This window comes from Agrobacterium sp. CNPSo 2736 (assembly GCF_004005385.1).
Classification (GTDB): Bacteria; Pseudomonadota; Alphaproteobacteria; order Rhizobiales; family Rhizobiaceae; genus Agrobacterium; species Agrobacterium leguminum.
The window spans coordinates 1-56,848 of the sequence record NZ_RZTX01000022.1; the positions used below are offsets into that span (position 1 = coordinate 1).

The following is a 56,848-nucleotide window of genomic DNA, read 5'->3' on the forward strand; positions in this document are numbered from 1 at the left end:
GGATGCCGACGACGGAAGCCGGCATCCTGACCTTCGGCCTCAGCCAGCTTTATGTCTCGCTGGGTGACCCCATGGCCGATGGCGGCATGGTGGTGCGCATCTGGTGGAAACCCTTCATCCTGTGCATCTGGGGCGGCACGCTGTTCATGATGGCGGGCGGTTTCATCTCGCTCTCGGACAGGCGTTTGCGGGTCGGAGCGCCGAATCGCAAGGCGAAGCCGGTGCGGGCTGCAATGCCGGAGGCGGCGGAATGAGTGTGGTCTTGCTCCCCTCATTCCTGTGCTTGTCACAGGAATCCAGCCGACGCGCGTCTGCGCGGCGAAGGACTCCTCTCAGCCCAAAGACTTGGGCTGGCTGGATTCCTGTGACAAGCACAGGAATGAGGGAGAGAGTGGCAAGGCTCGCTCTTCTTCTCACCCTCGTCTTCGCTGCCGCCTCTCCGGCCTTCGCCTTCAACCCGGATGAAGTCCTCAAAGACCCCGTGCTGGAGCAGCGCGCCCGCAACCTCACGTCTCAGCTCCGCTGCATGGTCTGCCAGAACCAGTCCATCGACGACAGCAATGCGGAGCTCGCGCGTGACCTGCGGGTTCTGGTGCGCGAACGGCTGGTCGAGGGTGACAGCGACAAGGCCGTCATCGATTATGTCGTGTCGCGTTACGGCGAGTTCGTGCTCCTGAAACCGCGCCTCAGCCTGCGCACCGTGCTTTTGTGGGGCGCGCCCATCGGTCTCACCCTTGCGGGAATTTTCGCCGTCTTCGTGTTTTCCCGCCGTCGCGCAAGCCAGGAACAGCCGCAGAAACTGAGCGCGGACGAAGAGATGAGAATTCGCAATCTCATTGAAAAATAACCGTTTTTCATTTTTCCCCACGGTTCTTTTTCAACATTACGGATTTTTCATTCGTCAGACACTTCGCCGTAAGGTGTCGCCTCCTATATCTTCATCATCCACCGCTTCCCCGGTCAAACGGGCTCCAGTCTGAATGAAGAAAGAAGGTACACCATGTCTCATTCGCAAAACTGCCATTTCTCGCTGAAGACGGCTTTGAAGGCCACGACCGTTGGCGGCCTTGCGGCGCTGATGCTTTCCACCGGCATCGCCGCACCGATCCTCCATTCGTTTGCCGCCCCCGTCGAGGTGACTGCGCCGCAGGTTCCGAGCTTTGCCAATGTGGTCGATGCGGTGTCGCCTGCCGTCGTCTCTGTTCGTGTGCAGTCCAACGTGCAGCCCGCTTCCGATGATAGCAGCAATTTCTCCTTCAATTTCGGTGGCCGTGGCCTCGACCAGCTGCCGGACGACCATCCGCTGAAGCGCTTCTTCAAGGAATTCGGCGGCCCCAACCAGGATCGCTCCGACCGTGGCCCGAACCGCCACCGTGACGGCAAGGGTCCGCTGCGCCCCGTCGCTCAGGGCTCCGGCTTCTTCATTTCCGAAGACGGTTACATCGTCACCAACAACCACGTCGTCGATGACGGCTCCGCCTATACGATCGTGATGAATGACGGTACCGAACTCGATGCCAAGCTCGTCGGCCGCGATCCGCGCACCGATCTGGCGCTGCTGAAGGTCGATGTGAACCGCAAGTTCACCTATGTCCAGTTTGCCGATGACAGCAAGATCCGCGTCGGTGACTGGGTCGTCGCCGTCGGCAACCCCTTCGGCCTTGGTGGTACGGTGACATCCGGCATTATCTCGGCCCGTGGCCGCGATATCGGCTCCGGCCCCTATGACGACTACCTGCAGATCGACGCCGCCGTGAACCGCGGTAACTCGGGCGGTCCCGCCTTCAACCTCAACGGTGAAGTCGTCGGCATCAACACCGCCATCTTCTCGCCTTCCGGCGGCAATGTCGGCATCGCCTTCGCCATTCCGGCATCGGTCGCCAAGGACGTGATCGCCGACCTGCAGAAGGACGGCAAGGTCGAACGCGGCTGGCTCGGCGTGCAGATCCAGCCCGTCAGCAAGGATATCGCCGAATCGCTCGGCCTTTCCGAAGCCAGCGGCGCGCTCGTCGTTTCGCCACAGGCCGGCTCGCCGGGCGACAAGGCCGGCATCAAGCAGGGCGACATCATCACCGCCGTCAATGGCGAGCCCGTCAAGGATGCCCGCGACCTGTCGCGCCGCATCGGCGGCATGGCGCCCAACACCAAGGTTGAAATCTCGCTGTGGCGCGGCGGCAAGTCGCAGCCTGTCACGGTGACGCTCGGCGATCTCGCCAGCGACGATGCTTCCAAGGCGACACCGAGCCAGAACGACGACAAGGGCGGCCAGTCCTCCAGCGAGAAGGTGCTCTCCAGCCTCGGCCTGACGGTTTCGCCCGCCGATGACGGCAACGGCCTTGCCATCACCGATGTCGATCCCGACAGCGATGCTGCCGCCCGTGGCCTGAAGACGGGTGAGAAGATCACCTCGGTCAACAACCAGCAGGTCGCTTCCGCCGCCGATATCGAAAAGATCCTCGAACAGGCCAAGAAGGACGGACGCTCCAAGGCGCTGTTCCAGATCCAGACGGATGACGGCAGCCGCTTCATCGCTCTGGATATCGACCAGGGTTGATAGGCTGAAAGGCGATGCCGGTTCTTTCGGGAGCCGGCGTCGTATCCCGCTCTTGAGATGGGGCGGTTGAGCATGGCAGGGCGCTACGGCCCGTTTTCTTGTCCCCGCCGGGAAGAAGAAACAAGCGGCAACCACTCACTCCACAGGCGGTCGCCCGGTCTTGAAGCCAGATAACGCCCAGATAACGCCAAAGGCCAGGTCTTCGGAGGAAACCTCATGGAAAACAAGGTTCAGGAAATGTCTGTCGCATCTGTTTCCGGTTGTGCGGAAAAGGGCGAGGGCGCTATTGTCCCGCACATGAAGATTCTTGTCATTGAAGACGACCTCGAGGCTGCGGCCTATATGACCAAGGCGTTCCGCGAAGCCGGGATCGTCGCCGACCATGCGAGCGACGGTGAGAGCGGCCTGTTCATGGGCTGCGAGAACGCTTACGACGTGATGGTGATCGACCGCATGTTGCCGCGCCGCGACGGACTTTCCGTCATCAGCGAGCTGCGCCGCCGCGGCATCGAGACGCCGGTTCTGATCCTTTCCGCGCTGGGGCAGGTGGATGACCGCGTCACCGGCCTGCGCGCCGGCGGTGACGATTATCTGCCGAAACCCTATGCCTTTTCCGAATTGCTCGCCCGCATCGAGGTACTGGGCCGCCGCAAGGGCAAGCCCGAGCAGGACATGATCTACCGGGTCGGCGATCTCGAACTCGACCGGCTCTCCCACGATGTCCGCCGGGGCGGCAAGGAAATCCTGCTGCAGCCGCGCGAATTCCGCCTGCTCGAATATCTGATGAAGAATGCCGGTCAGGTCGTGACCCGTACCATGCTTCTGGAAAATGTCTGGGACTATCATTTCGACCCGCAGACCAATGTCATCGACGTGCATGTCTCCCGCCTGCGCTCGAAGATCGAGAAGGATTTCGAGAAGCCGCTGCTGAAGACCATTCGCGGCGCTGGCTACATGATGAAGGACGAGGGCTGATTGGCGAAAATGGCCCGCCTCAGAATAGTGTTCCGGTCGACAGCGGTGCGCCTTTCGGCGCTCTATATCCTGCTGTTTGCGCTCTGCGCCGCCTTCCTGGTCTTCTATGTCACCGCCCTTTCCGAACGGCTGCTGAACCAGCAGACGCGCGATGCCGTCTTGCAGGAAGTTTCGGATGTGCAGCGCATCTATAATCGCGGCGGCATCAACCCGCTGCTGCGGATGATGGAACGCCGCGCCCGCCAGCCCGGGGCGAGCCTTTACGTCATCGCCGGGCCGAATGGCGAAATCCTTGCCGGCAACGTCGCTTCGGTGCAGCCGGGCGTTTTCGACAAGGAAGGCTGGACCGGTTTTCCTTTCCGTTACGAGCGTTACTCCGAAAGCGGCGACAGCGTGCAGCATCTGGCCACCGCCAATGTCTTCATGCTGGACAATGGCCTGCGCATCCTGATCGGGCGCGACCTCGGCGAACCCACCAAGTTCCGGGCGCTGGTGCGCAACGCGCTGATGGTGGCGCTCGCCATCATGGGCGGCGGCGCGCTGCTCATCTGGTTCGGCATTGGCCGCAATGCGCTGAAACGCATCGACCGCATGTCGGCGGCGACCAAGAAGATCATGGCCGGCGACCTTTCGCAGCGCCTGCCGCAGGGCCGCTCCGGCGACGAATTCGACCGCCTGTCCGGCTCGCTCAACGCCATGCTCGGCCGCATCGAAAAGCTGAATGAAGGCCTGCGGCAGGTCTCCGACAATATCGCCCATGATCTGAAGACGCCGCTGACGCGGCTGCGCAACAAGGCCGCCGCAGCGCTTGACGACAATGACGAGACGAAACGGCGCGCAGCGCTTGAAGGCATCATCGCCGAATCCGACCAGCTTATCCGCACCTTCAACGCGCTGCTGATGATTTCCCGCGTCGAGGCAGGCTCAATTGCCGCCGAAATGACCGATGTGGATGTCTCGGCGATTGCCGCCGACAGCGCCGAACTCTACGAGCCGGTGGCCGAGGATGCCGGGCTTGCGCTGGAGGCCGAAATAGAGGCTGACCTGTCGGTAAAGGGCAACCGCGAGCTGATCGGCCAGGCGCTCTCCAACCTCATCGACAACGCCATGAAATATGCCTGCGAGGGCGAAGGCGACAAAAAACTCGTTGTGCGTCTGGCAAGGGAACCGGAGGCCATCGTGCTCTCCGTCGCCGATAACGGCCCCGGTATTCCCGCCGACAAACGCGGCGAGGTGTTGAAACGCTTCGTCAGGCTGGATGAAAGCCGCTCGAAACCCGGAACCGGGCTCGGCCTGTCGTTGGTGGAGGCCGTGATGGAGCTGCATGGCGGATCGCTGATGCTGGCGGACACGGATGCCACGAATACCGCCTGCCCGGGGCTGACCGTTTCGATGGTGTTTCCCCTTCCGAAACCCTGATGCGTTTCGTACGAACCCCGGCATGGTACACAACAGTCAAACCGCGCCGGTAAAACAGGGTCAATTTTGCAGGCATTCGTGGCGTCAGAGACGCCTGCAATCTGTCCTGTGACGCAAGCGTTCGTAACCACTGGTGATCACCGATGTTTGCGCGGAAACTCCTCGAAAAATAACTGTCTTTTGCGATTGAATTGACAGATGATCGGAAGAATATTCGTCTGGATTATTGCTGAACTTCATAGGTCGGTTTGATGTGATCGACAAAAGGACTTGCGACGGATGGCAGGCACAATTCCCTTGGCCGGCGACCGGCATCACCCGATCATCCTCTTCGATGCCGAATGTGTGTTGTGTTCCGTGAATGCGCAATTCGTTCTGCGGCATGACAGGCGGGGATACTTCCGGCTCGCATCCATGCAGGGAGAAGCGGGGGCGGAAATCTATCGGCGTCATGGCATGGACCCGAAAAATCCGGTCAGCCTGCTGGTCGTGGATGGCGACAGGGTGCGGCAGGATAGCGACGCCGTTCTGAGCATCTATGAAGCGCTCGGCATGCCCTGGCGGCTGCTGGGCGTCCTGCGCATCGTTCCCGCATTTTTGCGCGATCCCGTCTATCGTTATGTCGCCCGCAATCGCTACCGCTGGTTCGGAAAACGCGAAGAATGCTGGGTGGCACCGCCGGAGTACCGGGAGAGAATCCTTTGACCTTGGCGATGGCCACACGTTCAGGCAAACCGGGCATCGGCACAGAGGCGGCGGCAGGGCAATGAAAATATTGATCCTCGGCGGTTATGGCGTGTTCGGCGGCCGGCTGGCGGAACTGCTTGCCGATATGTCCGGCCTTGAAATTCTCGTCTGCGGCCGCAGCCTCGCACGGGCGGAGGCCTTTTGCGCAGCCTGGCGCGGACAGGCGCAATTGCGCCCGCTGATGCTGGATCGCCGCGATATCGCAGACGCCCTGCGTATCCACAAGCCCGATCTTGTCGTCGATGCGTCCGGGCCGTTCCAGACCTATGGCAGCGCATGTTACGGCGTGATAACGGCATGCATCGACGCCGGGATAGACTATCTCGATTTCGCAGATGCCGCCGATTTCGTTTTCGGCGTCAGCCAATTCGACGAGTGGGCAAAAGCCGCCGGTGTTTTCGTCCTGTCAGGCGTCAGCAGTTTCCCCGTCCTGACGGCCGCCGTCCTGCGCGAAATGGAAAGGACCATGGATATTCTCACCGTCGAGGGCGGAATAGCGCCGTCTCCTTATGCCGGGATCGGCCTCAACGTCATGCGGGCGGTGGTAGGCTATGCCGGCGCGCCGATAAAACTCTGGCGGCATGGCGGGCCAGCGCATGGCGTCGGCCTTGCGGAAAGCAGGCGCTTCACCGTTGCCGTGCCCAGCAGGCTGCCGTTGCGCAATATTCACTTTTCGCTGGTCGATGTGCCGGATTTACAGGTGATTCCACCGGAACACCCGTCTATGACCGATATATGGATGGGGGCCGGTCCCGTGCCGGAGTTTCTGCACCGTATGTTGAATCTTCTGGCGAAAGCGCGTGCGCGGTTCGGCCTTCCCTCATTCGCGCCGCTATCGCCGCTGTTTCATGCCGTGCTGAACCGGATGCGCTTTGGCGAACATCGCGGCGGCATGTTCGTCCGCGCGCAGGGGCGTGCAGCGGGCAGGCCGATGGAGATGAGCTGGCATTTGCTGGCCGAAGGCGATGACGGCCCCTACATCCCCTCCATGGCGATCGAGGCTATTGTCCGCAAGATGATGGGCGGCGAGTGTCCGCTGCCCGGCGCGCGTGCCGGCACGGATGCGCTGAACCTTGCCGACTACGACCGGCTTTTCCGCAGCAAGACGATCTACACGGGGTTCCGCCGCGAGGAACCCGACGTCCCGTTGTTCCGCCAGCTTCTCGGCCCGGCCTTCGATGACTTGCCGCCGCGTCTGCGGGAACTGCACGACAGTAAGGACGCGAGGCAATGGAGCGGGGTCGCGGAGATACGCCGCGGACAGGGCATACTGGCCCGCATGATTTCCGCGCTCGTCGGCTTTCCGCAGGCGGGAAAGCAGGTTCCCGTCAGCGTCACCTTCACGCCGGAAAAGGGCAAGGAGCGCTGGACGCGGAATTTCGGCGGGCGGCGCTTCTCGTCCACACAGTCGGCAGGCATGGGCAAGGATCGATATCTGCTGGCGGAGCGCTTCGGCATCGTTACCGTCGCTCTGGCGCTGGTGCTCCATGGTGGCCGGCTGGCTCTCATCCCCCGGCGATGGCATGTTCTGGGCGTACCGCTGCCCGGCTTTCTTCTGCCGAAGGGCAAGAGTTTCGAGTCCCAGGAAAACGGCCGGTTCTGCTTCGATGTGGAAATTTCTCTGCCCTTCGTCGGTCTCGTCGTCGCTTATAAGGGCACGCTGGAACCGGCCGCCGGTTCTGCGAAACATCGCGGCCCCGATGAAACGCCTTGCGGCGTTTCATCGGGTGAGGAGGCGTGAGGGCAGGGACGCCTTTCCTCATTGGGGAGGTGCCGGAGCGCGCATCCGTCGCCGCGCGTCGCTCCTGCTCGCGGACTAGAACGTATAAGCGACGCCCACCATCGCAAACGGCTGAATATCCTTCTTCGACAGGGGGCTGTCCTTGGCATCGCCCAGCAGGAAGCCGACGCCGCCCGTGCCGGTGATAGACCAGTTCTCGGTCATAAGGTAAGTGACGGAGGCGCTGGCGTCGACGCGCTTGAAGCCCGATTTCGCGTCGAAGCGGCGCAGGCCCGAGCGGGCGGACTGGGCCGAGGTGACGCCGAAATAGGATTTCATGTGCTTGTCGTCCGCCCAGGTGGCGGAGAGGTCGGCGCCCAGGATGAACTGGTCGACCTTGTGCGAGACGCTGGCGCCGATGGTCGCGGTCAGGCCTTCGCTGCCGTCGATGGTCTTGTCCACCTTGGCGTAGATTTCGAAGGGGTCCGCGCCATAGGCGATGACGCCGCCGACCACGCCGGCCGCCTTGATATCGCCCATTCCGCGCAGGTTTTTCCTGTCGTCCTTTTCCTTGCGCCCGGCTTCCCAGCCGCCCTTCACACCCAGCCTGAAGCCGTTGTGGTTCAAGAGGTTGACGGTGACGCCGCTGAAATCGATGCTGAGCGTATCTCCATACGCGACGGAAACCAGCGGCACGGCGCCTGCTTCCAGCTTGTCCGAACCCTCATATTTCGGGGCGTAGGCAGCACCCACACCGAGCGTGATCTTCCAGTCGCTGGAGCTGCTGTAGCGAGCATTGTCGAAATTGCCCTGCGGATCGGCCACCCGGTCCGATTTGCCGATATCGGCGGCAAAAACGGGTGTGCAGACGGCCTGCGCCATGGGCAGCGCCGTCAGGCAAAGGGCCATCGCGCGCAGGTTCTTTTGCAATTTCGCTGTAAAAATCTGTTTCATGATCATATCCGTTGCAACATCGAGCCTTGGAAAACCGGGGAGTCGGGTTTCGTTGAGGCTGACGCTACGCGGGCACAATTGCGGAGACATTACGGGGTACGGCGCTTTGGAAAACATCGCCATCGGCGGTTTTATGATCGCAAAGCGGCCTGCATTTGTTACAACGCCAGATGCATGCGCCGGGAGGATTCTAAGAGGTGCGGCGGCAGGGATGTTTCGGGTGCGGCGCATCCGGTCCTGAAAGCCGCATGTCAGGGAACGGCGAGAGGATAGTCGGAAGAGGGAGAGACACAGTGACGAAACGGGAAACCGCCGAAAGGCGGCTGAGCGAGGTTCTGCCGGGCGTGATCCGCCCCTATACGCAGACGGAACTGAAATCCGTTCTTTCGACGCTGAAGGATATCGGCAAAAGCGAGCCGGCGGTGGCCGCGCTGCTTGCCGGGGAAAGCCCGCTGAAGGATTTTATCGCCGCGGCTTTCACGCTGTCCCCCTATCTGCGTGACATGGCGTCGGCGGATGAGGGGCTTTTGTCGCTCGCGATGTCGAAACCACTCGAGCCGCTGCTGGCGGGTCTCGTCCATGAGGCGCGCGATTGCTGGAAGCCGGGCGAAGAAGGCGGGGTGCCGAGCGAAAACGAGGTGATGTCGCGGCTGAGGGTAGCCAAGCGGCGGCTCTCTTTCATCGCAGCACTTGCCGATCTGGCGCGCATCTTCACCGCGCGCGATACGACACGCTGGCTGAGCGACATGGCGGATGCATCGCTTTCCGCCGCCATCGATCACCTGCTGCTCGCCGCCCATGAGAGCGGCAAGCTGAAGCTGAAGAATGGCGCAGCCCCAAGCGACGGGTCGGGCCTCATCGTGCTCGGCATGGGCAAGCTCGGCGCGCGCGAACTGAACTATTCCTCCGATATCGACGCGGTGGTGTTCTTCGAACCCTCAGCCGGCATCATGGACGATCCCTATGATGCGACGGAGAATTTCGGCCGGATGATGCGCCGTCTCGTGCGCATCATGCAGGAGCGCACGGCCGATGGTTACGTCTTCCGCACCGATCTGCGGCTGCGGCCCGATCCCGGCTCGACGCCGCTCGCCATTCCCGTGGAGGCGGCGCTGCTTTATTACGAGGGCAGGGGCCAGAACTGGGAACGCGCCGCCTATATCAAGGCGCGGCCGGTGGCGGGCGACATCAAGGCGGGTGAGAATTTCCTGCGCGAACTGACGCCCTTCATCTTCCGCAAATATCTCGATTACGCGGCGATTGCCGATATTCACTCCATCAAGCGGCAGATCCACGCCCATAAGGGCCATGGCGCGATTGCGGTGAAGGGCCACAATGTCAAGCTCGGGCGCGGCGGCATCCGCGAGATCGAATTCTTCGCGCAGACGCAGCAGCTTATCGCCGGCGGCCGCATGCCGGCGCTCAGGGTCCGCGCAACGCAGGAGGCGCTTGCGGCGCTGACCGAGGCGAAATGGATCGACGCCGAAACGCGCGACAGCCTGACGGAGGCCTATTGGTTCCTGCGCGAAGTGGAGCACCGCATCCAGATGGTGCGCGACGAGCAGACCCATGTGCTGCCCGACACCGAAGCCGAACTGAAGCGCATCGCCTTCATGCTCGGTTTCGAGGACGCCAAAGCCTTTTCGGAAAAGCTGGAACAGGTGCTGCGGCTGGTGGAGCGGCGTTATTCGGCGCTGTTCGAGCAGGAGGTGAAGCTGTCAGGCGAGGCCGGCAATCTGGTCTTCACCGGCCAGAAGGACGATCCCGATACGTTAAAGACACTCTCCGCCCTCGGCTTCGAGCGGCCGGAGGATATTTCCCGCGTCATCCGCACCTGGCACAATGGCCGTTACCGGGCAACGCAATCGGTGGAGGCGCGCGAGCGGTTGACGGAGCTGACGCCGGATCTGCTGCGCGCTTTCGGCGAAAGCAAGCGGGCGGATGAGGCGCTGCTGCGTTTCGACAATTTCCTCTCCGGCCTGCCGGCCGGCATCCAGCTCTTTTCGCTGCTCGGAAACAACCCGGCGCTGCTCGACCTGCTGGTAACGATCATGTCGTCCGCACCGCGCCTTGCCGAAATCATCGCCGCCCGTCCGCATGTCTTCGACGGCATGCTTGATCCGGCACTGATGAGCGACGTGCCGACGCGCGATTATCTCGCCCACCGCATGGGGAGCTTTCTCTCCAATGCCCGGCATTACGAAGATATTCTCGACCGGCTGCGCATTTTCGCCGCCGAACAGCGTTTCCTGATCGGCGTGCGGCTGCTGACCGGCGCAATCCGCGGCGAGGTGGCCGCCCGCGCTTTCACCCATCTTGCCGATCTTGTCATCGAGGCGGCGCTGAATGCGGTTCTGGCGGAGATGGAAGCGGCGCATGGGCTTTATCCCGGCGGGCGCGTGGCTGTCATGGGTATGGGCAAGCTCGGCTCCTTCGAGCTGACCGCGGGTTCGGATGTCGATCTTATCCTGCTCTACGACTACGACGATGCCGCCCATGAATCGACCGGCACAAAACCGCTCGATGTCGTGCGTTATTTCACCCGCGTCACGCAAAGACTGATTGCCGCGCTTTCCGCGCCGACGGCGGAGGGCGTGCTTTACGAGGTGGACATGCGGCTTCGCCCCTCCGGCAACAAGGGCCCGGTGGCAACCCGCATTTCCGCCTTCGAGAAATACCAGCGCGAGGAAGCCTGGACCTGGGAGCACATGGCGCTCTCCCGCGCCCGCCTGATCTGCGGCGATGCCTCGCTGACGGAGGACACGCGCCGCATCATCGCCTCCATTCTTTCGCAAAAGCGCGATGTGGCCAAGGTCTCGGCCGATGTGCTGGAGATGCGCAGCCTCATCGAGCAGGAAAAGCCGCCGGAAAACAACTGGGATTTCAAGCTCATCAATGGCGGGCTGATCGATCTGGAATTCATCGCCCAATATCTGGCGCTGGTGGGGCCGGTGAAGGGGCTTGCGGTGCACGAACCGGGGCGCAACACGGCCGAGGCGCTGCAGGCGCTCGCTGCCCCGGTGATGGAGCGCCAAGCCTTTGATGACTGCATGGCGGCGATGGCGCTCTACACTGAAATCTCACAAATCGTGCGGCTGTGCATCGATGGCGCCTTCAACCCGAAGGAAGCGCCGGCGGGCCTCACCGATCTCGTCTGCCGGGCGGGGGACTGCCCTGACATTCCGACACTGGAGGGAGAGGTGAAGCGGCTGGCGAAAGCGGTGCGGAAGGCGTTTTTGGGGACGGTGAAGAATGGTGGGTGATGTGGGTGGGTGAGGCTTCACCCCCCTCTGCCCTGCCGGGCATCTCCCCCTCAAGGGGGGAGATCGATTTGCGGCACTCTTCAGCCCATCTTTAACGTTGCGAATGAGCGAGCGTTAGCTCCCAGCTGATCTCCCCCCTTGAGGGGGAGATGCCCGGCAGGGCAGAGGGGGGTATCGCGCGCTCGACCTGTACATATTGCAGGACAGTCAGCGCATCCGACGCCAACTCAATGCACCGTCCCGCAACACCCCGCCGCATGCGGAATGATGATCGTTACCACCGTGCCACGACCCTCACACGAGCGGATTTTCATCGTCCCCCCATGCAGCCGAACAAGCGAGCGCGAGATTGCAAGCCCGAGGCCGGAGCCGCCCTGGCTCTTGGCATATTGGCTCTGCACCTGTTCGAAAGGCTGGCCGATCTTGTTGAGCGCCTGGGCGGGAATGCCGATGCCGGTGTCTGCGATGGTGAGGATCATCGCGGCCTGATGCACATGGGTGCGCAGCGCGATGCGGCCGCCATCGCCGGTGAATTTCACGGCGTTGGAGAGCAGGTTGAGCATGATCTGCTTCATGGCGCGGCGGTCGCCCTGCATGGTCAGCCCGGCGCAGACCTTCTGCTGCACGGTGATGTTTTTCTGTTCAGCCTGAATGGCGGTCAGCCGCAGCGTCTCTTCGATCAGCGGCGCGAGATCGATGGTCTCGCGGTTGATGCGCATATGGCCTGCCTCGATCTTCGACATGTCGAGAATATCGTTGATGACGTTGAGCAGGTGTTTGCCGCTATCGTGAATATCGCGGGCATATTCGGAATATTTCGGCGAGCCGACCGGTCCGAACATCTCGTTTTGCAGGATGTCGGAAAAGCCGAGGATGGCATTGAGCGGCGTGCGCAGCTCATGGCTCATATTGGCGAGGAATTCGGATTTCGCCCGGTTGGCGGCCTGCGCGCGCTCTTTTTCGGCGAGATAATTGGCGTTGGCGTCGGAAAGCTCGGTCTTCTGCCGCTCCAGCTTGTGCTGCGAGGCGGAGAGATCGCCGATGGTGGCCATCAGCCGGCGCTCGGAATCGCGCAGCCGTTCCTGATGGCGCTTCAGAAGGGTGATATCGGTGCCGACCGAGACGAGGCCGCCATCGCGGGTGCGGCGTTCGTTGATCTGCAGCCAGCGGTCATCGGCAAGCTGCACTTCCGTGGTGCGCGACAGGCCGGACTGGTCCGGGTCGGCAACGCGACGCTCAACGACGGGGCGAGCGGCTGCGGCATGGACGGTGCTTTTTTCCGTGCCTGCCACCAGCACGCTGTCCGGCAGGCCATAGGCCTTCTGGTAATGGGTGTTGCACATCACCAGACGGTCGTTCTTGTCCCACAGGACGAAGGCTTCCGAGGTGGATTCGATGGCGTCGGCAAGGCGCTGGTCGGCTTCGGCGTAGCGTTGCGCAAGGCGGTGCTGTTCGGTGACATCCATGGCGATGCCGATGACGCGCGGGCCGTTATTGGTGCGGATGACCTGGGCGCGGGCGCGCAGCCAGACATAATGGCCCCTGGCATGGCGCATGCGGAAGATTTGATCGATCTGGCGCAGGTTGCCGCAGCCGACAGCGCGGGCAAGCTCATAGAGATTGCCGTCTTCGGAATGCATCATGCGCGCCGCGTCGGAGAAGGAAAGCGGTGCGGCCTTCGGCGGCAGCCCGAGAATTTCGTAAAGCGAACCGGACCAGAACATGCGCCGGGTGGAAAGATCGAAATCCCACAAACCGCAGCGGCCGCGCGACAGCGCGGTCTCAACCCGCAGGTTGGATTCGGCGAAGATGTCGTCGGCGTCGCGGGCGCGTTTCACCTGCATGTAATAGGCATAGAGCACGACCAGCAGGATCGAGGAGATGCCGGCAAACAGCGTCACGTTCATGGCGATTTCGCTGCGCCAGAAAGAACGGATCGGCTGCAGCGAGCGGGCCGCGATCACCATCGCGCCATCGTCGCCGAAGGGGATCATCGTCGCATAATGCTGCTGGCCGTCAATATTGGTTTCGATGGTGCCGGGTGCGCCGGGGAAGCGCTGCACGATGGCGATTTCGGGAAGCAAAGCCGGCAGCGACGTGCCGATATAAAGCATCGCTTCCTTGCCAGCGCCGGCGAAAATGCGGCCATTGCTGCCCGAAAGAAGCACCATGGTACCGTCGGCAAGGCTGCCCGACGGCAGCGCCGCGACGAGGTTGGCTTCGGCGCGGGCGCGATCCTGCGCGGTGAAGACGGTATCGTTGTTGAGAAGGGCTGCTTTGGCCGTCAGCGCCGTCAGCGCCGTGGAATGGCGGGCGGCCTCTTCCATGCGGCTATATTCGGCGACGATGCCCAGCATGCGCGAGGCCGCGACGACGACGAGGAAGGCGAGGATGAGAATGGGAATGAGACGTTTCAGCAGGGTCTCGACCTGCGGCATCGGGCGGTCGGAGCCATTCATCAAACCCATCAGGTCGCTGGAAAGCCTTTCGCCCCAGGCCGCAAGATCAGAAAATTTGGCATACGGCCGCTCATCGCCCGCAGTCGCCCGCCGCACGTTCGTCATTGTCCCGCCTTCAAGATGTCCCCAGTGATTCGAAGCGCCGCCGCTCGAATATGACTAGTGAATCAAATGCGATTCGCCGTGTCCAGAGGCAAAAGTTAAAAGAAATTTAACCCCTTGAACCGACTCCGTATTTTTTCGGGACGGTCTGTTTCCGCTTCGGCGAAGGCGGGAATTATGAACGAAATCAGTGAGCCGGCAATCCGATCCGGTTGTTGCGGAACGCGGGAGAAACAGGCTTCATGCTCCGTCGAAGGCGTCAAGAGCGGGGCCAAGCGCGCTGATCACGCCATTGCCCGCCGCCGGAAGACCGGTCAGCACCGCGCTGACGATATCGTCGCGGCTTGCGCCCCGAACCTTGGCTTCCATCACGTGAAAGGCGAGGCCGCTTTCCAGACGCAGGGCGGCAAGAATGCCGATATAGATCAGGCTCTGTGTCTTCACATCGAGCGTGGACGCCGCCCCGAGACCCTGCACGGCCTGAAACCATGCCGCCTTGTGGGCCGGAGCATCGGTCATGAAGCGCTGAAACGAAGCGCTGGTCTTGGACATGTCCGTCATCTGAAATTCCTTTCCGGTCTCTTCAGCCGTTCCCGGCCTCTCGCGAACCATCATGTCGCGCAACGCAATACGCCGCCTTGATGGCGATCAAGACGGCGTAGCGGCATTGTCCGGAGTTTTGGCGGGACGGTCAGCCCTTCAGGATGCGCCCGACGATGTCGCTCACATCCGTCGACAGCCCCTTGGCGTCGGCGATCGTCGAAAGCGCCGCCTTGGCGTGTTCGGCACGACTTGCCTCCAGCGACCGCCAGGAGCGCATGGATGTGAGAATGCGGGCGGCGAGCTGCGGATTGCGCTTGTCGATGGCGATGATCTGTTCCGCCAGGAACCGGTAGGCGGCGCCATCGGCACGGTGGAAGCCGGTAGGGTTGGCAAAGGCAAGCGTGCCCACGAGCGAACGTACCCGGTTCGGGTTGGTGGCGATGAAATGTTTCGATTTCATCAGCGTCTTGATCCGGTCGAGTGCACCGTCGCCCGGAATGGCGGCCTGCAGCGAGAACCACTTGTCGAGCACCAGCGCATTGTCGGCGAAGCGCGTTTCGAAGGCGGCAAGCGCTTCCTTTGTTTCCGTGCTTTCCGGGAAGCGCTGGGTCAGCACGCTGAGCGCATGGGCGAGATCGGTCATGTTGGTGGCGTCGGCGAAAGCCCTCGCTGCGCGGGCCGGCGTCTCCTCGGCAAAGGCGAGGAAGGTCAGCGCACCGTTGCGCAGCGAACGGCGTCCCGCACTTGCCGCATCCGGGCTATAGGCCTCGCCGTCAGCCGTGCTGTCGGCAAGCCGCCGCAGCGTTTCGAGCCCGGCCGTCGCAATGGCCTTGATGGTGGCGTTGCGCGCCTTGTGGATGGCGTCCGGATCGTTGTCGCCGCCCATTTCACGGGCGATATCCGTTTCGCTCGGCAAGGCCAGCGCCTGCGCCCGGAAGGCGGGCTCAAGTGCGTCGTTGCCGATGATTTCGATAAGCGTTGCGGTCAGCTCCGCATCCGTTTGAACGTCCTTGCCATTCTGCACGGCCCTGGTGGCGGCAATCAGCGCCGGCAGGGCAAGATCGGTCAGCGCCTGGAAGCGCGCGAACATATCCGTCTCATGCCGGGCGATCTGCACCAGATCGGCCGCATTCTGCTCGAAATCCAGATTGATCGGCGCCGAGAAGCTGCGATTGATCGACAGCACCGGCCGCGAGGAAATGCCGGAGAAGGAAAATGTCTGGTTGCGTTCGGTCAGGTGCAGCACGCCGTCGCGATAGTCGCCGCCTTCGACGGCCTGCGGTTCGGCGATCTGGCCGTTATCGAGGATCAGCGCCAGCGACAGCGGAATATGACGCGGCTGTTTCACCGGCTGGCCGGGTGTCGGCGCGGTCGTCTGTTCCAGCGTGAGCTTGAATGTGGACTTGCCCGCATCATAAGCCGATGAGACGGAGACGAGCGGCGTGCCCGCTTCGGTGTACCACAGCGAAAACTGCGAAAGGTCACGGCCGCTGGCGTCAGCGAAGCTCCTGACGAAATCCTCGACGGTTGCGGCTTCGCCGTCATGGCGCTCGAAATAGAGGTCCATGCCCTTCTTGAAGTCGTCTGCGCCAAGGATCGTGGCGATCATGCGCGTAACTTCGGCACCCTTTTCATAAACGGTCGTCGTGTAGAAATTGTTGATTTCGCGATAGGTATCGGGGCGCGGCGGGTGCGCCAGCGGGCCGGAATCCTCGGGAAACTGCTCCGATTTCAGGTGACGCACATCGGCAATGCGCTTGACCGGGCGCGAGCGCATGTCGGCGGAAAATTCCTGATCGCGATAGACCGTCAGGCCTTCCTTCAGGCACAGCTGGAACCAGTCGCGGCAGGTGATGCGGTTGCCGGTCCAGTTGTGGAAATATTCATGCGCGATGATGCGCTCGATATTGGCGTAATCCGCGTCGGAAGCGGTTTCCGGGTCGGCCAGCACGAATTTATCGTTGAAGACGTTGAGCCCCTTGTTCTCCATCGCCCCCATGTTGAAATCGGATACGGCGACGATCATGAAGATATCGAGGTCGTATTCGCGGCCGAAGCGCTCTTCGTCCCATTTCATCGAACGCTTCAGCGCGTCCATGGCATAGGCCGCACGCGGCTCCTTGCCATGCTCGACGTAAATCTTCAGCGCCACATCGCGGCCGGACATGGTGGTGAATGTGTCTTCGACCACGCCGAGATCGCCGGCGACGAGTGCAAAAAGATAGCTGGGCTTCGGATGCGGATCGAACCATGCCGCGAAGTGACGGCCTTCATCGTAATTGCCGCCGCCGAGGAAATTGCCGTTCGAGAGCAGCAGGGGATTGCCTTCCTTCGCCGCGATGATCGTCACCGTATAGGGCGCCAGAACATCCGGCCGGTCGGGGAAATAGGTGATGCGGCGGAAGCCTTCCGCCTCGCATTGGGTGCAATAGACGCCATTGGTGCGATAAAGCCCCATAAGCTGCGTATTGACCTGCGGATTGATGTAATTGGTGACGCAGATTTCGAAGGGCGCCTCCGCCGGCAGGTCGCGGATGGTCAGGCTCTCCGGCATCGCCTCATATTGACCGGCGGGAAGTTCCACCTGGTCGAGCAGCAGGCTGGAAAGCTTCAGCTCGTCGCCATCCAGAACCAGCGGCGCCTGCCGCTCAGCGCCTTCGCGCCGGTGAAAGATCAGACGGGCTTCGACCTTGGTATTCTTGGGGTCGAGTTCGAAGGTGAGATCCACCCGCTCCAGAACGAAATCGGTGGGGCGGTAATCTGCCAGGTGAACGATCTGGCCCGTGTCTGTTCGCATGACTGTCCCTGAATAACTTTGCGTGGTCTTCCCGGCATCATGTCGTCATAAGGCCCGGATGTAAAATGGGTAGAATATTCGTCACGTTCATGTGCGCGTCGGAGGACGTTCTGTCCCGCCATGGAAGGCTTTGCCGGCCATGCAGACAATCCTCCCGCCGCCGGACCTGTGGACCATGGCAGCAAATGTTGAACGATTGCTGAAATTATATTTTATTTTCTTCAAATTTTAGCGCGCGTCGCTTTTGGTTTGCATCACTTCCGCAGCCGCGAAAACAATCCTTCCCCAAATCGACGGAATTCACGGGTAAATCACATTTTTTGTTGTAAAGCGCCGAAGGAATGCTCTAGCCTTGCATAAATCCAATTCCCCTGCGTCGTCCTCCCCGCATGAAAAATCTCCCGATGGCGTGTTTGCGCAGCCGATATGAGTAGTTGCCAATGAACGCCGAACCGATGAATCCCTTTCGCGGGATTAGCCTGAAGCTGATTTCGGTCGGCTTTTTTCTTGTCATGCAGACCTGTATCAAGGCCGCGGGCGATGTGCCTGCCGGCCAGATCACCTTCTTCCGCTCCGCTTTCGCCATTCTCCCGATTGTCGTCTATCTGGCGTGGCTGCATGCGCTGACGAGCGCCCTGCACACCAATAATCTTTTCGGCCATTTCAAGCGCGGGTTTCTGGGCATCCTGTCCATGGCCTGCGGCTTTTACGGGCTGACCATGCTGCCGCTGCCGGAATTCATCGCCATCGGTTATGCCTCGCCGCTTCTCGCGGTCGTTTTTGCCGCCGTCATCCTGCATGAAAAGGTGCGCATCTATCGCTGGAGCGCGGTCTTCGTCGGCATGACGGGGGTGCTGGTGATTCTCTGGCCGAAGATGACGCTTCTGAGGGAAGGCGGTTTCGCCGCCGGTGAGGGGCTGGGGGCCATTGCCGTGTTGTGCGGTGCGGCGCTCGGCGGTCTGGCGATGATCCAGGTGCGGCAACTGGTGGAAACGGAAAAGACGCCGACCATCGTGCTCTATTTTTCGCTCACCGCCACGCTGCTGTCGCTCGTCAGCGTGCCTTTCGGCTGGAGCGCGCTGAGCATGACGCAGGCCATGCTGCTGATCACCAGCGGCATTTGCGGCGGGGTTGCGCAAATCTTCCTGACGGAGAGTTATCGGCACGCCGAAGTCTCGGTCATCGCGCCCTTCGAATACAGCTCCATCATCTTCGGAATCGCGGTTTCCTACATTCTGTTCGGAGATATTCCCACGATGACGATGCTGATCGGCACGGCGATCGTTATCCTCGCCGGCATCTTCATCATCTTTCGTGAGCATCAACTGGGTTTGGCAAGACGGGCGGCGCGCAAGGCCTCGACGCCGCAGGGGTGAGGGAACCCAAATCTGCGCGTCTTGCCTGTTTCCAGGACAAGCGCGCGGCATTCTCAACCACCGAATTTCACGAAAAATGATTCTCCTCCGTCATCCCGGCCTTGAGCCGGGATCCAGCCGACGCGGCTCTCACGCGGCGAGAAGAGTCTTTTCAGCCCAAGGACTTGGGCTGGCTGGATTCCGGCTCAAGGCCGGAATGACGGATTGGATGACGCATGGTGGAAGACAAGATTGAGAGTGCCGTTTTTCGTCTCAACCGGCGTTAACGGAAGAAGGACGGCTGGGCGCGCACTACAACCTTGTGACTCGGTTCAAGACTTCGTCGCAGCCTTTCGAAAAAAACCACAAAAGCAAAAGGCGCCTTCCCGAAGAAAGACGCCAGCGCGCAATCATATCTGTGGACCAGCGCTAGACTGGCCTGAATGCTTCTCAGCGCTCGCGGAAATCCGCGAAGACTGCCGAGGGACGCGTCACGCGGACCTGCTGCATGGCAGCGCGTGCGGTCATCTGTTCGTTTGCGGCTGCGCCGAAACGATGGTAGCCCTGACTGGAGCGAGGGCCGAGGCCCGCCAGGCGGAGCGTTTCAAAGCCGGAATGTACCGGACGGAAGCGAGTGGTCATTGCCTTGGTTCCTTAAACCTATTCCTCCCAAGACATGGGGCCTATATCGCAGCGCAGCATGGATTCGGCAAGTTGAGCAAATGCGCCGCTGTTATGCGCATTCTGCATGGCTTTTTTCATAATTCATTTACATTGAGCAAGAATAAGGCAGTCAGCCTTCGGCAATCCTTGCCTGAAAAGCCAATAAATCCTGCCATGCCAATGACTTACTGGCCGGCGCATTCAAAAGTTCCTGCGGATGCAGGCTGGCCAAAGCCGGCAAAATCAGGTGTCCGGCTGCGACATCACGCCACTGTCCGCGCAGCGTATGGATCGTGCCGGCGCCGCCAAAGAAGAAACGTGCGGTAAAGTTGCCGAGAAGCAACAGGTGTTTCGGCTCCGCAAGGGCGATCTGACGCTCGATGAAGGGGCGGCAGATATCCATTTCGGCTTGAGTCGGCGGGCGGTTGCCGGGCGGCCGCCAGGGCACGACATTGCCGAGCATGATGGCGCCGCGTTGAAGGCCGATGGCCGCCAGCATGCGGTCGAGCAACAGCCCGGTCTTGCCGGCGAAGGGCAGGCCTTCGCGGTCGTCATCGGCATCCGGCATCGGGCCGATGACCATGATGGCGGAGGCGGGGTCGCCTTCGGTAAAAATCGTATTACGCGCGCTGTTCTTGAGGTTGCAGCCGCTGAAACCGTCGAGCGCGGTTTTCAGCTCGGCAAGCGACCGCGCGCTTTCGGCCGCAAAACGCGCTGCCGCCACGGCCTGCTCATCCGGCATCGCAACATTCTGCTGAACCGCGGGGGCGGGTGGAGCGCCGCGTGTCGGCGTCTGGCGTTTCGGCTGCTGCTGCGGCGAGTGTTGAGGTGTATCGCCGCCACGTTCCATCGGCCGCTGGCTTGGCTGGCGCGCGGCTGCGCCCGCCTCCTGTCCCTGCATCGGCCGGGCCGGGCGGGCGGCGGCAAATTCGGCGAAACGGTCGACCGGGGTCTCTTCCAGCAGCCAGTCCACGCCCGCATCCGCATGGAAATGCAGGAGGGCGGCGAGTTCGGCCGGGGAGAGGTCGTGAGCGGCGATCATGGGCGGAAATTACCCCATGTTCCCCGCCCGGGAAACCCGCAAATCACACTGTCCAGCGCTGAATGTCGCCGCTTTCGCCGATCATGGCCAGACCATGGGCAATCGAGAGCAGTTCGCCGCCGCTTTCGATCCGGTCTGCGTCGAAACGGTGGGTGAAAAGCTCCCGAACCGCCGGCACGAAGGAGGTGCCGCCGGTCAGGAACACCTTGTCGATGGCTTCGGGCGCGACTTTCGTCTTTTCCAGAACCTCGTCGAGCGCTTCTTCTATCTTGGCGAGGTCTTCGGCGATCCAGTTGTTGAAATCGCTGCGCTTCACCATCTTGCGGCCGGCCTTGCCCAATGGCGCGAAGTTGAATTCCGCTTCTTCCGCCGAGGAGAGCGCCATCTTGGTGGCGGAAATCGCCTGATAGAGCGGGTAACCCTCGTCATGTTCGACCAGATCGATGAAGAGTTCGAGCTTTTCCGGCTCCAGCGCCGAGCGCACCAGCGATTTGAGGTCGGTGAATTCCTTCGAGGTCTTGAAGATCGACAGCTGGTTCCAGCGGCCGAAATTCACGTAATAGCCGGAGGGCACGTCCAGCACCTTGTCGAAGCTCTTGAACTTGCTGCCCTTGCCGATTTCCGGCGAGACCAGATTGTCGATCATGCGGAAGTCGAAATGATCGCCCGCCACGCCGACGCCGGAATGGCCGATGGGGGTGGCGGAAAGCTTGCCGGCATGGGTTTCGAAGCGGATCAGCGAATAGTCCGTCGTGCCACCGCCGAAATCCGCCACCAGCACATTGGCGTCCTTCTTCAGGCTCTGGGCGAAATAATAGGCGGCCGCCACCGGCTCATAGACATAGTGGATTTCCGGGAAACCGGCGCGGGTGAGCGCCTCGTTGTAACGGGCGAGCGCCAGCGTTTCATCCGGATTGCTGCCGGCGAAACGCACCGGCCGGCCGGCGATGACGGTGGAGACGTCCCCCGGCCATTCCTCGCCCGCATAGGCTTTCAGCTTGCGCAGGAACACGTCCATCAGATCTTCGAAACTCTGGCGCTTGGCGAAGATCAGCGTGCCCTGAAACAGCGGCGAGGCCGCGAATGTCTTGATCGACTGCAGGAAACGGCAGTCGCCGGCATTGTCGATGAATTGCCGGATGGCGGCATGGCCGGCTTCCACATGCAGGGCGGCCGCACCAAGGCCGGCATCCTTCATGAAGGAGAGCGCCGTGCGCATGCTGTCATCCGTGCCCGCGCTGCTGGTGAAGCGCATGGAACGGCTGGCGCCGCCCGTGTCGGAAAGAGCCATGACCGTGTTGGTCGTGCCGAAATCGAGGCCGAGAGCCCGCTTTTGCGTCATCGCCATATCCTTGTAGCCGATAGAAACACCCGCCCGGCCTGAAAGGCGGTCCGGCGTGAAAATAAGGGATGCCTTTGGCACCCCGATGTCAGAGGAGGGCGGTTGATTGCACAGGCCCGATGGAATGGCAAGCTTTTCCCCCCCCGTTTTTCGCAGATTGACGGCTGCGTCTGCCGGGTAGGGAAGATGGTAAACGATCTGCCTCCGCACTCATGAAAGAGCGCGGCAGTTTTTTGACAATGTTCTTAGGGGTTTGTCGCTATGCTGGTATGAAGCCGCTGCCGTGGAAGAGCGCAATGGCGGCCGGCGCGCATGCATTGTTTTTTGTACTGGCGGAGCCCGACGATAAGGGTTTAACTCAACGCTCCCTTCGGTTTTGCCTGCCGCTTTGTCATCTGGAAAATTCAATGTCCCGCAAGACGACCGGTCTCAACTTCGACAATGTATCGCCGGACCATCCCGGCCTCGTTCGGGGCGATGCTGGCGTTTTCAACCGTCAGCTCATGAACCTTCTTGAGGCATCGCAGCAGGGCTATGCGCTGTTCGATGGCGAGGACAGGCTGTGTTTTGCGAATGCGGCCTTCCGCAAGGCGCTGGATGTCGCGCCGGATGAATTTCCAAGCTGGGTCGAGTTGATGCGCAGCGGCTACCGCAACTCCACCGGCACCGCAATCGAGACTTCCGACTTCGAAGTCTGGTTGCGTTCCGCCAGGACGAGGCGTGGCAAGCTGCCCTTCCGCACCATCGAGACCAGCCTCAATGACGGGCGCTGGATATTGACGACGGAAACGACTTTGCCGGGCGGCTGGATGCTGTGTGTCATCACCGATATTTCCGAACTCGGCATAGAGCTTCGCGACCTCAGGCAGGAGCGCGACAGCGCGCTGAAATCCGCCCTCAGCGACGAGTTGACGGGTCTCGGCAATCGCCGTTACGTGATGGACAATCTGGGCCACAGCCTCGGTCCCCACAAGGCGCAGGCGCTGGCACTGGTGCTGCTCGATATCGATCATTTCAAGGGTATCAACGATCGCTTCGGCCATGCATCGGGCGACAGGGTGCTGAAACATTTCGCCGAAAAACTATGCGCCGCCGCCGGCCGAGACGACCTCATCGGGCGTATCGGCGGCGAGGAGTTTCTGCTGGGGCTGAGCGGCGCGCGAATGCACAACGCCGAAAGCGTCGTCGAAGCCCTGTTTGTGTCGCTGCGGGAAGCCTCGCCGCTCGAACAGGTCCCGGATTTCCGCTACACCTGTTCGGCGGGCATTGCCTTCGTGCGCCCCGGCGATTGCGCCGCGGAAGCGCTGCGCCGGGCGGATACGGCGCTTTATCGGGCCAAGAATACGGGGCGCAACCGCTTCGTCATCCACGATGCACCCGTTTGATAACGCGCCGTCGCGGTCTTAATTCGACTTCGCCGCGCCGCCATCTACCCTGAGCATCGTGCCGGTGATGTAGCTTGCAGGCACCGAGCAGAGGAAAGCGCCGGCGGCGGCGAATTCCTCCACCGTGCCGAGGCGGCCGGCCGGAATGCTCTTGACGGAAGCCTCGCGAATTTCCTCGACGCTTTTGCCCAGACGCTTGGCGTTGGCGCCATCGAGCTCATCGATGCGGTCGGTGTGGATACGGCCGGGCAGCAGCAGGTTGGAGGTGATGCCGAAGGAGGCCATTTCGGAGGACAGCGTCTTGCTCCAGCCGACCAGTGCGCCACGCAGCGTATTGGACAGCGCCAGATTGGCGATCGGCTCGAACACGCCGGAGGAGGCGACGGTCAGGATGCGGCCGAAACCCTGTTCCTTCATCTGCGGCAGCAGCGCATTGGTAAGCGTGATGACGCGCAGCACCATCGACTGGAAGAAGGTATCCAGCTTGTCGGCCGTCATCTCCTGCGCAAGGCCCGGCGTCGGGCCGCCGGTATTGTTGACGAGAATATCGATGCCGCCGAGCTTTTCCCTGACGGCCTGAACCATGGCTTCAACAAAATTGTCCTCGGCCAGATCGCCCCAGACCCAGTCGGCCTTGCCCTTGCCAAGCGCATTGATCGCCCTGCAATTCGCCTCCAGCTTCTCGCCGCTTCTGCCGACAAGAAGGACATGTGCGCCTTCCTTCGCCAGCGCGGTGGCAATGCCCAGCCCAAGGCCGCGAGAGGAGGCGAGAACGAGGGCGCGCTTGCCGGAAATGCCGAGATCCATGGGTTTTGTCCTGTCTTGTGAGTGCTCAATGTGCTGTTTATAGAGCATTTCCAGGAAATGTGGACCCCGGTTTTCCGTCTGGAAATGCTACAAAACAAAGAGTTAGAGCGTTTTCTCGATTCGAGGGAAAGAGAAGGCGCTCCAGCAAGGCGGCGTCCGGTTTTGAAGGTGAAATACACGTCATGGCAGAACAATCCCTGCTCAAATTCTCCATTGCCGTCACGGTTCTGCTGGCGCTCTTTGGCATCGGCGCAGGCCTGTTCTCCGGCTCCTTCGCCGTGGTTTTCGATGGTGTCTATGCGCTGACGGATGCTTTCATGACGGTGCTGGCGCTGCTTGTCGCGCGGCTGATCGCCGCTTCCGCCGCGCCCAAACCCGGCGGCCGGCTGGTGGAGCGTTTCACCATGGGCTTCTGGCATCTGGAGCCGATGGTGCTCGGGCTTAACGGCACGCTCCTGATGGGGGCGGCGATCTACGCCCTTATCAATGCCGTCGACAGCCTGATGGATGGCGGCAGATCGATCGAGTTCGATTACGCCATCGTCGTCACCTTCGTCAGCTTCGCCGTTTCGCTCGCCATGGCATGGTTCGTCAAACGGCAGAACCGCCGGCTGAAATCCGCCTTCGTGGCGCTGGACGCCAAAAGCTGGCTGATGAGCGCGCTCCTGAGCATGGCGCTCTTCGTCGCCTTCGCCGTGGGTTACGGGCTCACGGGAACGGCGCAGGCATGGCTTTCACCCTATATCGACCCGGCCGTGCTGGCGCTGGTCTGCCTCGTCATCATCCCCATGCCGCTCGGCAATGTGAAGCAGGCGTTGGCGGACATTCTTCTGGTGACCCCGCTGGAATTCAAGCAGCATGTGGACCGGGTGGCGGCCGAGACGGTGGAGAAATTCGGCTTCTCCTCGCACTATTCCTATGTCGCCCGCGTCGGCCGCGGCCGTCAGATCGAACTCTTCTTCATCGTCCCGAAAAACTGGCCGCCCCGGCGTCTGGAGGAATGGGACGCAATCCGCGACGAGATCGGCGATGCGCTGGGCGGCGAGGGGAGCGACCGCTGGCTGACGATCGTGTTCACGACGGATGAGGAATGGGCGGTTTGAGCTGGCAGGTCTGAGGGGCGGGGTTGCAGCCTCTTTGCGTCAACCGGGTATCGAAGGGCTACTGATCCATCGCGCAAAGCCCGTCGCAATTCTGGTTCATGAAGAGCGATTTCAGCGCCTGCGCCTTGTCGCGTTCAAGCCCGGACAGTTCCGGCAAAATCGTGTCGATCTGGGTGGCCATGGCGGTTCGGTCGGCAAGGGCGGTCGCGGCGACCACGGGAATGGCGCTGGCATTGAGGGCGTTCAGCAAAATAAGCCGGTTCTCGGATCGCAAATTCGGTGAGCGCAGCATAAGGGTCAGTCCGGTAAACTGCTCCATGATGCCAAGGCGCATCTGGCGCAGGCCATCGCGGCGCGCCTTGTTCATCTGATCGGCAGGAAGCACGGCGATAAAATCGGTAATCGCCTCCAGCTGAGCCGCATGGACATGCAATAGATAGGCTCCGGCGCGTGCGATTTCGTCCTGATATTTGAACGTATTTGCCGCTGTGTCCGGAAGGCTGCCGTTCTGTGGGGTAAACAGTGCATAGGTTTTAAGAACGGCGCCCGCATTCGCGCCGATGGCGATGAGCGCTGGAACATCGGCGGACCGGTATGGCTGCCTGCCCAGGGTTGCCTCCACATTCCAGAGCCGGTCCAGCACCTTCGCATGAGCGGGGTTGGACAATCGCGGTAAATCCCCCTGCGCGCGCGTTTCCCGCGCGAGCGTGTCGAGGCCCTGAAATGCTGCGGCCGATTCGTTTTGATTGGCGGAAGAGACATCGGCCTTTGCCACCAAGGGCATCGCGCCAAACCACGACAATAGCAGCAGCGCGGGAATCAATCGCTTCAAGGTGGCGTTCTCCTCAATTGAACGAACGTTCTTTTTTCACGGTGCATGACAGGTTTTATGGTGCCCGCAATTCGAGCGCAACATCAGGTAGCAGTTCCGCCTACTGCCGGTCGGTTATAGTGGCTTGTTTTGCCGCTAAAGAAGTTCGACAAGGCGTCCTGCTTTACGAGGACAGGATCCGGTAACTGCGATGTGGCGAATGGCTTGCGCCCCTTGCTGCGAATCGCGCAACCCGCTAGCTTTCAACCACAGGCTAGACCCAAGCCTCCCCCCTCCTTTCGGGAAAGCATCGCACATGCAGGGTGACGCCAAATCATCGAACCATCTGTTCGAGCATCGCATAAGGAGGGGTTGCGTTTCGGCTCGCAATGGAGGTCTTTGATGAAACTTTCTGCACCGATATTTCAGCTTAAACGCCGTGCAAAGCTGATGGCGCGAAACAATGATGTTCCGCTGAATGAAGCGCTGGATCAGATCGCGCAACAAGAGGGCTTTGCAAGGTGGAGCATGCTGTCGTCCCGGATGTCTTCCGGGCCACTTTCCGAAACGGTACTTTCCCGTCTCGATGCCGGCGACCTGTTATTGCTCGCTGGCCGGCCGGGGCAGGGCAAGACCATGCTTGGTCTTCAGCTTCTGATCGATGCGGCCCGGGACGGCCGCAAGGCGTTTCTGTTTACGTTGGAATTGACCGAAAAACAGGCGGGAAAATATCTCCAATCGCTTGAAAAAGAGACTGACGGCTTCGCCAACCAAGTTCAGATTGTCACTTCCGATGAAATTAGTGCGGACTACATCATCGATCGGATGTCGGGGTCGCGACAGGGAACAGTCGCGGTGATCGACTATCTCCAGGCGCTCGATCAACAGCGGAGCAAGCCCGCTCTTTCCGAGCAGCTACGAGCCCTCGGTGATTTTGCGCGACGGACAGGTTGCGTTCTGGGCTTCATTTCGCAAATCGACAGATCGTTCGATCCGGAAAGCAAGCGGCTTCCCGACATCCGCGATATTCGCCTTCCAAACTTCGTCGATCTCGGCCTTTTTAACAGGGCGTGCTTCCTCCACAACGGCGAAGCGCAACTTCAGGACGTCACCTGATTGCCTGCCGCGACTTGACGGGTCGCGGCAGTCACACTCCTGAAATCTGGTTTCGACATAGCGCGGATACGCGCCTGAAACCGCGTGAGAAGGCAGCGGAAAGCGCCACGCAGCTGCGGAGATAGGGCCGCCACAACCTTCCCACCGTCACCACCTTCTTCAGTATTCCGACTTTAACAACCCTTGACGCCCGTGCGCGTCACTCCTATTCTTTAATTTACGTGAACGTAAAAGTAATAATTCAATCATCAGGTTGTCTGACAATTGACTGGCGTGCGACATGTTTTGCCGCTATAGAAGCTCGACAAAGGCGTCCTGCTTTGCGAAGACAGGCGCTGGTTGGATGCGGTGTCGCGGATGGTTTTTTGACCGGCGCAGGCGATGCGCCGGGAATGCCGGAAAACGGATATAACAACAGCCGGATGGGACCGGCGATGCGGAGAGGATGAGATGACGGAAGCGATGGAACTGCCCGAACGCGAAGCGATGGAATTCGACGTTGTGATCGTTGGCGCGGGTCCTGCGGGCCTTGCCGCCGCGATCCGTCTGAAGCAGGTGGAGCCGGAGCTTTCGGTTGTCGTTCTCGAAAAGGGTGCCGAAGTCGGCGCGCATATTCTCTCCGGCGCCGTGGTCGATCCCATCGGCATCGACCGGCTGCTGCCCGGCTGGCGCGAAGAGGAGGGGCATCCCTTCAAGACCGAGGTGAAGGACGACCAGTTCCTGTTTCTCGGCCCGGCCGGCTCCATCCGCCTGCCGAATTTCATGATGCCGCCGCTGATGAACAATCACGGCAATTACATCGTCTCGCTCGGGCTGGTCTGTCGCTGGCTGGCGGAAAAGGCGGAAGGGCTCGGCGTCGAGATCTATCCGGGCTTTGCCGCAACGGAAGTGCTCTATAACGATGAGGGTGCCGTCATCGGTGTCGCCACCGGCGATATGGGCATCGAGAAGAATGGCGAGCCGGGCCCGAACTTCACCCGCGGCATGGAGCTGCACGGTAAATATGTGCTGATCGGCGAGGGCGTGCGCGGTTCGCTCGCCAAGCAGCTGATTTCCAAATTCGACCTGTCCCGGGATCGCGAGCCGCAGAAATTCGGCATCGGCATCAAGGAACTCTGGCAGGTCAAGCCGGAGAAGCACAAACAGGGTCTCGTGCAGCATTCCTTCGGCTGGCCGCTCGGTTTCAAGACCGGCGGCGGTTCCTTCCTCTATCATCTCGAGGATAACCTCGTCGCCGTCGGCTTCGTGGTGCACCTCAACTACAAGAACCCCTATCTTTACCCCTTCGAGGAATTCCAGCGCTTCAAGACGCATCCGGCCATCCGCGAGACCTTCGAGGGCGGCAAGCGCATTTCCTATGGCGCGCGCGCCATCACCGAAGGCGGCTACCAGTCGGTGCCGAAGCTGACCTTCCCCGGCGGCGCGCTGATCGGCTGTTCCGCCGGTTTCGTCAATGTGCCGCGCATCAAGGGCAGCCACAATGCGGTGCTGTCGGGCATGCTGGCGGCGGAGAAGATCGCCGCGGCGATTTCCGCCGGCCGCGCCCATGACGAGGTGGCGGAGATCGAGGCCGAATGGCGCGACGGCGATATCGGCAAGGATCTGAAGCGGGTCAGAAACGTCAAACCGCTGTGGTCGAAGTTCGGCACGCTTATCGGTGTCGGTCTCGGCGGTCTCGACATGTGGACCAACCAGCTGTTCGGCTTCTCCTTTTTCGGCACGCTGAAACACGGCAAGACGGATGCGGAGAGCCTCGAGCCGGCCGCAAAACACAAGCCGATCGCCTATCCGAAACCGGATGGCGTGTTGACCTTCGATCGGCTGTCCTCGGTGTTCCTGTCCTCCACCAACCATGAAGAAGACCAGCCGGTGCATCTTCAGGTGAAGGACATGGCGCTGCAGAAGCGCTCCGAACATGACATCTATGCCGGTCCTTCGACGCGTTATTGTCCAGCCGGCGTTTACGAATGGGTGGAGAAGGACGGCGAAGAAGTCTACGTCATCAACGCCCAGAACTGCGTGCACTGCAAGACCTGCGATATCAAGGACCCGAACCAGAACATCAACTGGGTGCCGCCGCAGGGCGGCGAGGGGCCGGTTTACGCCAATATGTGATGGCGATTACGGGCTGAGCCTTCTCTTCCGTCATGCTCGGGCCTGTCCCGAGCATCTGCAACGGATTGATTTTACGATACGTGGATAGATCCTCGGGACAGGCCCGAGGATGACGTCGAGCGTGGCAAGACCGCTCGCAAGCACTCTGAGCCATTGTGTCATGCGGCCGAGAGTGACGGCATTTGCGGAACGGGCAGACCTCTGATTGAAGGACTCATTTCCCACGATGCAGACGCCGTGACTGGATGCCGGATTTAGTCCGGCATGGCGGAAGAGCAGCGTCCACCGCCCGTCTCCCCGTCAGTATTTGTGGATTGCTCTTCGATTTCTTACATATAGGATGTTGGGGTGTTGCATGGTCGCGTGGCCCGTGGATTGTGGTTCAGCGATGCGGTAACGCCTTGAACGTGCATATGGTCCTAGGTGTCGTCGCCCGACGACAGGGAGTGAAAGAATGTCCGGCTTTCAAAGGCTGAATATCGTGCGGAAGACAGGGTTCGTTGCCGGTGTGGCGACGCTTGCGATGATTGCCGTTTCTTTCAGCGGCGGTCCGCTGGTGGCCGCAAGCTGCCGTACCGACGCCATGGCCGGCATCGACTGGCGCGAATGCAACAAGCGCCTGCTGATGCTGGGCGGCAGCAATCTCGATTCGGCAATGCTTTACGGCACGGATTTCACCTATACCGACCTGCGCGGTTCGTCGCTGAAGGGCGCCAATCTCGAGAAGGCCAAGCTCATCCGCACGGCCCTTGGCGAAGCGAACCTGCAGGGCGCCAATCTGACCAAGGTGGAAGCCTATCGCAGCGATTTTTCCGCCGCCGACGCCACCAACGCCAAATTCGTCAATGCCGAAATGCAGCGGACCAAATTCGAAAACACCAAGCTGGACGGCACGGATTTCACCAAGGCCGAACTCGGCCGCGCCGATTTCGAGGGCGCGACGCTGAACGGCTCGAAATTCTCGCTGACCAATCTGTCACGCGCCCGTTTCGGCGGCGCCAAGCTCGGCGGTCCGGTGGATTTCACCAGCGCATTCCTGCTGCTGACGAGGATCGAAGGGCTCGATCTTTCGATGGCCACCGGCCTTGATCAGAAGCAGATCGACATTGCCTGCGGCGACGCCAAGACCAAATTGCCGAACGGCCTCACCGCGCCGGCCTCCTGGCCGTGCCCGGAAGATCCGGACGACGATTGACCGGAATAGCCGCGCGGTTTTGCGCCCGGCCCAAACATCTCCATAAGCGGAAGAGAAGCGTCCGCGATGCGGACGCCTCACCGGCGATCAGAAACCCGAAAGCACGATCTTGCCCTTGGCCCTGTTGCTCTCGATCAGCGCATGCGCCTTGATGAGATTTGCGGCATTGATGGTGCCGAAAACCTCGGTCAGCGTCGTCTTGATCTTGCCGGCATCGACAAGCCCGGCCACATGGTTCAGCAGCCTGTGCTGCTCGATCATGTCAGGCGTCTGGAAGACGGCGCGGGCGAACATCATTTCCCAATGGATCGATACGCATTTGCGCTTGAAGGCCATGACGTCGAAACCGCCGGCCGGATCGTCGATCAGCGCGAAACGGCCCTGCGGCGCGATGGTCGCCACGCTGTCGGCGGCATGAATGTCGCTATGGGTGGTGGAGAAGACAAAGCCCGGCGCACCGAGCCCGAGCGCTTTCACCTGCGGGGCGATCGGCCTGTTGTGATCGATGACGTGATGCGCGCCGAGTTCCTTCACCCACGCAATCGTCTCGGGCCGTGAAGCGGTGGCAATGACGGTGAGATCGGTCAGCGCCCGCAGAAGCTGGACGGCGATGGAGCCGACGCCGCCCGCGCCGCCGATGACCAGAATGGCGTTGGCCGCGCCCGGAACCGGCTCCTTCACCCGCAGCCGGTCGAACAGCGTCTCGTAAGCGGTGATGGCGGTCAGCGGCAGCGCGGCGGCCTCCTCGAAATTCAGGGACTTCGGCTTTGCACCGACGATGCGTTCATCGACCAGATGGAACTCGCTGTTGGAGCCGGGGCGGTTGATGACACCGGCGTAAAACACCTCGTCGCCCGGTTTGAACAAGGAGACCTTGTCGCCGACGGCCTTCACCACGCCCGCCGCATCGAAGCCGAGCACGCGCGGTTCGCCGTTTTCAGGCGACTGGTTGCGGCGCACCTTGGTATCGACGGGGTTCACCGAAACGGCCTTCACTTCCACCAGAATATCATGCCCTTTCGCTTCCGGCTGGGGCAGGTCGATATCGACGAGGGCGTCTTTCACGGTGATGGGCTGGCTGGTCCTGTAACCGATGGCGCGCATGAGCAGTCTCCTTTGCTTGTTTGCGGGCCTCTTACTTGATACATATGAACACCAATCGCAAGAATGCACATTTTGTGATGATACATACAAAAAGGATACTGTGATGTCGCGACCGCGCGCCAAGCTCACTGGCAACTTTCCCGGCTGCCCGGTGGAATCGGCCTTGAGTTTCCTCGATGGCAAATGGAAGGGCGTGATCCTCTATCACCTCATCAATGAGGGCACGCTGCGCTTCAACGAGCTGCGCCGCCATATTCCGAGCGTCACCCAGCGCATGCTCACCAAGCAGCTGCGCGAACTGGAAGAGGCCGGCCTGATTTCCCGCACCGTCTTTCCGGTGGTGCCGCCGCGCGTGGATTATGCGCTGACGCCGCTCGGCGAGACGATGATACCGGTGATTTCGGCGCTGAAAAGCTGGGGCGACGCCCATGTCGTGTGCAGGAACGGCGCGAAATATACCCGCCTTCCCGAGGCGAAGGAAAAGGCCGCCTGAAAAATCACGGGTAAAAGCGCACCCCTTCGCGCGCCTTTTTCATGGTGCGATGCAACATGCATTTGCCCCGATTGATGCATAATGCTGCGATCTCGATTCGCAGCAGGGACATCAGGACACATGAGCATCGGTTGGTTGGAAGCCGCATTTCTCGGCTTTTTGCAAGGGCTTACGGAATTTCTTCCGATTTCTTCAAGCGCGCATCTCAGGATCGCCGGGGAGTTCCTGCCCTCCGGCGCGGATCCGGGAGCCGCCTTCACCGCGATTACGCAGATCGGCACCGAAGCGGCCGTGCTGGTCTATTTCTGGTCGGATATCATGCGCATTGCCATCGCCTGGCTCCGGCAGAACTTTCGCCTCGGCGAGTATAACAAGGCCGATGCCCGGCTCGGCTGGCTCATCATCATCGGTTCCGTGCCGATCGTCTTTCTTGGCCTGTTCTTCAAGGATGCCATCGAGCACTCGCTGCGCAACCTTTACATCACCGCCGTGATGCTGATCGTCTTCGGCATCGTTCTCGGCGTTGCCGACCGGATCGGCGAAAAGCGTTACAAGCTGAACCAGCTGATCTGGCGCGACGGCATTCTCTTCGGTTTCGCGCAGGCCATGGCGCTCATCCCCGGCGTCTCGCGCTCCGGCGGCACTATCAGCGCCGGCCTGCTTTTAGGCTATACCCGTGAGGCGGCGGCGCGTTATTCCTTCCTGCTCGCCGTTCCCGCCGTCTTCGGTTCCGGTTTCTACCAGCTCTTCAAGAGCATCGGCGAGGACAATCCGGTCGGCTGGGGCCCGACGGGACTCGCGACACTGATCGCCTTCGTGGTCGGCTATGCGGTAATCGTCGTGTTCCTCAAGCTCGTCTCCACCAAGAGCTACATGCCCTTCGTCTGGTACCGCGTGGTCATTGGCGTCATTCTTTTGGGGCTGCTGGGAACGGGCGTGATCAACGCGGGTGGGTGAGGGGCTTTCCAGGAACCATGCTTTTGGCAAAGTTGCATCATCCGCACGCCGTCACCCCGGACTAGATCCGGGGTCCAGCGCGATCAAGTCCTTGATCGCAAAAGACTCTTCTCACGGCGCAGACGCGCCGTGGCTGGATGCCGGATCAAGTCCGGCATGACGGAGGAGAGATTATGACGTGCCGCGAAATGTAGAAGGCCCGCTCTTTCGAACGGGCCTTTCGTCTTTCAAAGCAACGTGCCGCTGAGGATTACCAGCGCCACAGAGAAATAGATGACGAGGCCGCTGACATCCACCAGTGTCGCGACGAAGGGGGCAGAGGCGCTGGCGGGATCGAGCCGCAGACGCTGCAGCACGAAGGGCAGCATGGAGCCGGCGAGCGAACCGAAGGTGACGATGCCGACGAGGGCCGCGAAAACGGTGGCGCCGACCAGCAGCCAGTGCTCGCCATAATCGTAAAACCCGGCCTGCTGCCAGAGGCTCAGGCGCAGGAAGCCGATGGCGCCCAGAATGCAGCCGAGCGTCAGGCCCGTCGGGATTTCCCGCAGAAGCACCCGCCACCAGTCGGAAAGCTTCAACTCGCCGAGCGCCAGCGCCCGGATGATGAGCGAGGTAGCCTGCGAACCGGAGTTGCCGCCCGAAGACATGATGAGCGGAATGAACAGCGTCAGCACCACGGCCTTTTCCAGCTCGCCCTCGAAATGCTGCATGGCGCTGGCCGTCAGCATTTCGCCGAGGAAGAGCGCTGCGAGCCAGCCGGCGCGCTTGCGGATCATGTCCGGAAAGCCGATCGTCATATAGGGCTTGCCGAGCGCCTCCATACCGCCGAACTTGTGGGCGTCTTCCGTCGTGTCGGCGATCATGGTGTCGATCACGTCGTCAACAGTGACGATGCCGAGAATATGCGAGCGGTCATCGACGACGGGCAGCGCCAGAAGGTCGTGCTTGCGGATCAGCCGGGCGACATCCTCCTGCGACATCAGGGGGCTGGCGCAGACGATGCCTTCCTTCGATGCGACGGAGAGGATGGAGGCACCGGCTTCGCCGGTCAGCAGGCGGCGCAGCGTCACGACGGTGGAAAGCGTTCCGTCCTCAGCCAGCACATAGATGGCATAGACCGTTTCACGCGACCGCTCGACGACGCGGATGTGCGAAAGGGTCTGTTCCACCGTCCAATTGTCCGGCACGCTGACGAATTCCGTGGTCATGATCGAGCCGGCGGTACGCGGCGGATACCCCATCAGGTGCTGGATGGAGAGAGCCGTCGTGCGGTCCAGCCGGGAAAACAGCTTTGCGCGCGGCTCTTCGGCCATTTCCGCCATGACGTCGGCCACGCGGTCATCGGACATCAGATTGACGAAGCGGGCAGCCTGTTCGACCGGAATATGGGCGATGATCGCGGCTGCTCCATGCAGTTCGGGCCGGTCGAGAATGGCGACGGCCTTTGCCTGCGGCATGGCGAGCAGGGCGGTTACGGCCTCGCCGACATCCAGCGTGTTGAGGTGCTCGACGCGTTCGGCAATGGTGGTGGAGCCGGCGTTTCCGCTACGAAGAAGACGTGCGGCCTTGCTGGCCCTCTGGGAGAGGTTGTGGAAGTTCATGATTGCTCACCTTTCCGTCGATTCGCCGATAACGGCGAACGCGGTGGTGAGCCGACAGCGGTCGGATCAGTTCACGTTCGCCGGTCTCGGCAAAGGCAATCGACTGCTACTGTCGCTAGACATCTAATGATGCTCCGTTGAAATCCGCGCCGTGCTGATTGGCCTGCGCGTAAGGCCGTGTTGCGCGTGAAACAGAAAAGAGTCAAGCGCCCGATTGTGAAATTTCCGTAAGCTGCGATAGGGCCGGCTCAGGCCGCCTTTTCGCGCCGTTCGACGGTGACGGAAACAAGGAAAACGCCAAGCCCGAGAAGGGAAAGAACCGCGCCGACATAACCGGTGGAGGCGTAACCGAAACCCATGGCGATGACGAGGCCGCCGAGCCAGGCGCCGAGCGCATTGGCGATGTTGAAGGCGGAGTGATTGGAGGCGGCGGCCAGCGTCTGCGCATCCTGCGCCACATCCATCAGCCGCGTCTGCACGGCCGGACAGGCGGCGAAACCGCAGCCGATCAGGAACACGCAGAGGCAGAGCATGAAGGGATTATCCGCCGTCATGCCGAACACGGTCATGACAAGCACGTTGAAGGCCAGCATGCCGCCAATCGTGCCGTTGAGCGAGATATCGGCCAGCCGCGAGCCGACCACATTGCCGACATTCATGCCGATGCCGAACAGCGCCAGCACCATGGAGACGGTGGAAACCGGCATCATCGCCACATCGGTGGTGGTCTTGGCGATATAGCTGAACACCGAGAACATGCCGCCGAAGCCGACGGCGGCGATGGCGAGCGTCAGCCATACCTGCACACGACGGAAAGCGCCGAGTTCGCGCCAGACGCTGGCGCCTTCCTCCACCCTGTCACGCGGCTGGAAGAACCAGAGCAGGGCCACCGTCAAAAGCGCGATGCCGCCGACCAGCATGAAGGCCGCGCGCCAGGAAAGCAGCTGGCCGAAGAAGGTGGCGAGCGGCGTGCCGAGCAGGGTGGCGATGGTGAGGCCGAGCATGACGCGGCCAACGGCGCGGGCGCGCTTGTGGATCGGCGCCATGGAGGCCGCCACCAGTGCCGCAACCCCGAAATAGGCTCCATGCGGCAGGCCGGTGATGAAGCGCAGAACGGTGAAGCTCAGGAAATCCGGTGCGACGGCGCTCAGGATATTGCCGGCCGCAAAAAGCCCCATCAGGCCGAGAAGCAATGTGCGGCGCGTCATGCGCGCGGCAAGAACCGCGATGATCGGCGCGCCGATGACGACGCCGAGCGCATAGGCGGTAATGACATAACCAGCCTGCGGAACGGTGACGCCATAGGTCGTGGCGACGTCAGGCAACAGGCCCATGATGGCGAATTCGCCGGTGCCGATGCCGAAGCCGCCGGCGGCAAGCGCCAGTTCGATGAGCGCGATGGCAAGCGGGGAGAGGGCCACGGCAGGGGCGGCCGTGTAAACGGTTTCATTCTCCGCGCCAGGGCGGGCTTCGGAAATATTCGACTGGCTCATCGTGACCTGAAAAGCGGGAAGGGCCCACAGAAAAAAGGGCAAGACCGTATGGGAGCGGTCTGCCCTGACTGGAGATGCGCGGTCATGAAAATGACCTTAAGTGATCCCTAACATGAAATGATGCGTTGCGGTAGAGCGATTCTCGGCAAAAGAGCATCTTCACGCGATGGTGTTCGGAACCCTATATAGGGTCAGGCATTTACGCGCGGCTGCCTTACTGAATCGGGTTGGAAACATGAAGCTCATTGCAATTTTCAATCGTGACGGCGGCACGTTTCGCACCACTGACATGGAGGCCTATTGCGACCATGCCCGCGAGGTCTTCACCCGCGCCGGCCACGCCATCGATTGCCGTCTGGTCTCCGGAAAGGATATCGTCGAGGAAATGGAGCGCGCCGCCGATGAGCCGGGCATTGAAGGCATCATTGCCGGCGGCGGCGATGGCACGATTTCCGCAGCAGCCGCCATCGCCTGGAAACATGGCATCGCGCTCGGCATCGTTCCGGCCGGCACTATGAACCTGTTCTCCCGCTCGCTGAAGCTGCCGCTCGATATTCGCCAGGTGCTGGAAACGCTGGCGAATGGCGAGATTGCCAGTGTCGACATCGCCAGCGCCAATGGTCGTATCTTTGTCCATCAGTTTTCCGCGGGCCTGCATTCGCGCATGGTACGCTATCGCAACAATCTGGCTTTTGCTTCCCGGCTCGGCAAGATCAAGGCGAGCATCCGCGCTGCCATCAGCGTCATCCTCAACCCGCCGGTCTTCGAGGTGCAATATACCGTCAACGGCAAAACGCAGCACCGCAAGGTCTCGGCGATTTCCGTTTCCAATAATGAATTCGGCCAGAATTCGCTGCTGGTGGCGGATAATGTCTCGGGTGGTCATCTTGGTTTCTATCTCACCGATCCGCTGCGTCCGTCCGGCGTTGCAAGGCTTGCCTTCGACATTCTGCGCGGCAGGCTGAAGGAAAACGCCGCCGTGACCGCCATGACCGTGACGGATGTGGAGTTGCATTTTCCCAAGAAACGCCATGACCTGCGCTGCGTCATCGATGGCGAATTGCTGCCGATGGAGCGGGACGTGGCGCTGGAGGTTCACGCCGGCGAATTGAAGGTGCTGGTGGGGCGGTCGTTTTTCGCACAGCGCAACTGACTGCGAATTGGCGGTTGCCGCTTGTTTCTTCTCCCCGCCGGGGAGAAGTCCGCGGCAGCGGGAGGAGGGGCAAGCTCTCCGCCTATCTCCGCGCTTGCCAACTCATCCGACCCTTCGGGCCACCTTCTCCCCGGTGGGGAGAAGAAACCAGGCCGCCTCCGCTTGTCCAAGCCGCCCCCTAAAAAACGCCAGTCTTGCCAAACCGAGGCCGCCCGGCCATGTTCGGCAGGCGCGGTGGCATGAGCGCCGTCGCCTTTATGGGAGTGCGATCTGTCATGAATGAAATCTCCAAGCCGATGTCCAATCTCGCCGCCATCGATGCCGCCCATCACCTCCACCCCTTTTCCGACATGGGCAAGCTGAACGCCGCCGGCACCCGCATCATCGAGCGTGCCGAAGGGGTGTTCATCTATGACAGCACCGGCAAGAAATATCTCGACGCCTTTGCCGGCCTCTGGTGCGTGAATATCGGTTACGGACGCCGCGAGATCGCCGATGTCGTGCAGCGCCAGATGAACGAGCTGCCCTATTACAACGCCTTTTTCGGCACCACCACGCCGCCCGCGACGCTGCTCGCGCAGAAGATCGCGTCGCGCGCCGGGCCGAAGATGAACCATGTCTTCTTCACCAATTCCGGCTCGGAGGCGACCGATACCTGGTTCCGCATGGCGCGCGTCTACTGGAAGGCGCTCGGCCATCCGACGAAGACCAGGGTAATCGCAAGACGCAACGGCTATCACGGCTCGACGGTTGCCGGCGCTTCGCTTGGCGGCATGAAATGGATGCACGAGCAGGGCAACCTGCCGATCGAGGGCGTGGCCCATATCGGCCAGCCCTATTGGTATGCCGAGGGCGGCGATCTTTCACCGGCCGAATTCGGCCTGAAGGTGGCGCGTGAACTGGAAGCGAAGATCGATGAACTCGGCGAGGAAAATGTCGCCGCTTTCGTGGCCGAACCCATTCAAGGGGCGGGGGGTGTCATCGTGCCGCCGGAGACCTACTGGCCGGAAATCGCCCGTATCTGCAAGGCGCGTAACATCCTGCTCGTTTCCGATGAGGTGATCTGCGGTTTCGGCCGTCTCGGCTCCTGGTTCGGTTACCAGCATTTCGGCGTGGAGCCGGATTTCGCCCCCGTCGCCAAGGGCCTTTCATCCGGTTATCTGCCGATCGGCGGCGTCATCGTTTCCGACCGCGTGGCGGAAGTGATGTTGTCGGAAGTCGGCGACTTCAACCACGGCTTTACCTATTCCGGCCACCCCGTCTGCGCCGCCGCCGCGCTGGAAAACCTTCGTATTATCGAGGAGGAGGGACTGGTGGAACGGGTACGCGACGATATCGGCCCTTATTTCTCCGAAGGCTGGAAAAGCCTGACGGATCACGAATTGGTCGGCGAGGCGGTGAATGTCGGCCTGATGGGCGGCCTGCAGATGACGGCCGACAAGGCGACGCGCCGGCGTTTCGCCAAGCCGGACGACATCGGAACCGCCGTGCGCAACCATTGCCTGGCAAACGGCCTTGTGATGCGCGCCACCGGCGACCGCATGCTGGCCTCACCGGCGCTGACGATCAGCCGCTCGGAAGTGGATGAGATCATGGAAACGCTGCGCAAGGGGCTCGACCACCTGCGCGATACGCGGGAGCATTTCCAGTAAAAGTGCGTAGCGGTTTTACGTCCGGAAAATGCGACGAAAAACTCTTAGGGAGGACTAAAATGGCAGGACAGGAACATCATTACGCCGTTCAGGTGAAATGGACGGGCAATCGCGGCAAGGGGACCTCGGGCTATCGCGACTATGAACGCGACTATACGATTTCCACGGCGGGAAAGGCTGACATAGCCGGCTCCTCCGACCCCGCCTTCCGCGGTGATCCCGCCCGCTGGAACCCGGAAGATCTGCTGGTCGCCTCGCTCTCGGCCTGCCACAAGCTGTGGTACCTCCATTTCTGCTCGGTCAACGGCATCATCGTCGAAGACTATGTCGACAATGCTGAGGGCACGCTGGTGATGGAGAAGGACGGCGCGGGGCAATTCAGCGAAGTGGTGTTGAAACCGGTCATCACCATTTCGAAAGGCGATCCGGCCAGAGCGGATGAGCTGCACCATGATGCACACGAGAAATGCTTCATCGCACGCTCGGTGAATTTTCCCATTCGCGTGGAGGGGACGGTGAAGGTGGTTTGAGGCTCACGCCAGTCGCAGACCGAGATGATCGGCCATCGGCTGAAAGTCTCGGTCGTTTTGCAACAGCTTGTGCCCGTGCTCGATACAGTAGGTACCGATAATGAGGTCGTTGCTTTTTCTGATCGTATAGCCGCGCTCCCGCAGGAAGCGGTAATTGGCGGCGGCTTTGATGGCGAGCTGGGGCGACATCATCGCGACGCAGGGAAATTCGCCCAGCATCTGCTCAAGGCGGCGCGCATGATGACCGTCACGCGCGCCTCTAAGCACCTCGAGAAGAATGATATCGCCGATCAGAATTTCGCCCTGCGCCATTAAGGCGCGAAACTTGGCGGAGAGGGTAGGCGCGTCTTTTCGAATAAATGAAATCCAGGCAGAGCTATCTGCTACGATCATTTGGCTTTCTTCACATCCCAGTCCGTCTCAGCATCCCAATCCGTCCGCATCTCGTCCAGATCACCTTCCCAGCCCATGCCCTCCAACGCATCGAGGGCGCGCATCTGACGATGAATGCGCACCAGATCGCGCAACGCCTTTTCCACTGTCGCCTTTTTTGTCGAAAGACCGGTGATTTCCATCGCCTCGGCGAGCAAGGCGTCATCTAGTTCAATGTTGGTGCGCATCGAAAAATCCTTGGTGTATCGATTTTCGAAACGATACACCAACGACGCTTTCCGCGATATCTGTTTTTACTGGAACGCCGTCTCGTAAAAGCTTCGAAGCTTGCGCGAATGCAGCGTTTCCGTCGGCATGGCGGCAAGCTTCTGCACGGCGCGGATGCCGATCTGCAGATGCTGGGCGACCTGGGTGCGGTAAAACTCCGTCGCCATGCCGGGCAGCTTCAATTCACCATGCAGCGGCTTGTCGGAGACGCAGAGCAGGGTGCCGTAGGGCACGCGGAAGCGGAAGCCGTTGGCGGCGATGGTGGCCGATTCCATGTCGAGTGCTATGGCGCGCGACTGCGACAGGCGCTTGACGGGGCCTGCCTGATCGCGAAGCTCCCAGTTGCGGTTGTCGATGGTGGCGACGGTGCCGGTGCGCATGATGCGCTTCAGCTCGAAGCCCTCGTAGCCGGTGACTTCCGCAACAGCACCTTCCAGCGCCAGCTGCACTTCGGCAAGCGCCGGGATCGGCACCCAGACGGGCAGATCGTCGTCAAGCACGTGATCTTCGCGCACATAGGCATGGGCCAGAACGTAGTCGCCCAGCCGCTGGCTGTTGCGCAGGCCGGCGCAATGGCCGACCATCAGCCAGGCATGCGGGCGCAGCACGGCAATGTGGTCGGTGATCGTCTTGGCGTTGGAGGGGCCGACGCCGATATTGACGAGCGTGATGCCGGCATGGCCCTTCTTCTTCAGGTGATAGGCGGGCATCTGCGGCAGGCGCGCGAGCACGGCATCCGTTTCCGGCTTGTCGCAACCGGCAGGGGTGACGATATTGCCCGGCTCCACGAAAGCCGTGTAACCCTCGCCGCCATTCTTCATCAACTGCCGCGCCCATGCGGCGAATTCATCGATATAGAACTGGTAGTTGGTAAACAGCACGAAGTTCTGGAAATGGCTGGCGCTGGTTGCCGTATAGTGGCTGAGGCGGGCCAGCGAATAATCGATGCGCTGCGCGGTAAAGGGGGCGAGCGGCGCGGGTTCGCCCGGCACCTGGTCATATTCGCCATTGGCGATGAGATCGTCGGTATTGTTGAGGTCGGGCGTATCGAAGAGATCGCGCAGCGGCACGTCGGACAGCGAGGAGGCCGCCGCCGCCTCGACATAGGCGCCTTCGCCGAAAGCGAAATGCAGCGGAATGGGCGTGGCCGATTCCGACACCGTGACCGGAACGCCGTGGTTCTTCATCAGAAGCCCCAGCTGTTCCTTGAGGTAATGGCGGAAAAGCTCCGGCCGGGTGATGGTCGTCGTGTAAACGCCGGGGGCGGTGACATGGCCGTAGGAGAGACGCGAATCGACATGGCCAAAGGTGGCGGTCTCGAGGCTGACCTGCGGATAGCAGGCGCGGTAGCGCCCGGCAATCGGCGCGCCCTTGGCAAGCTCGGTGAAGGAATCGATCAGGAACGCCGTATTGCGTTCGTAAAGCGCGGTCAAAGCCGCCACAGCTTGTTTCGGGTCCGTGAAGGACTGCGGCGCGAAAGGCTCGGGGCTGATGAAGGTGAGGGGCGGAATCGTTCGTTTTGCTATTGTCATGGCCCATTATAAGAGGCCAATTTCGACAGGCAAGCGACAGAAATACGAAGAAACTGAAAAGAAACGCAAAAAGGCCGTTCGAATAACAGCGGGTCGGTGGAAATTTCAGCCGAGCGCGCCACGCTGCAGGCTCATCAAAAGCACGAAGCCGGCGCCCTTGGAGGCGGGGCGGGGATCGGCCTTGTAAACGGCAAGTCCGGCGACCGGACCGAGAAAGATCGAGGCCATCAGCACCAGCCGCAGCGCGGAAAACAGGCCGTTGGAAAAACTTGTCGTCATCGGCCTGTCCTCACAATACGACGGGGCAATTGGCGGCGGGCGACGGGCTGTGCTGGCAGGCGATTGCCGCGCCGGCATTCACCCGCTGGAAACTGCGGTTCGGATTAACGACGAGCGAGGCGAAGGACATGGCGAAGATCGCCATGAGAAACGCGAAGATTGCCAGTCGGCTGATCAGCTTTGCCATGTCCATTCCCCTTATTGGAGTTGATGGACAGAGTTTTGCCACACTCGGACTGAACGGACCCTGAGACCCCGGTTCATATGGCATTCAGGGATGTTAACGGGCGGTGACATGACAGATTGATGCCACAATGCCGCCGGGCATCTCGCGGGCCACCCGCTTTTCGATCAGGATAGAGGGGCTTCCGCGCGTGTCGCAAGATCGGTCACCAGGGTCTCGAATGCCTGAAGCTCAGTCACATCGACAACCGGCACGCGGTGCTCCTGCGCGGATGCCAGCATGTCCGTGTTTTCCCGCAACGAACGCTCGATGAAGGCGTCGATGATCCGCCGCTTCTCAGCCGTTGCATCTTCATAGCGGGCGTGAGAGCGCATTCTCTCGAGAAGAAAATCATTGCCGGCATGGAGAAAGACACCGGCGACCGTGCCGCCAAGCAGGGGCGAAATGAATTCCGGCCGCAGGGCCGCGCCCTCGAAGATTGTGGGAGTGCCGATGGCCGACCTGCTGTCGATCATTGTGCGGATCAGCGGCCAGATGTTCTGATGATGTATCTTCAGGAACCAGTGGATCGTTTCCGCCGAGAGCCGTGCATAATATTCTTCCACCGGTGCCAGAATGCCCGGCCATGGCCTGCCCGGATGGCGGGCGAGACTGTCGGTCGATATTGCCTCGCAGCGCAGCCTTTCGCTCAGCAGGCCGGCAAGGGTGCTTTTGCCGACATGCGAGGTGCCCGCAATCAGGATTGTCGAAAGGGTGGGGCGCATGCGTCGCTCTCGTTGGTGTTGGGCGCAACGATACATCAACGGATATATGGCTTCCATGCGGCGTGCGTCCGCAGTCTCAGGCGAAATCCCTGGGCGGTGCACCGCGCCGTCAGGCGGGAGACCGCAGGCGGCAGGACAGAAGCCCGCCCGCCGCCCTGTCGATTAAAGCCGCGTCCAGGTCTGCGATTTGCACAGAACCTTCAGCACGCAGCCCTTCATGCTCAGCGAGTTGCCGGAAACGGTGCCGGAGCCGCTATAGGTCTTGTCATTGGCGGGATCGGTGATTTCACCCGAATAGCTGTTTCCCTTGCCGGAAAGCTTGCCGATCTGTTTTCCGGCGTGTTTGCCGGTCTTCAGCGTCACGCAGAAGGCGCCGCCGCAGGGGCCGATCACGGCGGTTTCGCCACTGGCGGTCTTCCAGTTGCCCTCGATTGCCTCGGCGGCGACGGCAAGGTTGCCGCTCAGCATGAGGGCGGCGGCAATCGTCATTATACGCTTCATAAAATTCCTCCCGAAATTCGCGCAGGCTTTCTAGAGCCGGCGGCCCAAAGACGCGATGCGCAGATCAAACCCTTTTGGCGTGCGAATGCGCCATCTCTGGCCCAAGCCGCCTGCGGCGCAACGATTGCTCCTTGCACCGCGCTATCCTGTGCCCGTTTCATCCTCATGACGGGCAGGGCGGATAGTATTTGACGTTCACGTAAAAGGAAACAGAAATTTGCGGCCTCGGCGCGGCATTTGCAGCGGCGGGAGGAGCGAAGAGGGAGAATTCGAAAATCGCTGTTTTGATCGTGGTGAAGGAAGGGTTTAAATCCAATTCTAAACTTTTCGTAAAATTCGCCGCAAAGTCCTTAATTTCCGCGGCTCGTGATATTTAACGAAAACCCAATTTTACCAATCGTTTGCAGTTTGTTTGCGGCCCATTAATCATGCCTTTTAAGCGACCGTTGAAGGCCCCGTGGCATAGTGAACTCATCAAAAGCGCAGGGAAAACCTGCCGGACGAAAGGACAAAAAAGCCGCAAAAGACGGCAGGTCCGGACGATGGCCTCGACAAGAAGGCGAATGATGAAACAGGCAGAAGGACAGGGATTAAAACAATGGCACGCTTTGAAATTCGCGATATCGAAATGGCTGCCGGTGGCGAAACCCGCGCCGACACTCTTTGCAATCTCGGCCTGGTCTATGCGACCGGCCGGGGCTGCAAGGTGGACCTGATCGCCGCCCATAAATGGCTCAACATCGCCGCGATCCGCGGATCGGAAAGAGCCGCTTCGCTGCGCGCCGATCTCGCCCGCAACATGACGAAATCGGAACTGGCCGAAGCGCTGCGCGCCGCCCGCGACTGGATGACGATGCACTGATCGACCCAGCCATTATTGAGATTGCCGGTCCGGTTCCCTCCAGTCCCGATGACCGGCGCAAAGGAAAGTAAACCCGAAGGGGAACGCGGCGAGGGCTTTGAAAAGGGCTTTTGCGCTGACACATCAAACCGCGACCGGCAGGAACAAGGCCGGCGCGGTTTTCTTATGTTTGGCGATGTCTCTTCGCCGGAAAACGATCCGCGGGCAGGGGCTTGCGGGGGGACGTTGAATCGCATTCGCATCACCCTGTCATGAGGATGAAACCGCCACGGCAGGCATGACAGGTGCGGTTTTCGAATCGCTTCCTTCTTCCGTCATGCCGGACCTGATCCGGCATCCAGCCACGCCGCGTTTGCGGCGTGAAAGGGTCTTTCGCGATCAAGGGCTTGATCGCGCTGGATTCCGGCTCAAGGCCGGAATGACGGCACTCAATATCAGCCCAGCGCCTTGATGACCTTGGGCAGCGCCTGTTCGAACAGATCGAGCTTGTCACCCGGCCCCACGCTCACGCGAATGCAGCGGTTGAGCGGCGCGACGCCCGGCATGCGGATGAAGACGCCATGTTCCATCAGCCCATCGACGATGGCGCGGGCATAAGCCCCGTCGCGGTGGCAATCGATGGTGACGAAATTGGTGGCGGAGGGGAGCGGTGAAAGGCCGTTATTACGGGCGATTGCCGAAATACGCTCACGGGCGTCGGAAATTTTACCAACGACTTCATGCAGATAGGCCTGATCCTTTAACGCCGCCAAAGCGCCGGCGACCGAAATGCGCGCCATGCCGAAATGGTTGCGGATCTTGTCGAAGGCTTCGACATTGCCGAGCGTGCCGATGGCGTAACCCACGCGCGCACCCGCCAGCCCATAGGCTTTCGAGAAGGTGCGCATGCGCAGAATGTTCGGCTGGCCGATCAGCGCGTCGATGGCCGGCACGGCGCTGGCTGGCGCGGTTTCGCAATAGGCCTCATCCAGAATGAGCAGGCAGGTTTCCGGCAATGCGCGGGCAAAGGCGACGACTTCGCTCGCTTCCCACCAGCTTCCCATTGGATTGTCGGGATTGGCGAAATAAACGAGCGGCGCATTTTCCCGGATGACGAGATCGAGAAGCCCGTCGAGGTCTTCGTGATCGTCGACATAGGGCGTGGTCACGAGCTTCCCGCCAAAACCGTTCACATGGTAATTGAAGGTGGGGTAGCCGCCAAAAGAGGTGACGACAGGCGTGCCCGGCTCGACGATCAGCCGAGCGATCTCGCCCAGCAGCCCATCGACGCCGCTGCCGATGGCGATATTGCCGCGTGCAACGCCATGGTGGATGGCAAGCGCTTCCTTCAACTCGTAATTTTCCGGATCGCTGTACATCCATGTCTCCGCCGCCGCATCGCGCATGGCCAGAAGCACGGAAGGGGCGGGGCCGAAGCCGCTCTCATTGGCGCCGATACGCGCTTCAACCTTCAGGCCACGGTTGCGCTCGATGGCCTCCGGGCCGACGAAGGGAACGGTTGAGGGAAGCGAAGCGGCAAGCGGCGTGAGGCGGGAAAAGGCTGACATTGGCTGAGAGTTCCGGTACCTGTGTTTAAAACCCGGCTCACAATAGGTGCAAAAAAACCGGACGCAAGGCGCAGCCGGTTCCGGCACGACTGTTTTGGAACAGAATTTTACGTCCCGGCGAGGAGACGGAAAAGCCATCGGCCTGTCATGTCAGGATCACGCGTTGGTCTCGAAGCTCAGGCGTCGCACATGGTGCAGGAACTCCGCATCAATCAGCATATTGAAGCCGATCGTCACTTTTTCCTCTTCGCGGCGGATCAGCGTGCAGCCGATCTCATCGCGGATACCTAGAATTTCCAGATAGAAATTGGCCGGCATTTCCAGATCGGGGCTGACATCCAGTTCCGCGCCGTAAAGGGAAATGGTCCGCACCAGGCAGCGCATGGTGTCCTTGGCGCTGAGATGATGCCCGATGAAGGTGATCTTGCCGGGCCGGTCGATCTGAAATTTCTCGTACATCTCGTCCTGGGGGACGTTCTGACGGGGATCCATATGCAAAGCCATGACAACCTCCCGGATTGCCTCTTTTGATGCCGATTTTAACGCCGCTTCCTTGCCAGGGCATGAAGGAAATCCGCGCAATTGTCTGTACTCTGTCTCGATCTCGACCAATCTTCCCTTCGGAAGCCGATGTTTCCGCTATGGAAATGCGTTCGGTCCCATCCGGTTGCAGCCTGTGCTGATACTGCGTCACGCTTGCACGGGGCTGGTGTTGACTGGGGCCGTACTTGGCGTTACGCCTGAGCCTTGCAATATCGCATCGCGAGGCCCGGCAGGACCGGCGCTTCGTGATTCTTCTGGGAGTGGACTGTGACGGGAAGGCTGGTAATCGTCGGGGCGGGGCAGGCCGCTTTCGCGCTGGCGTCGAAGCTTCGGGCGCTGAAGGACGAGCGCCCCGTCACCATCGTCGGTTCCGAGGATGCCTATCCTTACCAGCGGCCGCCGCTCTCCAAAAAATACCTTCTCGGCGAGATGAGCTTCGACCGGCTGATGTTCCGTCCGGAGGAATGGTACGCCGAAAACAATGTCGATATCCGGCTTTCCACCTGGGTCGAGGAGATAGATCGCGCCGCCAAATCCCTGCGCATGCAGGACGGCAGCACGCTTTCCTATGACAGGCTGGTGCTGGCGACCGGGGCGGCTCCCCGCCTGCTGCCTGCCAGCATTGGCGGCGATCTGGAAGGCGTTCTGACCGTTCGCGACAAGCGCGATGCCGACCGGCTTATGGAGGAGATGAAGCCGGGCCGCAGACTGCTGGTGATCGGCGGCGGTTATATCGGTCTCGAAGCAGCGGCCGTCGCCCGCAAGCTCGGCCTCGAAGTGACCTTGATCGAAATGGCCGACCGCATTCTCCAGCGTGTGGCGGCGAAGGAAACCGCCGATATCATGCGCGGCATCCATCAGGCCCACGGCGTTTCCATTCGCGAAAAGACCGGCCTTGTGCGCCTTGTCGGCATGGATGGCCGGGTGGCCGCAGCCGAACTCTCCGACGGCTCGACGCTGGATGTGGACTTTGTGATTGTCGGCATCGGCGTCACGCCGAATGACCGCCTCGCTCGCGAATCGGGCCTCAATGTCGGCAATGGCATCGTGGTGGACGACCATACCCGCACCTCCGACAGTGCCATTCATGCGGTGGGCGATTGCGCGCTGCTGCCCTGGCGCGGCCAGCATGTGCGTCTCGAATCGGTACAGAACGCTGTCGATCAGGCCGAGGCGGCCGCTGCCGTGCTTACCGGGGCTGAAGCCGCCTATGATCCGAAGCCATGGTTCTGGTCGGATCAATATGACGCCAAGCTGCAGATCGCCGGTTTCAACCTGGGTTACGACGAGACGATGCTGAGGCAGGGCGCGCGTGAGGGCAGCTGGTCCGTCTGGTATTTCCGCGAGGGGCGATTCGTGGCGGTGGATGCCGTCAACGATGCCAAGGCCTATGTCGCGGGCAAGAAACTGCTCGATACCGGCGCCGAGCCGGATCGCGCCATCCTGGCGGATGCTTCCGCCGATCTGAAATTACTGCTTTCCTGAGGACATCATGCCTGCTCCCGAAAACCGTTTCAAAACCGCCATCCATGCCGGCAAGCCGCAGATCGGCCTCTGGCTCGATATGGGTGAGGCCATCACGGCGGAAATCGCCGGTACGGCGGGGTTCGACTGGCTGGTGATCGACGGCGAGCATGGGCCGAACGATCTGCGCAGCATCATCGATCAGCTGCGCGCCCTTGCCACATCGCCTGCCGAACCGGTGGTGCGCGTGCCGGTCGGCGAAAGCTGGATGATCAAGCAGCTTCTGGATGCGGGTGCGCGCACGCTTCTGGTGCCGATGGTCGATTCGGCCGACCAGGCGAAGGATCTGGTCAGCGCCATGCATTATCCGCCGCGCGGCATTCGCGGCATGGGTGCTGCCGTTGCCCGCGCTTCCGCCTTCAACACGATAACCGACTATGCCGACAGCGCCTCCGACAGCGTCTGCCTGCTGGTGCAGGCCGAAACGCGCGCAGCGATCAACGATCTCGACAATATTCTCGCGGTGGAGGGTGTGGACGGCGTCTTCATCGGCCCGGCGGATCTGGCCGCTGATATGGGTTATCTCGGCAGGATAGACGAGCCGGAAGTGCAGGCGGTGATCGAGGCGGCGATCGTCAAGATCGTCAAGGCGGGCAAGGCCGCCGGCATTCTCACCTTCAATGAAACCTATAATCGCCGCTATCTCGAACTCGGCGCGTCCTTCGTGGCCGTCGGTGCGGATGTCACCGAATTCGCCAGCACCCTGCGTGCGCTCTCTGCCCGTTACAAGGGCGGAGCAGCTCCTGCGCCATCACGGTCCGGCTATTAATTCAGTCGTCGTTGCTGGCGTTCAGCTTTTCCGGCGGAATGCCTTCTTCGCCGGAGGCGAGATAACCGGTGTTGATAAGGGCGGCGCGAATGATACGCTGGATGGCCTCATCCCTGTCTATGCCGTGATCCCTTGCAAAATCCGACAAAGCCGTTTCAAGATCGTCGCTGAACCGCATATCCGCCCCCATTCATCACATTTCAAACCAATACGGAAAGGCAAGGCAGGATTGACCCGCCTTGCCTCAATTTTAAGTCCATGCGGCGATTAGCGCCAGCGATAAAGGCTGCTGTTCGACGAGTTCTGCTGCGTGCTTGTGCCGACCGCATAACCGATGGCAAAACCGAGTGCGCCAACGATCGTCAGCAGGGAGGTCGCCGTGCCGGGATTTTCCTTGACGGCTTCCACGACATTCTGGCCCTGAGCGCGGACATTATGCGCGGCCTTGCGCACGCGCCCGCGCGCCTCATCCAGAAATTCGGACGCATCCTCGCTCACACCTTCCGCGCGGGCGGATACGGATTTGGAGAGGGACGAAATCTGCGAACGCAGCTCCGCAATCTGGTTTTCGATCGTGTCTTCGACAACATTCAGTTTGGTCTGAGCCATTAGAACACCTCTTTTGTTACCGAAGGCAGAACGTGTCGGCTTTAAAGAAGTTCCCGAATTGCCCGCAAAGTTTCGCCGGGCGATGTTCAGCCAACAGGTTTTTGTGCTTCTTGGCGAAAAAGCCTTGCAATCATTTTTTTTACGCAATAATCAGGCCGCACCGGAGAGGTGGCCGAGTGGTCGAAGGCGCTCCCCTGCTAAGGGAGTATACGTCAAAAGCGTATCGTGGGTTCGAATCCCATCCTCTCCGCCATCAGTTTCTGCTGAGATTTATATGAGAAGCAGAACAAGCGCTGGCTTCTTTATCCATTTCATACCCATTGCAGGCAAAATGGCTGTGAACCTTAGCGGATCGCGGCATTACCTGGCCATCGTCGGTTGCCTCTTGCCTGGCGGCTCATCCCCTTCTGCTGACGTTCATTGAGCGTCGGGATTGAGCCGGTGCCATTAAATCGCTGGCGCGGCAATATTCCGGGAGAACGACTCGGGCGGCCGCCTGATCGATCACGCATATTTTAGAAATTCGGTCGGGTCTTTTGCGTGGATCGTCACGGATGCATCTCGTTCTTTGAAAAAGAGCGCCTATCTAGATTCTTAGCCAGACGAAGGAGATTTAATGATCGACGAATACGGCCCCTACGTGCAGATGGGCACGCTTGCAGAGCAGATGGCCTCCCACTACCAGATGGACGCGAATCTTGAGCTGGGGTCGCACCTGTCGCATTACATGGAAGAGGTTGAGGTCAACATATCTGCCGACAGCTTTGATCATGTTGGGTTCATGAGCAAGATTTGCGCGCGACTGACAGTGACACTGGCAAAAACCGCCGCGCCTCGGCGTCGAGAGTTCCTGCAAGCTGTGGTAGTCGCGCTTCAGGAGCGTATCGATCGATATTCACTCAACGTGGCTCTGGACGGCAGCTAGGTTGCTGCCAGCGGACGAGCGCCGAGGGGGGGCGGGCAACCATCATGTCCAGTAACGGCGTTCTTCTACCGCGCGACGATAGTTCAGTGTGCCGGCATTAAACATCTTTGTGATTCTCGATGTCGAGCGAGTTCGCAAGTTCGTGCCTGCAAACGTGCGTCGTGTCAGTAAGCGCAGCCCGCTCGAAGGCAAATCAGTTTGTCCAGCCGCCGGATGTCCGGCCGCTCGAATCGTTGACCGGTGAATCGGTGTTGAGCGGGGTGGTGTTATCTCGCTTTCCCCATGCGTATCGGTTACGGGCTTCGCGACAGGGGCGATTGAAGCAAAAAAATCCCGGGATCCAAGACCGGCCGAGTAGGGAATGGCCGAAAAAGCCGGTAGTTTAGAAAGACCTTGTTAACCTCGCTAACTAACGGATTTTCAAGAAAATTCTTAACGTACTGTAAAAGCGGTAATCGGCCGCCTGCGCACTGTGTGTTGTTTCCGCAACAAACCGAAATGAAGCATATACGTAAATGCTATTTATCGGATGTTGGCGATTGCAAGCGGCGAAACCTTTTGTATTTTCACCACCAGAAGCGAGGCGGTGGATCGTTTGGCTTCTAAGAACACGGGAATGGGGCAGGGAATGCTGTCCTTCAGCGAAAGTACCCAGACCCACTTAAAAACTTTGACTGGAGGTCAACCATGAACATCAAGAGCCTTCTGATCGGCTCCGCTGCGGCTCTCGCAGCAGTATCCGGCGCTCACGCTGCCGACGCTATCGTCGCTGCTGAGCCTGAGCCCCTGGAATACGTTCGCGTTTGCGACGCTTTCGGCACCGGCTTCTTCTACATCCCCGGCACCGAAACCTGCCTGAAGTTCGACGGTTACATCCGTTTCCAGACCGACTTCGGCCGTAACAAGTCCGGCACGTCTGACTGGGATTCGTTCACGCGCGCTCAGTTCAACATCGACACCCGCACCGACACCGAGCTGGGCGCTCTGCGCGGTTACATCGGCTTCCGCGGCCAGGCCGACAACGACAGCAACCGTGGCGTTGTTGTTGACCAGGCTTTCATCGAACTCGGCGGCCTGAAGGTCGGTTACTACTACAACTGGTGGGATGACGGTCTCTCCGGCGAAGTTGACAGCCTCAGCTCGAACCAGACTCGTCTGAACGCTATCCGTTACACGTACGACGCTGGCTCGTTCTACGTTGGCGTTGCAGTTGAAGAACTCGAAGCTGCTCGCGGCGGTTCCAACATCTCTGACGACTTCGTAAAGGGCGGTTCGTTCGAAGGCCCGAACAACGTTGGTATCTCCGCTATCATCGGCGCTAAGTTCGGCGGCGTAAACGCTAACCTGCTCGGCGGCTACGACACCGACGCAGAAGAAGGCGCAATCCGCGGTATCGTCACGGCTGACATCGGCCCGGGCACGCTTGGCCTCTCCGGCGTTTGGGCTTCTGGCGCGAACAAGTACTACGAAGAGTCCGAGTGGACTGTTGCTGCTGAATACGCAATCAAGGCAACCGACAAGCTGACCATCACCCCCGGCGTTCAGTACTTCGGTACGATCGACATCGGTGCTGACAACCAGTTCGTTGGCGACCGCGATGCATGGCGCGCTGGTGTAGCTGTTGGCTACAAGATCACCCAGGGCCTCTCTACGCTCGTTTCGGTTAACTACCAGGACGTCGACGGCACCGAAGGTGTTGACACCGGCGCTGGCGACAGCTGGGTTGGTTTCGTTCGCCTTCAGCGCACGTTCTAATCTGATCTGACATTGTCAGTGATGGAAAGCCCGGCTCTCGAGCCGGGCTTTTTTGTTTGAATGGCATCTTGATTGGGTGGGCATCGCGGCGGGCGGTGAGATCGTGACGGCGTTTCGATTTTCTGCAGCTTTATCCTCAGAGCCGACCGCTATGCATGTCCATCGATTCGTTCGGTATTGGGGAGACTTGAGTCGGTTAAGGAATCCGAAGCTGCGGGCTTTTGCTTTTCGGTCAGTTTTTTTCTTGCAGAAGTAGGGTCCTCTGCACATTGCAATCGTCTTTTGAACAATTTTCAGTGGCCTGATCGTGTCCAGATTCAGGTGATCTCGTGGGTTTTCTCAGGACGGATTTTTCGAGCCTCTTGTTAAGTTACTGAAAAGCATAAGTTATTAACGTTTTTTTAACGAATGGGGTCCCGTCGGTTAGAATTGTAGCTATTTCGCAACAATGAAAAACTAAGGACACCTTACTGTCTTCCTTCTGTCATGATTAGGATTGCCTGTGCGGCCGGTTTTGGCTCTAATCATCTCCATAAGCGGCACGCATTTCTGAAGTGCTTTCCCACCCGCTGCTTAGAAGATTAAGCGTTTGACTGGAGGTCAACCATGAACATCAAGAGCCTTCTCATCGGCTCCGCTGCAGCTCTCGCAGCAGTATCCGGCGCACAGGCCGCTGACGCTATCGTCGCTGCCGAGCCCGAGCCCCTGGAATATGTTCGCGTCTGCGACGCTTTCGGCACCGGCTTCTTCTACATCCCCGGCACCGAAACCTGCCTGAAGTTCGACGGTTACATCCGTTTCCAGACCGACTTCGGCCGCAATCAGTCCGGTACGTCTGACTGGAACTCGTTCACGCGCGCCCAGTTCAACATCGACACCCGCACCGACACCGAGCTCGGCGCTCTGCGTGGCTACATCGGTCTGCGTGGTCAGGCTAACAACGACAGCGACCGTGGCGTCAACGTCGACCAGGCTTTCATCGAGCTCGGCGGCCTGAAGGTCGGTTACATGTACACCTGGTGGGATGACGATCTCTCCGGCGAAACCGATATCCTGTCTTCGAACACCACTCGTGGCAACGCTCTGCGTTACACCTACGACGCTGGTTCGTTCTACGCAGGTATCAGCGTTGAAGAACTCGACTCCGTACGTGACGGCACGTCCAACCTCGGCGTTGCCAAGGGTGGCACCTTCGAAGGCCCGAACAACGTTGGCGTCAGCGGTATCATCGGCGCCAAGTTCGGTGCGATCACCGCCAACCTGCTCGGCTCCTATGACACGGACCAGGAAAACGGCGCAATCCGCGCTATCCTGTATGCTGACATCGGCCCCGGCACCTTCGGTCTCTCTGGCGTTTGGGCTTCCGGCGCAAACTACTACTACGAAGAGTCCGAGTGGGCAGTTGCTGCTGAATACGCAATCAAGGCAACTGACAAGCTGACCATCACGCCTGCTGCTCAGTACCTCGGCACGATCGACATCGCTCCGGACGGCGACTTCACCGGCGACAACGATGCATGGCGCGCTGGCCTGACGGTTGATTACAAGATCACCCAGGGTCTGGATGCCAAGGTTACCGCCAACTACCAGGACGTCGATGGACCGACTGGCGACAGCTGGACCGGTTTCGTTCGCCTTCAGCGCACGTTCTAATCTGATCTGACATAGTCAGTGATGGAAACCCCGGCAGAAATGCCGGGGTTTTTCTTTTGGAAAATAGATGGGACTATGCGTCGTCGAACACTGTGTCGGCTTTGAAGCATCGACCAGCCCACCTGTCGCTCATCTGCCCAAGCCGTCGGTGTCATCCTTGGGCTTGTCCCAGTGATCCAATCACGTCGCATGAAATCTGAACGTTGCAGATGCTCGGGACAGGCCCGAGCATGACGCAAGGGAACTTTAGGCTTCACAGCGGTCAGAAGCGCTCGCCGGCAGGTGTTTGAATGCGCCGCTCGTCAGCTAAGGAACCCGGCTTCACCCCGCACGCCCATGGCGCAGGTCGTCAACGATATCGGCCTGTTGCCCGAGCCTCGTCTTGTAGACCTGATAATTCTCCATCACCCGCTGCACGTAATTGCGGGTTTCGGGGAAGGGGATGCGCTCGATCCAGTCGACCACCTCGTCGATTGGCTTGCCGCGCGGGTCGCCATAACGGGCGATCCATTCCGGCACGCGCTTGGGCCCGGCATTATAGGCGATGAAGGTGAGAATATAGGAGCCGCCGAAACTGTCGATCTGCTCACCGAGATAATGCGCGCCGAGCGTGGCGTTGTAGCCCGCATCGGTGGTCAGCCGAGCCTGGGTGTAGGGCAGGCCATGGCGTCCGGCCACGCCCTTGGCGGTTCCGGGCAGCAGTTGCAGCAGGCCGCGCGCATTGGCGGCGGAAACGGCGGCCGGGTTGAAGGCGCTTTCCTGCCGGGCAATTGCATAGGCAAGCGCCTTGCCGGAGCCGGCAATATTGGCGCTGGCAGGAATGACACCGAGCGGATAGGCGAGAGCTGCGGCATCGATGCCGCGGCTGAAGGCCGTCTTGCCGATTTGCAGCGAGACCTGATGATTGCCGTTTCCTTCCGCCCGCGCCGCCAGAATGGCAAGTTCGCCGGGGCTGTCGAGTTGTTCCGCCAGCGAACGATAAAGGCTGTCGGCCCGCCAACCGTAACCGGCCGCTTCCAGCCGGTCGATGGCGCGCACGGCTTCGCGGCCGGCGAAACGTTCGCGGTCGCCGCTGCTGGGGCTCGGATAGGTGACGTTTAGTGTTTTTGCACCGATTCGCGCAGCGGCGAGCTGACCGTAAAACGTGCCGGGATGAGCGGCGGCTTTGGTGAAGAAGTCGCGGGCATCCCCCGGTCCGCCGGCTTCCGCCGCCCGCCCGAGCCAATAATAGGCGCGCGACGCCGAAAGCGGCCGGTTCGAGGTCTGAAGCAGCGTGTTGAAGTGGCGCGAAGCCGTTGCCGGATCGCGCAGCGCTCTCAGCGCATACCAGCCGGCATGGAATTCCGCATCGGCAACATCGACGGCGGAGGTGGCCGAATGATTGGCGACGATGCGATAGGCTTCGGCGAAATCGCCGAGATCGGCGACGCCACGCGCAACGATGCGCCGCTCGTTCCACCATTCGCCCGGATTGACGAGCTTGGCCGTTTCCTTCGGGGCCTGCCGTAAAAGCACGGCGGCTTCGGGATATTTCTGCTGGTTGCGCAGGTTTTCCACCCGCGCGAAAAGATAGGCGGGGTCGCTGCGCCAGGAGGCATCGACCTTGCCGATGAGCGCAGTCGCAGTGGTGGATCGCTGCAGCACGGCTGCCCAGGCATTGTAAAGCGACTGCGCCTTGCCGAGATCGCCGAAACGCTTCGCCTGGCCGATGCGGCTGCGATACATCAGATAATCCATGCGCGCCTTGTGGTCGGCGGGCGTCAGATAGGTGGGAAACTCAGCAAGAACACGGTCTTCCATGTCCTTGTCCATACCTTCGCTGACCCAGAGCTGGCGAATGAGACGCTGCGATTCCGCACCCTTGCCGGAGGAGGCGAGCGCCTTGGCGAGCACCACGCTGCCTTCCGCGGTTTCTGGCCGGCTATTGCCGAAGGCGGCAAGCACCTGCGACGCCGGCGGATCTTCTCGGTAAAGCGCTTTTTCGGAATTGGCGCGCAGGGTGGCAGCGCCCGGCCAGCCGGAGAGCTCGCGCTGCGCGGCGGCGATTTCGGCGGAGGCGACGTCCTTCTGGCCGGAAACGGCGATTGCCCAGGTGAGGATATGGCGGTCGAGGCTGCCGGTCGGCATGGTGTTGCGCAACGCAATCGCGCGGGCCGCATCGCGGCTGGAAAGCGCGTCAAGGCCGGCCTTCAACTGGCTTGTATCGTCGGGGCGGTCGAGGCGCGGTATGGCGCCGGTGATCTCGGGCAAGGCCGGCATGAAGGCCGGAACGGTCGGCGCATTCGGCTTGACATAGGGAAGGGGGGCCGCACCTTCCGGCAGCGGCCCGGCCAATGCGTTCCAAACGGTTGCGGCAAGGCCCGCCGCCATCAATCCCCAGACTGTCTTTTTCATGCCGTTCTTCATCGTGTAACGGAGTTGCCGACTTTCTTGTAATATCGCTACATTGCAACGGGATTGCCGAAAACGGTCTGATGTCCCACCCGGAAATCTTGGGATTTCAGGCTTAATGAAATGTTAATCGCCGCCCTGCAATTCAATCAACTTTTATTCACCGGCCCGAGAGCTACGCTTCTTTTCGGCGCCTGCTTTTTCTGCTCGCCGATCACGGCCCGGAGACTGTCACACTTCCGACAATTTCGGACAAAATAGGCTTCCTTTGCGCTTGTCGGCGCCAAGGGCTGGCACTAATGTGTGCCGGTTTTAACCATCGAATGCGGCCGAAGCATGAACCGGCTCGGCGCCAGGAGCTTTGCATGTTCAAGGGATCAATTCCCGCCCTCATTACCCCGTTCACGGACAATGGCGCCGTGGACGAACAGGCATTTGCCGCCCATGTGGAATGGCAGATCGCCGAAGGCAGCAACGGACTTGTGCCCGTGGGCACGACGGGGGAATCTCCAACCCTCTCCCACGACGAGCACAAACGTGTCGTCGAGCTGTGCATCGAGGTAGCGGCGAAACGGGTTCCGGTCATTGCGGGCGCTGGCTCCAACAATACCGATGAGGCGATCGAGCTTGCACTGCACGCGCAGGAAGCCGGCGCAGATGCGCTCTTGGTTGTCACTCCCTATTACAACAAGCCGACCCAGAAGGGCCTGTTTGCGCATTTTTCCGCTGTCGCCGAAGCGGTGAAGCTGCCTATCGTCATCTACAATATCCCGCCGCGCTCGGTGGTGGATATGTCGCCGGAAACCATGGGCGCGCTGGTCAAGGCGCACAGGAACATCGTCGGCGTCAAGGATGCGACCGGCAAGATCGACCGCGTTTCCGAACAGCGCATTTCCTGCG

The 56,848-nt window shown here is 60.7% G+C and carries 50 protein-coding genes and 1 tRNA gene (1 of these 51 cut by a window edge); 27 read left to right on the forward strand and 24 right to left on the reverse strand.

The genetic code is table 11. The features are described from left to right. The 7 genes from EM858_RS24535 to EM858_RS24565 form a co-directional block, all read left to right on the forward strand. Positions 1-254, forward strand: a 254-nt coding sequence (locus EM858_RS24535; protein ID WP_280960151.1) for a cytochrome c-type biogenesis CcmF C-terminal domain-containing protein, incomplete at its 5' end; no start/stop codon positions are given. A 125-nt stretch (positions 255-379) separates the two neighbouring features. Then, entirely contained in the window at positions 380-847 is a 468-nt protein-coding gene (locus EM858_RS24540) for a cytochrome c-type biogenesis protein CcmH (protein WP_162934050.1), read from the forward strand. 153 nt (positions 848-1,000) lie between these two features. Next, positions 1,001-2,554, forward strand: coding sequence for a Do family serine endopeptidase (locus EM858_RS24545; protein WP_127758277.1), 1,554 nt, complete (start codon positions 1,001-1,003; stop codon positions 2,552-2,554). Between the two features lie 216 nt (positions 2,555-2,770). Beyond that, positions 2,771-3,529 carry a response regulator transcription factor gene (locus tag EM858_RS24550; RefSeq protein ID WP_080853212.1) on the forward strand — a complete coding sequence of 253 codons (759 nt, stop codon included), beginning with the start codon at positions 2,771-2,773 and terminating at the stop codon, positions 3,527-3,529. 9 nt (positions 3,530-3,538) lie between these two features. Further along, positions 3,539-4,948, forward strand: coding sequence for an ATP-binding protein (locus EM858_RS24555; protein WP_127758306.1), 1,410 nt, complete (start codon positions 3,539-3,541; stop codon positions 4,946-4,948). Between the two features lie 279 nt (positions 4,949-5,227). Further along, complete coding sequence (locus EM858_RS24560) at positions 5,228-5,653, forward strand: thiol-disulfide oxidoreductase DCC family protein (protein WP_127758278.1); 426 nt, start codon at positions 5,228-5,230, stop codon at positions 5,651-5,653. 61 nt (positions 5,654-5,714) lie between these two features. Next, entirely contained in the window at positions 5,715-7,436 is a 1,722-nt protein-coding gene (locus EM858_RS24565; RefSeq protein WP_127758279.1) for an SDR family oxidoreductase, read from the forward strand. A gap of 75 nt (positions 7,437-7,511) precedes the next feature. Here the strand turns inward: EM858_RS24565 and EM858_RS24570 are convergent, their stop codons facing one another. After that, the gene (locus EM858_RS24570) at positions 7,512-8,375 is read right to left on the reverse strand and encodes a MipA/OmpV family protein (RefSeq protein WP_164865557.1); all 864 of its coding nucleotides are present in this window, start codon (positions 8,373-8,375) and stop codon (positions 7,512-7,514) included. 287 nt (positions 8,376-8,662) lie between these two features. On the opposite strand from EM858_RS24570, the gene EM858_RS24575 reads away from it, so the two are divergent. Continuing rightward, positions 8,663-11,632, forward strand: a complete 2,970-nt coding sequence (locus EM858_RS24575) for a bifunctional [glutamine synthetase] adenylyltransferase/[glutamine synthetase]-adenylyl-L-tyrosine phosphorylase (protein ID WP_127758280.1) — start codon at positions 8,663-8,665, stop codon at positions 11,630-11,632. Positions 11,633-11,859: 227 nt separating this feature from the next. Here the strand turns inward: EM858_RS24575 and EM858_RS24585 are convergent, their stop codons facing one another. The 3 genes from EM858_RS24585 to pepN all read right to left on the reverse strand — a co-directional run bounded on the left by EM858_RS24585 (position 11,860) and on the right by pepN (position 17,533). After that, positions 11,860-14,196, reverse strand: a complete 2,337-nt coding sequence (locus EM858_RS24585; RefSeq protein WP_127758281.1) for a PAS domain-containing sensor histidine kinase — start codon at positions 14,194-14,196, stop codon at positions 11,860-11,862. 237 nt (positions 14,197-14,433) lie between these two features. Next, on the reverse strand, positions 14,434-14,754 hold the full coding sequence (locus tag EM858_RS24590) for a carboxymuconolactone decarboxylase family protein (protein ID WP_127758282.1): 321 nt from the start codon (positions 14,752-14,754) through the stop codon (positions 14,434-14,436). A gap of 130 nt (positions 14,755-14,884) precedes the next feature. Next, on the reverse strand, positions 14,885-17,533 hold the full coding sequence (gene pepN / locus EM858_RS24595) for an aminopeptidase N (protein ID WP_127758283.1): 2,649 nt from the start codon (positions 17,531-17,533) through the stop codon (positions 14,885-14,887). 440 nt (positions 17,534-17,973) lie between these two features. On the opposite strand from pepN, the gene EM858_RS24600 reads away from it, so the two are divergent. After that, positions 17,974-18,909 carry a DMT family transporter gene (locus EM858_RS24600; protein WP_080817349.1) on the forward strand — a complete coding sequence of 312 codons (936 nt, stop codon included), beginning with the start codon at positions 17,974-17,976 and terminating at the stop codon, positions 18,907-18,909. Between the two features lie 429 nt (positions 18,910-19,338). Here the strand turns inward: EM858_RS24600 and EM858_RS24605 are convergent, their stop codons facing one another. The 3 genes from EM858_RS24605 to EM858_RS24620 form a co-directional block, all read right to left on the reverse strand. Beyond that, on the reverse strand, positions 19,339-19,530 hold the full coding sequence (locus tag EM858_RS24605) for a hypothetical protein (protein WP_003509784.1): 192 nt from the start codon (positions 19,528-19,530) through the stop codon (positions 19,339-19,341). A gap of 151 nt (positions 19,531-19,681) precedes the next feature. Further along, the gene (locus tag EM858_RS24615; RefSeq protein ID WP_127758284.1) at positions 19,682-20,593 is read right to left on the reverse strand and encodes a uracil-DNA glycosylase; all 912 of its coding nucleotides are present in this window, start codon (positions 20,591-20,593) and stop codon (positions 19,682-19,684) included. 43 nt (positions 20,594-20,636) lie between these two features. Further along, positions 20,637-21,935 (reverse strand): Hsp70 family protein, encoded by a 1,299-nt coding sequence (locus tag EM858_RS24620; RefSeq protein WP_127758285.1) that lies wholly within the window; start codon positions 21,933-21,935, stop codon positions 20,637-20,639. Positions 21,936-22,342: 407 nt separating this feature from the next. Here EM858_RS24620 and EM858_RS24625 point away from each other — a divergent pair, with 407 nt between their 5' ends. Beyond that, a complete protein-coding gene (locus EM858_RS24625; protein WP_164865558.1) occupies positions 22,343-23,320 on the forward strand; it encodes a sensor domain-containing diguanylate cyclase in 978 nt (325 codons plus the stop codon). Between the two features lie 18 nt (positions 23,321-23,338). Here the strand turns inward: EM858_RS24625 and EM858_RS24630 are convergent, their stop codons facing one another. Further along, complete coding sequence (locus EM858_RS24630; RefSeq protein ID WP_127758286.1) at positions 23,339-24,127, reverse strand: SDR family oxidoreductase; 789 nt, start codon at positions 24,125-24,127, stop codon at positions 23,339-23,341. Between the two features lie 182 nt (positions 24,128-24,309). On the opposite strand from EM858_RS24630, the gene EM858_RS24635 reads away from it, so the two are divergent. Beyond that, entirely contained in the window at positions 24,310-25,230 is a 921-nt protein-coding gene (locus EM858_RS24635; RefSeq protein WP_127758287.1) for a cation diffusion facilitator family transporter, read from the forward strand. Positions 25,231-25,288: 58 nt separating this feature from the next. Here EM858_RS24635 and EM858_RS24640 read toward each other — a convergent pair whose 3' ends face one another. Next, positions 25,289-26,062: a hypothetical protein gene (locus EM858_RS24640; RefSeq protein ID WP_233284728.1), complete on the reverse strand. Its 774-nt coding sequence runs from the start codon at positions 26,060-26,062 to the stop codon at positions 25,289-25,291. A 381-nt stretch (positions 26,063-26,443) separates the two neighbouring features. On the opposite strand from EM858_RS24640, the gene EM858_RS24645 reads away from it, so the two are divergent. The 3 genes from EM858_RS24645 (at position 26,444) to EM858_RS24655 (ending at position 30,467) form a co-directional block, all read left to right on the forward strand. Beyond that, positions 26,444-27,157: a DNA helicase gene (locus tag EM858_RS24645; RefSeq protein WP_127758288.1), complete on the forward strand. Its 714-nt coding sequence runs from the start codon at positions 26,444-26,446 to the stop codon at positions 27,155-27,157. Positions 27,158-27,607: 450 nt separating this feature from the next. Continuing rightward, positions 27,608-29,272 carry an electron transfer flavoprotein-ubiquinone oxidoreductase gene (locus EM858_RS24650; protein WP_127758289.1) on the forward strand — a complete coding sequence of 555 codons (1,665 nt, stop codon included), beginning with the start codon at positions 27,608-27,610 and terminating at the stop codon, positions 29,270-29,272. Positions 29,273-29,726: 454 nt separating this feature from the next. Next, entirely contained in the window at positions 29,727-30,467 is a 741-nt protein-coding gene (locus EM858_RS24655) for a pentapeptide repeat-containing protein (RefSeq protein ID WP_059753741.1), read from the forward strand. 87 nt (positions 30,468-30,554) lie between these two features. Here the strand turns inward: EM858_RS24655 and EM858_RS24660 are convergent, their stop codons facing one another. Further along, entirely contained in the window at positions 30,555-31,571 is a 1,017-nt protein-coding gene (locus EM858_RS24660) for a zinc-binding alcohol dehydrogenase family protein (protein ID WP_127758290.1), read from the reverse strand. Between the two features lie 103 nt (positions 31,572-31,674). Here EM858_RS24660 and EM858_RS24665 point away from each other — a divergent pair, with 103 nt between their 5' ends. Next, complete coding sequence (locus tag EM858_RS24665; protein ID WP_078054238.1) at positions 31,675-32,064, forward strand: helix-turn-helix domain-containing protein; 390 nt, start codon at positions 31,675-31,677, stop codon at positions 32,062-32,064. Between the two features lie 120 nt (positions 32,065-32,184). After that, positions 32,185-33,021, forward strand: coding sequence for an undecaprenyl-diphosphate phosphatase (locus EM858_RS24670; protein WP_127758291.1), 837 nt, complete (start codon positions 32,185-32,187; stop codon positions 33,019-33,021). A gap of 227 nt (positions 33,022-33,248) precedes the next feature. Here the strand turns inward: EM858_RS24670 and mgtE are convergent, their stop codons facing one another. Together mgtE and EM858_RS24680 are read right to left on the reverse strand one after the other, a co-directional pair. After that, on the reverse strand, positions 33,249-34,622 hold the full coding sequence (gene mgtE / locus EM858_RS24675) for a magnesium transporter (RefSeq protein ID WP_127758292.1): 1,374 nt from the start codon (positions 34,620-34,622) through the stop codon (positions 33,249-33,251). Between the two features lie 248 nt (positions 34,623-34,870). Then, positions 34,871-36,115, reverse strand: a complete 1,245-nt coding sequence (locus tag EM858_RS24680; protein WP_051671853.1) for an MFS transporter — start codon at positions 36,113-36,115, stop codon at positions 34,871-34,873. A 235-nt stretch (positions 36,116-36,350) separates the two neighbouring features. Between EM858_RS24680 and EM858_RS24685 the strand changes: the two genes are divergently transcribed. The 3 genes from EM858_RS24685 (at position 36,351) to EM858_RS24695 (ending at position 39,450) form a co-directional block, all read left to right on the forward strand. Further along, the gene (locus tag EM858_RS24685) at positions 36,351-37,268 is read left to right on the forward strand and encodes a diacylglycerol kinase family protein (protein ID WP_080817338.1); all 918 of its coding nucleotides are present in this window, start codon (positions 36,351-36,353) and stop codon (positions 37,266-37,268) included. A gap of 275 nt (positions 37,269-37,543) precedes the next feature. Beyond that, the gene (locus tag EM858_RS24690; protein ID WP_164865559.1) at positions 37,544-38,920 is read left to right on the forward strand and encodes an aspartate aminotransferase family protein; all 1,377 of its coding nucleotides are present in this window, start codon (positions 37,544-37,546) and stop codon (positions 38,918-38,920) included. Between the two features lie 59 nt (positions 38,921-38,979). Beyond that, complete coding sequence (locus EM858_RS24695; protein ID WP_080817336.1) at positions 38,980-39,450, forward strand: OsmC family protein; 471 nt, start codon at positions 38,980-38,982, stop codon at positions 39,448-39,450. Between the two features lie 3 nt (positions 39,451-39,453). On the opposite strand, the gene EM858_RS24700 is transcribed toward EM858_RS24695, so the two are convergent. From EM858_RS24700 to EM858_RS24725, 7 genes are all read right to left on the reverse strand, one after another. Continuing rightward, positions 39,454-39,843, reverse strand: a complete 390-nt coding sequence (locus EM858_RS24700) for a PIN domain nuclease (protein WP_003524104.1) — start codon at positions 39,841-39,843, stop codon at positions 39,454-39,456. After that, positions 39,840-40,070 (reverse strand): type II toxin-antitoxin system VapB family antitoxin, encoded by a 231-nt coding sequence (locus EM858_RS24705; protein WP_080818769.1) that lies wholly within the window; start codon positions 40,068-40,070, stop codon positions 39,840-39,842. Before EM858_RS24705 ends, EM858_RS24700 begins: the two co-directional genes overlap by 4 nt. Before the next feature lie 66 nt (positions 40,071-40,136). Continuing rightward, the gene (amn, locus tag EM858_RS24710) at positions 40,137-41,642 is read right to left on the reverse strand and encodes an AMP nucleosidase (protein WP_080817335.1); all 1,506 of its coding nucleotides are present in this window, start codon (positions 41,640-41,642) and stop codon (positions 40,137-40,139) included. 105 nt (positions 41,643-41,747) lie between these two features. After that, a complete protein-coding gene (locus EM858_RS27240) occupies positions 41,748-41,921 on the reverse strand; it encodes a hypothetical protein (protein ID WP_003509979.1) in 174 nt (57 codons plus the stop codon). A 10-nt stretch (positions 41,922-41,931) separates the two neighbouring features. Next, a complete protein-coding gene (locus EM858_RS27245; protein WP_020809511.1) occupies positions 41,932-42,114 on the reverse strand; it encodes a hypothetical protein in 183 nt (60 codons plus the stop codon). A 158-nt stretch (positions 42,115-42,272) separates the two neighbouring features. After that, complete coding sequence (locus EM858_RS24720) at positions 42,273-42,869, reverse strand: hypothetical protein (RefSeq protein WP_127758294.1); 597 nt, start codon at positions 42,867-42,869, stop codon at positions 42,273-42,275. A gap of 162 nt (positions 42,870-43,031) precedes the next feature. After that, positions 43,032-43,370 carry a DUF2147 domain-containing protein gene (locus EM858_RS24725; RefSeq protein WP_080817333.1) on the reverse strand — a complete coding sequence of 113 codons (339 nt, stop codon included), beginning with the start codon at positions 43,368-43,370 and terminating at the stop codon, positions 43,032-43,034. Positions 43,371-43,968: 598 nt separating this feature from the next. Here EM858_RS24725 and EM858_RS24730 point away from each other — a divergent pair. Then, positions 43,969-44,232 carry a sel1 repeat family protein gene (locus EM858_RS24730; protein WP_003524109.1) on the forward strand — a complete coding sequence of 88 codons (264 nt, stop codon included), beginning with the start codon at positions 43,969-43,971 and terminating at the stop codon, positions 44,230-44,232. A 434-nt stretch (positions 44,233-44,666) separates the two neighbouring features. Here the strand turns inward: EM858_RS24730 and EM858_RS24735 are convergent, their stop codons facing one another. Both EM858_RS24735 and EM858_RS24740 read right to left on the reverse strand, forming a co-directional pair. Next, a complete protein-coding gene (locus EM858_RS24735) occupies positions 44,667-45,779 on the reverse strand; it encodes a pyridoxal phosphate-dependent aminotransferase (protein WP_080817332.1) in 1,113 nt (370 codons plus the stop codon). A 156-nt stretch (positions 45,780-45,935) separates the two neighbouring features. Next, positions 45,936-46,283, reverse strand: a complete 348-nt coding sequence (locus EM858_RS24740) for a hypothetical protein (protein ID WP_035240153.1) — start codon at positions 46,281-46,283, stop codon at positions 45,936-45,938. A 306-nt stretch (positions 46,284-46,589) separates the two neighbouring features. Here EM858_RS24740 and EM858_RS24745 point away from each other — a divergent pair, with 306 nt between their 5' ends. After that, positions 46,590-47,807, forward strand: coding sequence for an FAD-dependent oxidoreductase (locus tag EM858_RS24745; RefSeq protein ID WP_127758295.1), 1,218 nt, complete (start codon positions 46,590-46,592; stop codon positions 47,805-47,807). Between the two features lie 7 nt (positions 47,808-47,814). After that, positions 47,815-48,615, forward strand: a complete 801-nt coding sequence (locus tag EM858_RS24750; protein WP_127758296.1) for an HpcH/HpaI aldolase/citrate lyase family protein — start codon at positions 47,815-47,817, stop codon at positions 48,613-48,615. A gap of 1 nt (position 48,616) precedes the next feature. Here EM858_RS24750 and EM858_RS27250 read toward each other — a convergent pair whose 3' ends face one another. Both EM858_RS27250 and EM858_RS24755 read right to left on the reverse strand, forming a co-directional pair. Further along, positions 48,617-48,793, reverse strand: coding sequence for a hypothetical protein (locus tag EM858_RS27250; protein WP_162936695.1), 177 nt, complete (start codon positions 48,791-48,793; stop codon positions 48,617-48,619). 89 nt (positions 48,794-48,882) lie between these two features. Continuing rightward, the gene (locus tag EM858_RS24755; protein ID WP_127758297.1) at positions 48,883-49,224 is read right to left on the reverse strand and encodes a hypothetical protein; all 342 of its coding nucleotides are present in this window, start codon (positions 49,222-49,224) and stop codon (positions 48,883-48,885) included. 162 nt (positions 49,225-49,386) lie between these two features. On the opposite strand from EM858_RS24755, the gene EM858_RS24760 reads away from it, so the two are divergent. The 4 genes from EM858_RS24760 (at position 49,387) to EM858_RS24780 (ending at position 53,557) form a co-directional block, all read left to right on the forward strand. Continuing rightward, a tRNA-Ser gene (locus tag EM858_RS24760) sits at positions 49,387-49,477 on the forward strand. A gap of 363 nt (positions 49,478-49,840) precedes the next feature. Beyond that, positions 49,841-50,149 carry a hypothetical protein gene (locus EM858_RS24765; protein WP_127758298.1) on the forward strand — a complete coding sequence of 103 codons (309 nt, stop codon included), beginning with the start codon at positions 49,841-49,843 and terminating at the stop codon, positions 50,147-50,149. A gap of 687 nt (positions 50,150-50,836) precedes the next feature. Beyond that, complete coding sequence (locus EM858_RS24775; protein ID WP_127758299.1) at positions 50,837-51,904, forward strand: porin; 1,068 nt, start codon at positions 50,837-50,839, stop codon at positions 51,902-51,904. 606 nt (positions 51,905-52,510) lie between these two features. Further along, positions 52,511-53,557: a porin gene (locus tag EM858_RS24780; RefSeq protein ID WP_127758300.1), complete on the forward strand. Its 1,047-nt coding sequence runs from the start codon at positions 52,511-52,513 to the stop codon at positions 53,555-53,557. 321 nt (positions 53,558-53,878) lie between these two features. Here the strand turns inward: EM858_RS24780 and EM858_RS24785 are convergent, their stop codons facing one another. Beyond that, a complete protein-coding gene (locus EM858_RS24785) occupies positions 53,879-55,951 on the reverse strand; it encodes a lytic transglycosylase domain-containing protein (RefSeq protein ID WP_164865560.1) in 2,073 nt (690 codons plus the stop codon). A gap of 362 nt (positions 55,952-56,313) precedes the next feature. On the opposite strand from EM858_RS24785, the gene dapA reads away from it, so the two are divergent. Continuing rightward, positions 56,314-56,848 carry the 5' portion of a 4-hydroxy-tetrahydrodipicolinate synthase gene (gene dapA, locus EM858_RS24795; protein ID WP_003524121.1) on the forward strand. It continues 350 nt past the right edge of the window, so only the first 535 of its 885 coding nucleotides appear in the window; its start codon is at positions 56,314-56,316; its stop codon lies off the right edge, out of view.

Bases quoted from the DNA above. Each gene is read 5' to 3' on its own strand.
- EM858_RS24565 (WP_127758279.1), top strand. From the start codon at position 5,715: ATGAAAATATTGATCCTCGGCGGTTATGGCGTGTTCGGCGGCCGGCTG.
- EM858_RS24615 (WP_127758284.1), bottom strand. From the start codon at position 20,593: ATGATCGCCGCTCACGACCTCTCCCCGGCCGAACTCGCCGCCCTCCTG.
- EM858_RS24750 (WP_127758296.1), top strand. From the start codon at position 47,815: ATGCCTGCTCCCGAAAACCGTTTCAAAACCGCCATCCATGCCGGCAAG.
- EM858_RS24550 (WP_080853212.1), top strand. From the start codon at position 2,771: ATGGAAAACAAGGTTCAGGAAATGTCTGTCGCATCTGTTTCCGGTTGT.
- EM858_RS24585 (WP_127758281.1), bottom strand. From the start codon at position 14,196: ATGACGAACGTGCGGCGGGCGACTGCGGGCGATGAGCGGCCGTATGCC.
- mgtE (WP_127758292.1), bottom strand. From the start codon at position 34,622: ATGAACTTCCACAACCTCTCCCAGAGGGCCAGCAAGGCCGCACGTCTT.
- EM858_RS24690 (WP_164865559.1), top strand. From the start codon at position 37,544: ATGAATGAAATCTCCAAGCCGATGTCCAATCTCGCCGCCATCGATGCC.
- EM858_RS24645 (WP_127758288.1), top strand. From the start codon at position 26,444: ATGAAACTTTCTGCACCGATATTTCAGCTTAAACGCCGTGCAAAGCTG.
- EM858_RS24670 (WP_127758291.1), top strand. From the start codon at position 32,185: ATGAGCATCGGTTGGTTGGAAGCCGCATTTCTCGGCTTTTTGCAAGGG.
- EM858_RS24570 (WP_164865557.1), bottom strand. From the start codon at position 8,375: ATGATCATGAAACAGATTTTTACAGCGAAATTGCAAAAGAACCTGCGC.
- EM858_RS24695 (WP_080817336.1), top strand. From the start codon at position 38,980: ATGGCAGGACAGGAACATCATTACGCCGTTCAGGTGAAATGGACGGGC.
- EM858_RS24755 (WP_127758297.1), bottom strand. From the start codon at position 49,224: ATGGCTCAGACCAAACTGAATGTTGTCGAAGACACGATCGAAAACCAG.
- EM858_RS24650 (WP_127758289.1), top strand. From the start codon at position 27,608: ATGACGGAAGCGATGGAACTGCCCGAACGCGAAGCGATGGAATTCGAC.
- EM858_RS24740 (WP_035240153.1), bottom strand. From the start codon at position 46,283: ATGGCTTTGCATATGGATCCCCGTCAGAACGTCCCCCAGGACGAGATG.
- EM858_RS24605 (WP_003509784.1), bottom strand. From the start codon at position 19,530: ATGACCACTCGCTTCCGTCCGGTACATTCCGGCTTTGAAACGCTCCGC.
- EM858_RS24775 (WP_127758299.1), top strand. From the start codon at position 50,837: ATGAACATCAAGAGCCTTCTGATCGGCTCCGCTGCGGCTCTCGCAGCA.
- EM858_RS24700 (WP_003524104.1), bottom strand. From the start codon at position 39,843: ATGATCGTAGCAGATAGCTCTGCCTGGATTTCATTTATTCGAAAAGAC.
- EM858_RS24625 (WP_164865558.1), top strand. From the start codon at position 22,343: ATGTCCCGCAAGACGACCGGTCTCAACTTCGACAATGTATCGCCGGAC.
- EM858_RS24555 (WP_127758306.1), top strand. From the start codon at position 3,539: ATGGCCCGCCTCAGAATAGTGTTCCGGTCGACAGCGGTGCGCCTTTCG.
- EM858_RS24635 (WP_127758287.1), top strand. From the start codon at position 24,310: ATGGCAGAACAATCCCTGCTCAAATTCTCCATTGCCGTCACGGTTCTG.
- EM858_RS27245 (WP_020809511.1), bottom strand. From the start codon at position 42,114: ATGGACATGGCAAAGCTGATCAGCCGACTGGCAATCTTCGCGTTTCTC.
- EM858_RS24540 (WP_162934050.1), top strand. From the start codon at position 380: ATGAGGGAGAGAGTGGCAAGGCTCGCTCTTCTTCTCACCCTCGTCTTC.
- EM858_RS24705 (WP_080818769.1), bottom strand. From the start codon at position 40,070: ATGCGCACCAACATTGAACTAGATGACGCCTTGCTCGCCGAGGCGATG.
- EM858_RS24720 (WP_127758294.1), bottom strand. From the start codon at position 42,869: ATGCGCCCCACCCTTTCGACAATCCTGATTGCGGGCACCTCGCATGTC.
- EM858_RS24685 (WP_080817338.1), top strand. From the start codon at position 36,351: ATGAAGCTCATTGCAATTTTCAATCGTGACGGCGGCACGTTTCGCACC.
- EM858_RS24665 (WP_078054238.1), top strand. From the start codon at position 31,675: ATGTCGCGACCGCGCGCCAAGCTCACTGGCAACTTTCCCGGCTGCCCG.
- EM858_RS24765 (WP_127758298.1), top strand. From the start codon at position 49,841: ATGATCGACGAATACGGCCCCTACGTGCAGATGGGCACGCTTGCAGAG.
- EM858_RS24545 (WP_127758277.1), top strand. From the start codon at position 1,001: ATGTCTCATTCGCAAAACTGCCATTTCTCGCTGAAGACGGCTTTGAAG.
- EM858_RS24655 (WP_059753741.1), top strand. From the start codon at position 29,727: ATGTCCGGCTTTCAAAGGCTGAATATCGTGCGGAAGACAGGGTTCGTT.
- EM858_RS24680 (WP_051671853.1), bottom strand. From the start codon at position 36,115: ATGAGCCAGTCGAATATTTCCGAAGCCCGCCCTGGCGCGGAGAATGAA.
- EM858_RS24600 (WP_080817349.1), top strand. From the start codon at position 17,974: ATGAACGCCGAACCGATGAATCCCTTTCGCGGGATTAGCCTGAAGCTG.
- EM858_RS24735 (WP_080817332.1), bottom strand. From the start codon at position 45,779: ATGTCAGCCTTTTCCCGCCTCACGCCGCTTGCCGCTTCGCTTCCCTCA.
- pepN (WP_127758283.1), bottom strand. From the start codon at position 17,533: ATGCGAACAGACACGGGCCAGATCGTTCACCTGGCAGATTACCGCCCC.
- EM858_RS27250 (WP_162936695.1), bottom strand. From the start codon at position 48,793: ATGCGGTTCAGCGACGATCTTGAAACGGCTTTGTCGGATTTTGCAAGG.
- EM858_RS24785 (WP_164865560.1), bottom strand. From the start codon at position 55,951: ATGAAAAAGACAGTCTGGGGATTGATGGCGGCGGGCCTTGCCGCAACC.
- EM858_RS24590 (WP_127758282.1), bottom strand. From the start codon at position 14,754: ATGACGGACATGTCCAAGACCAGCGCTTCGTTTCAGCGCTTCATGACC.
- EM858_RS27240 (WP_003509979.1), bottom strand. From the start codon at position 41,921: ATGACGACAAGTTTTTCCAACGGCCTGTTTTCCGCGCTGCGGCTGGTG.
- EM858_RS24630 (WP_127758286.1), bottom strand. From the start codon at position 24,127: ATGGATCTCGGCATTTCCGGCAAGCGCGCCCTCGTTCTCGCCTCCTCT.
- EM858_RS24620 (WP_127758285.1), bottom strand. From the start codon at position 21,935: ATGACGCAAAAGCGGGCTCTCGGCCTCGATTTCGGCACGACCAACACG.
- EM858_RS24560 (WP_127758278.1), top strand. From the start codon at position 5,228: ATGGCAGGCACAATTCCCTTGGCCGGCGACCGGCATCACCCGATCATC.
- EM858_RS24725 (WP_080817333.1), bottom strand. From the start codon at position 43,370: ATGAAGCGTATAATGACGATTGCCGCCGCCCTCATGCTGAGCGGCAAC.
- amn (WP_080817335.1), bottom strand. From the start codon at position 41,642: ATGACAATAGCAAAACGAACGATTCCGCCCCTCACCTTCATCAGCCCC.
- EM858_RS24660 (WP_127758290.1), bottom strand. From the start codon at position 31,571: ATGCGCGCCATCGGTTACAGGACCAGCCAGCCCATCACCGTGAAAGAC.
- EM858_RS24730 (WP_003524109.1), top strand. From the start codon at position 43,969: ATGGCACGCTTTGAAATTCGCGATATCGAAATGGCTGCCGGTGGCGAA.
- EM858_RS24780 (WP_127758300.1), top strand. From the start codon at position 52,511: ATGAACATCAAGAGCCTTCTCATCGGCTCCGCTGCAGCTCTCGCAGCA.